Annotated in this window: 46 protein-coding genes and 1 pseudogene; 24 read left to right on the top strand and 23 right to left on the bottom strand. The window is 72.9% G+C overall.

Features of this window, described 5'->3' with window-relative positions; translation table 11 throughout:
* Window positions 1-420: phosphorylase family protein (locus tag ACZ6CL_RS38575; protein WP_468945149.1), on the bottom strand; the 420-nt coding region annotated here is incomplete at its 3' end.
* A 280-nt stretch (window positions 421-700) separates the two neighbouring features.
* Between ACZ6CL_RS38575 and ACZ6CL_RS38570 the strand changes: the two genes are divergently transcribed.
* Window positions 701-1,453 (top strand): hypothetical protein, encoded by a 753-nt coding sequence (locus ACZ6CL_RS38570; RefSeq protein ID WP_468945147.1) that lies wholly within the window; start codon window positions 701-703, stop codon window positions 1,451-1,453.
* A 7-nt stretch (window positions 1,454-1,460) separates the two neighbouring features.
* Here ACZ6CL_RS38570 and ACZ6CL_RS38565 read toward each other — a convergent pair whose 3' ends face one another.
* Window positions 1,461-3,257 (bottom strand): sigma-54-dependent Fis family transcriptional regulator, encoded by a 1,797-nt coding sequence (locus ACZ6CL_RS38565; protein WP_468945144.1) that lies wholly within the window; start codon window positions 3,255-3,257, stop codon window positions 1,461-1,463.
* 145 nt (window positions 3,258-3,402) lie between these two features.
* Here ACZ6CL_RS38565 and ACZ6CL_RS38560 point away from each other — a divergent pair, with 145 nt between their 5' ends.
* A complete protein-coding gene (locus ACZ6CL_RS38560; RefSeq protein ID WP_468945141.1) occupies window positions 3,403-5,175 on the top strand; it encodes an FAD-dependent oxidoreductase in 1,773 nt (590 codons plus the stop codon).
* A 285-nt stretch (window positions 5,176-5,460) separates the two neighbouring features.
* A complete protein-coding gene (locus ACZ6CL_RS38555; RefSeq protein WP_468945138.1) occupies window positions 5,461-6,384 on the top strand; it encodes a YceI family protein in 924 nt (307 codons plus the stop codon).
* 53 nt (window positions 6,385-6,437) lie between these two features.
* Here the strand turns inward: ACZ6CL_RS38555 and ACZ6CL_RS38550 are convergent, their stop codons facing one another.
* The gene (locus tag ACZ6CL_RS38550; RefSeq protein WP_468945135.1) at window positions 6,438-6,857 is read right to left on the bottom strand and encodes a DUF3761 domain-containing protein; all 420 of its coding nucleotides are present in this window, start codon (window positions 6,855-6,857) and stop codon (window positions 6,438-6,440) included.
* A gap of 278 nt (window positions 6,858-7,135) precedes the next feature.
* Between ACZ6CL_RS38550 and ACZ6CL_RS38545 the strand changes: the two genes are divergently transcribed.
* Window positions 7,136-7,624 carry a glutathione peroxidase gene (locus ACZ6CL_RS38545; protein WP_468945133.1) on the top strand — a complete coding sequence of 163 codons (489 nt, stop codon included), beginning with the start codon at window positions 7,136-7,138 and terminating at the stop codon, window positions 7,622-7,624.
* A 108-nt stretch (window positions 7,625-7,732) separates the two neighbouring features.
* Here ACZ6CL_RS38545 and ACZ6CL_RS38540 read toward each other — a convergent pair whose 3' ends face one another.
* Window positions 7,733-9,523 carry a glycoside hydrolase family 9 protein gene (locus ACZ6CL_RS38540; RefSeq protein WP_468945131.1) on the bottom strand — a complete coding sequence of 597 codons (1,791 nt, stop codon included), beginning with the start codon at window positions 9,521-9,523 and terminating at the stop codon, window positions 7,733-7,735.
* A gap of 36 nt (window positions 9,524-9,559) precedes the next feature.
* Window positions 9,560-10,618: a cellulase family glycosylhydrolase gene (locus ACZ6CL_RS38535; protein ID WP_468945129.1), complete on the bottom strand. Its 1,059-nt coding sequence runs from the start codon at window positions 10,616-10,618 to the stop codon at window positions 9,560-9,562.
* A 222-nt stretch (window positions 10,619-10,840) separates the two neighbouring features.
* On the opposite strand from ACZ6CL_RS38535, the gene sigJ reads away from it, so the two are divergent.
* Window positions 10,841-11,731: an RNA polymerase sigma factor SigJ gene (sigJ, locus tag ACZ6CL_RS38530; RefSeq protein ID WP_468945127.1), complete on the top strand. Its 891-nt coding sequence runs from the start codon at window positions 10,841-10,843 to the stop codon at window positions 11,729-11,731.
* Window positions 11,732-11,833: 102 nt separating this feature from the next.
* Here sigJ and ACZ6CL_RS38525 read toward each other — a convergent pair whose 3' ends face one another.
* The 4 genes from ACZ6CL_RS38525 to ACZ6CL_RS38510 form a co-directional block, all read right to left on the bottom strand.
* A complete protein-coding gene (locus ACZ6CL_RS38525; RefSeq protein ID WP_468945124.1) occupies window positions 11,834-12,829 on the bottom strand; it encodes an aldo/keto reductase in 996 nt (331 codons plus the stop codon).
* A 57-nt stretch (window positions 12,830-12,886) separates the two neighbouring features.
* Window positions 12,887-13,801 carry an HpcH/HpaI aldolase/citrate lyase family protein gene (locus ACZ6CL_RS38520; RefSeq protein ID WP_468945122.1) on the bottom strand — a complete coding sequence of 305 codons (915 nt, stop codon included), beginning with the start codon at window positions 13,799-13,801 and terminating at the stop codon, window positions 12,887-12,889.
* Window positions 13,791-15,002, bottom strand: a complete 1,212-nt coding sequence (locus tag ACZ6CL_RS38515) for a CaiB/BaiF CoA transferase family protein (RefSeq protein ID WP_468945120.1) — start codon at window positions 15,000-15,002, stop codon at window positions 13,791-13,793. Before ACZ6CL_RS38515 ends, ACZ6CL_RS38520 begins: the two co-directional genes overlap by 11 nt.
* An 89-nt stretch (window positions 15,003-15,091) precedes the next feature.
* A complete protein-coding gene (locus tag ACZ6CL_RS38510; protein WP_468945117.1) occupies window positions 15,092-16,036 on the bottom strand; it encodes a LysR family transcriptional regulator in 945 nt (314 codons plus the stop codon).
* A 145-nt stretch (window positions 16,037-16,181) separates the two neighbouring features.
* Here ACZ6CL_RS38510 and ACZ6CL_RS38505 point away from each other — a divergent pair, with 145 nt between their 5' ends.
* Together ACZ6CL_RS38505 and ACZ6CL_RS38500 are read left to right on the top strand one after the other, a co-directional pair.
* Window positions 16,182-17,498 carry a CitMHS family transporter gene (locus ACZ6CL_RS38505; RefSeq protein WP_468945114.1) on the top strand — a complete coding sequence of 439 codons (1,317 nt, stop codon included), beginning with the start codon at window positions 16,182-16,184 and terminating at the stop codon, window positions 17,496-17,498.
* 51 nt (window positions 17,499-17,549) lie between these two features.
* Window positions 17,550-19,670, top strand: coding sequence for a 3-hydroxybutyrate oligomer hydrolase family protein (locus ACZ6CL_RS38500; protein WP_468945112.1), 2,121 nt, complete (start codon window positions 17,550-17,552; stop codon window positions 19,668-19,670).
* A gap of 46 nt (window positions 19,671-19,716) precedes the next feature.
* Here ACZ6CL_RS38500 and ACZ6CL_RS38495 read toward each other — a convergent pair whose 3' ends face one another.
* On the bottom strand, window positions 19,717-20,013 hold the full coding sequence (locus ACZ6CL_RS38495) for an antibiotic biosynthesis monooxygenase family protein (RefSeq protein ID WP_468945109.1): 297 nt from the start codon (window positions 20,011-20,013) through the stop codon (window positions 19,717-19,719).
* 231 nt (window positions 20,014-20,244) lie between these two features.
* Here ACZ6CL_RS38495 and ACZ6CL_RS38490 point away from each other — a divergent pair.
* A pseudogene (locus tag ACZ6CL_RS38490) lies at window positions 20,245-20,406 on the top strand (DNA-binding response regulator); the annotation flags it as partial.
* A 99-nt stretch (window positions 20,407-20,505) separates the two neighbouring features.
* Here ACZ6CL_RS38490 and ACZ6CL_RS38485 read toward each other — a convergent pair.
* Window positions 20,506-20,925, bottom strand: a complete 420-nt coding sequence (locus ACZ6CL_RS38485; protein ID WP_468945106.1) for a MerR family transcriptional regulator — start codon at window positions 20,923-20,925, stop codon at window positions 20,506-20,508.
* 52 nt (window positions 20,926-20,977) lie between these two features.
* On the opposite strand from ACZ6CL_RS38485, the gene ACZ6CL_RS38480 reads away from it, so the two are divergent.
* The 3 genes from ACZ6CL_RS38480 to ACZ6CL_RS38470 all read left to right on the top strand — a co-directional run bounded on the left by ACZ6CL_RS38480 (window position 20,978) and on the right by ACZ6CL_RS38470 (window position 24,160).
* Window positions 20,978-21,928 (top strand): SDR family NAD(P)-dependent oxidoreductase, encoded by a 951-nt coding sequence (locus ACZ6CL_RS38480; protein ID WP_468945103.1) that lies wholly within the window; start codon window positions 20,978-20,980, stop codon window positions 21,926-21,928.
* A gap of 85 nt (window positions 21,929-22,013) precedes the next feature.
* Window positions 22,014-22,649, top strand: coding sequence for a TetR/AcrR family transcriptional regulator (locus ACZ6CL_RS38475; RefSeq protein WP_468945101.1), 636 nt, complete (start codon window positions 22,014-22,016; stop codon window positions 22,647-22,649).
* Window positions 22,646-24,160, top strand: a complete 1,515-nt coding sequence (locus ACZ6CL_RS38470; protein WP_468945098.1) for an MFS transporter — start codon at window positions 22,646-22,648, stop codon at window positions 24,158-24,160. Before ACZ6CL_RS38475 ends, ACZ6CL_RS38470 begins: the two co-directional genes overlap by 4 nt.
* Before the next feature lie 21 nt (window positions 24,161-24,181).
* Here the strand turns inward: ACZ6CL_RS38470 and ACZ6CL_RS38465 are convergent, their stop codons facing one another.
* The 6 genes from ACZ6CL_RS38465 to ACZ6CL_RS38440 form a co-directional block, all read right to left on the bottom strand.
* Window positions 24,182-25,246 carry a zinc-dependent alcohol dehydrogenase family protein gene (locus tag ACZ6CL_RS38465; RefSeq protein WP_468945095.1) on the bottom strand — a complete coding sequence of 355 codons (1,065 nt, stop codon included), beginning with the start codon at window positions 25,244-25,246 and terminating at the stop codon, window positions 24,182-24,184.
* Window positions 25,247-25,304: 58 nt separating this feature from the next.
* Window positions 25,305-26,102, bottom strand: coding sequence for an SDR family NAD(P)-dependent oxidoreductase (locus ACZ6CL_RS38460; RefSeq protein WP_468945093.1), 798 nt, complete (start codon window positions 26,100-26,102; stop codon window positions 25,305-25,307).
* A 102-nt stretch (window positions 26,103-26,204) separates the two neighbouring features.
* The gene (locus ACZ6CL_RS38455) at window positions 26,205-26,555 is read right to left on the bottom strand and encodes a hypothetical protein (protein ID WP_468945091.1); all 351 of its coding nucleotides are present in this window, start codon (window positions 26,553-26,555) and stop codon (window positions 26,205-26,207) included.
* A 62-nt stretch (window positions 26,556-26,617) separates the two neighbouring features.
* Window positions 26,618-27,787 (bottom strand): amidohydrolase family protein, encoded by a 1,170-nt coding sequence (locus tag ACZ6CL_RS38450; RefSeq protein WP_468945089.1) that lies wholly within the window; start codon window positions 27,785-27,787, stop codon window positions 26,618-26,620.
* Window positions 27,788-27,790: 3 nt separating this feature from the next.
* The gene (locus ACZ6CL_RS38445) at window positions 27,791-29,155 is read right to left on the bottom strand and encodes a type I glutamate--ammonia ligase (RefSeq protein ID WP_468945086.1); all 1,365 of its coding nucleotides are present in this window, start codon (window positions 29,153-29,155) and stop codon (window positions 27,791-27,793) included.
* A 142-nt stretch (window positions 29,156-29,297) separates the two neighbouring features.
* Window positions 29,298-30,281 carry an ABC transporter substrate-binding protein gene (locus ACZ6CL_RS38440; protein ID WP_468945083.1) on the bottom strand — a complete coding sequence of 328 codons (984 nt, stop codon included), beginning with the start codon at window positions 30,279-30,281 and terminating at the stop codon, window positions 29,298-29,300.
* Between the two features lie 115 nt (window positions 30,282-30,396).
* Here ACZ6CL_RS38440 and ACZ6CL_RS38435 point away from each other — a divergent pair, with 115 nt between their 5' ends.
* The 3 genes from ACZ6CL_RS38435 to ACZ6CL_RS38425 are packed head-to-tail and all read left to right on the top strand — an operon-like array spanning window position 30,397 to window position 32,644.
* A complete protein-coding gene (locus ACZ6CL_RS38435; RefSeq protein ID WP_468945080.1) occupies window positions 30,397-30,894 on the top strand; it encodes a hypothetical protein in 498 nt (165 codons plus the stop codon).
* Entirely contained in the window at window positions 30,891-31,451 is a 561-nt protein-coding gene (locus tag ACZ6CL_RS38430) for an NAD(P)/FAD-dependent oxidoreductase (RefSeq protein ID WP_468945077.1), read from the top strand. The genes ACZ6CL_RS38435 and ACZ6CL_RS38430 overlap by 4 nt, the downstream gene beginning before the upstream one ends.
* Window positions 31,452-31,498: 47 nt before the next feature.
* Window positions 31,499-32,644, top strand: a complete 1,146-nt coding sequence (locus ACZ6CL_RS38425; protein WP_468945074.1) for a glycoside hydrolase family 88/105 protein — start codon at window positions 31,499-31,501, stop codon at window positions 32,642-32,644.
* Between the two features lie 60 nt (window positions 32,645-32,704).
* Here ACZ6CL_RS38425 and ACZ6CL_RS38420 read toward each other — a convergent pair whose 3' ends face one another.
* Complete coding sequence (locus ACZ6CL_RS38420; protein WP_468945072.1) at window positions 32,705-33,787, bottom strand: PQQ-dependent sugar dehydrogenase; 1,083 nt, start codon at window positions 33,785-33,787, stop codon at window positions 32,705-32,707.
* Between the two features lie 11 nt (window positions 33,788-33,798).
* A complete protein-coding gene (locus tag ACZ6CL_RS38415) occupies window positions 33,799-34,608 on the bottom strand; it encodes a hypothetical protein (RefSeq protein WP_468945071.1) in 810 nt (269 codons plus the stop codon).
* 308 nt (window positions 34,609-34,916) lie between these two features.
* On the opposite strand from ACZ6CL_RS38415, the gene ACZ6CL_RS38410 reads away from it, so the two are divergent.
* From ACZ6CL_RS38410 to ACZ6CL_RS38385, 6 genes are all read left to right on the top strand, one after another.
* Window positions 34,917-36,422 (top strand): glycoside hydrolase family 28 protein, encoded by a 1,506-nt coding sequence (locus ACZ6CL_RS38410; protein ID WP_468945068.1) that lies wholly within the window; start codon window positions 34,917-34,919, stop codon window positions 36,420-36,422.
* 76 nt (window positions 36,423-36,498) lie between these two features.
* On the top strand, window positions 36,499-36,639 hold the full coding sequence (pqqA, locus tag ACZ6CL_RS38405; protein ID WP_450874836.1) for a pyrroloquinoline quinone precursor peptide PqqA: 141 nt from the start codon (window positions 36,499-36,501) through the stop codon (window positions 36,637-36,639).
* A 93-nt stretch (window positions 36,640-36,732) separates the two neighbouring features.
* Window positions 36,733-37,467, top strand: coding sequence for a pyrroloquinoline-quinone synthase PqqC (gene pqqC, locus ACZ6CL_RS38400; RefSeq protein WP_468945065.1), 735 nt, complete (start codon window positions 36,733-36,735; stop codon window positions 37,465-37,467).
* Window positions 37,464-37,730 (top strand): pyrroloquinoline quinone biosynthesis peptide chaperone PqqD, encoded by a 267-nt coding sequence (pqqD, locus tag ACZ6CL_RS38395; protein ID WP_468945062.1) that lies wholly within the window; start codon window positions 37,464-37,466, stop codon window positions 37,728-37,730. The genes pqqC and pqqD overlap by 4 nt, the downstream gene beginning before the upstream one ends.
* Entirely contained in the window at window positions 37,727-38,845 is a 1,119-nt protein-coding gene (gene pqqE / locus ACZ6CL_RS38390) for a pyrroloquinoline quinone biosynthesis protein PqqE (RefSeq protein WP_468945060.1), read from the top strand. The genes pqqD and pqqE overlap by 4 nt, the downstream gene beginning before the upstream one ends.
* Before the next feature lie 88 nt (window positions 38,846-38,933).
* Complete coding sequence (locus ACZ6CL_RS38385; protein ID WP_468945057.1) at window positions 38,934-40,457, top strand: SDR family NAD(P)-dependent oxidoreductase; 1,524 nt, start codon at window positions 38,934-38,936, stop codon at window positions 40,455-40,457.
* 12 nt (window positions 40,458-40,469) lie between these two features.
* Here the strand turns inward: ACZ6CL_RS38385 and ACZ6CL_RS38380 are convergent, their stop codons facing one another.
* Window positions 40,470-41,735 (bottom strand): glycosyltransferase family 4 protein, encoded by a 1,266-nt coding sequence (locus tag ACZ6CL_RS38380; protein WP_468945054.1) that lies wholly within the window; start codon window positions 41,733-41,735, stop codon window positions 40,470-40,472.
* Between the two features lie 171 nt (window positions 41,736-41,906).
* Here ACZ6CL_RS38380 and ACZ6CL_RS38375 point away from each other — a divergent pair, with 171 nt between their 5' ends.
* Together ACZ6CL_RS38375 and ACZ6CL_RS38370 are read left to right on the top strand one after the other, a co-directional pair.
* The gene (locus tag ACZ6CL_RS38375; protein ID WP_468945052.1) at window positions 41,907-42,611 is read left to right on the top strand and encodes a response regulator transcription factor; all 705 of its coding nucleotides are present in this window, start codon (window positions 41,907-41,909) and stop codon (window positions 42,609-42,611) included.
* A 3-nt stretch (window positions 42,612-42,614) separates the two neighbouring features.
* Entirely contained in the window at window positions 42,615-44,015 is a 1,401-nt protein-coding gene (locus ACZ6CL_RS38370) for a sensor histidine kinase (protein WP_468945049.1), read from the top strand.
* Window positions 44,016-44,051: 36 nt separating this feature from the next.
* Here ACZ6CL_RS38370 and ACZ6CL_RS38365 read toward each other — a convergent pair whose 3' ends face one another.
* The 3 genes from ACZ6CL_RS38365 to ACZ6CL_RS38355 are packed head-to-tail and all read right to left on the bottom strand — an operon-like array spanning window position 44,052 to window position 46,029.
* Window positions 44,052-44,873 carry an SAM-dependent methyltransferase gene (locus ACZ6CL_RS38365; RefSeq protein ID WP_468945046.1) on the bottom strand — a complete coding sequence of 274 codons (822 nt, stop codon included), beginning with the start codon at window positions 44,871-44,873 and terminating at the stop codon, window positions 44,052-44,054.
* Window positions 44,870-45,169: a DUF397 domain-containing protein gene (locus ACZ6CL_RS38360; protein ID WP_468945044.1), complete on the bottom strand. Its 300-nt coding sequence runs from the start codon at window positions 45,167-45,169 to the stop codon at window positions 44,870-44,872. Before ACZ6CL_RS38360 ends, ACZ6CL_RS38365 begins: the two co-directional genes overlap by 4 nt.
* Window positions 45,170-45,171: 2 nt before the next feature.
* Window positions 45,172-46,029: a helix-turn-helix domain-containing protein gene (locus ACZ6CL_RS38355; RefSeq protein ID WP_468945041.1), complete on the bottom strand. Its 858-nt coding sequence runs from the start codon at window positions 46,027-46,029 to the stop codon at window positions 45,172-45,174.
* Between the two features lie 267 nt (window positions 46,030-46,296).
* On the opposite strand from ACZ6CL_RS38355, the gene ACZ6CL_RS38350 reads away from it, so the two are divergent.
* Together ACZ6CL_RS38350 and ACZ6CL_RS38345 are read left to right on the top strand one after the other, a co-directional pair.
* Window positions 46,297-46,719 (top strand): ATP-binding protein, encoded by a 423-nt coding sequence (locus ACZ6CL_RS38350; protein WP_468945039.1) that lies wholly within the window; start codon window positions 46,297-46,299, stop codon window positions 46,717-46,719.
* Window positions 46,720-46,762: 43 nt separating this feature from the next.
* On the top strand, window positions 46,763-47,698 hold the full coding sequence (locus tag ACZ6CL_RS38345) for a TAXI family TRAP transporter solute-binding subunit (RefSeq protein WP_468945036.1): 936 nt from the start codon (window positions 46,763-46,765) through the stop codon (window positions 47,696-47,698).
* Window positions 47,699-48,097 lie beyond the last annotated feature (399 nt).

Genomic DNA, 48,097 nt, shown 5'->3' with positions numbered 1-48,097 from the left:
CTGCACCAGTCCGTAGGCGGGCTGATGGGTCTTCTGCCGGGGCACAAACCCCGACTCGGTGTCCTTGCCGGTCTCGTAGTCGTACACCGTGTCGGCGGCCACCACATCGCCCAGCGCGACATCCTTGACGCCGCCCGCCACCCCGACGAACAGCACGGCCCGCGGCGCGAAGAGCGCCGCCGCCCGCTCGACCAGGGCCGCCGCGCCGGGATTTCCCGGACCCGTCATGTGGATCGCCACCTGACGCCCGCCGGGCTCCGACCCGGAGCGGAAGACGCCCGTCTCGAACAGGGAGCCGCGCTCCGCCCGGACGGGGCGCGGATCGTCCAGATGCGCCCGTACGGCCCGGTACTCGATCTCCAGCGCGGTCAGCACGACGACATCCGCCCGCCCCGCTCCCCCGGTGCCGCCAGCCCCCATGGTCCCCCCCTTGAACGACGCGCGCAGGACAACCTCAGAGCCTACGTCGAACACAGGGCGGTCGTCGTGACTGTGCTGGGCCCCTCCACGCAGGCCCAGGCGACTGCGCCAGCGACGACAGCGGCCGCTTGGGCGGGAAGATCGACACGGTGGGCGACACCTGCTGATCGCCGACGACACCGTCGCGGCGCCCACACCACCGCCCGGCCCGGAATTCTTCACCGGCCTGCGCGGCCCGCTCCGCCGGGGACATCACCTGGACCGGCGAGATCCCGCCCCGGTGCGACACGGTGGTCGGCGTGTCCCAGTCCGGTGGCACCGCCGCGACCTGCTCGCGCTCCGGGCGGCCCGGGAGGCGGGCCGTCATACCGTCGCGCTCACCACCCACGGCACCTCACCCCTGGCGGAAGCGGCCCACCGGACCCTCACCGTGCCACTGCCACCGGTCCGGGAAACCATCCCGGCGGGCGGATACCTCACCCTCGCGGCCGGAGTGCTCGACCTGTGCGGCGCCCGCGATCCGGACGGGTTCGGCCACCACGTGGGCACCCTGCTGACGTCGTTCGCCCAGGTCTACGAGCGGGCGCCGCTGACATGGCCCGACGCGGCCCCGTCCGCCCTCTCGGTGCTGACCCTGCCGGACCTGCGCAGCGCCGGTGACTTCTGGATGCTCAAGCTCATCGACGCCACGGGCGTGGCCACCCGCGCGGTGGCCCTCGAAGAGAGCGGTCATGTGGACTACTTCGTCGGACCCCAGCCGCACGGCGTCCTCCACCTCACCAGCGGCACCGGACGGGAACGCCACGACCGGCTCGCGAGCGCCCTGCGCGACAACCGCCACCATGTCGTCATCCTCGACACCCGGGAGTTCTTCACCGGTACGGCCCCCGCGCACAGCGTCGACGTGGCGCTGGGCGCGGTGGGGGCGGCAGTCTCGTACGACGACGCGCGCCACTGGGGCCGTCTGCCCTTCCGGGGTGGCGAGGTCATCATGGACGCCCCGCACATCAAGGTCGGTGAGCCCGGGGCGTGAAGCGCCGTCAGGAGGGCTGGTCCGCGCCCAGGGCGCGCAGTTTGCGGTACAGGGTGGCCCGGCCGATGCCCAGCGACTCGGCCGCGCGGGCCTTGTTGCCGCCGTGGCGGCGCAGCGCCTCCAGGATCGCGGTGCGCTCGGCCCGTTCCATCCCGCTGAGCCGCCGCGCTGCGGGCGGCACCCGCAGACCCGGTGGCAGTTCCCCGCGCCGCACCGGGCCGGTGGCGCGGCGGTGCTCGGACACCTCCCGCACCACCTGGGACAGTTCGGCCACGTTGCCCGGCCAGCCGTGCTGTTCCAGGGCCCGCCGCGCGTCCAGGCTCCAGGACAGTGGCGGGTGGCCGGGGGAGGGGCGCCCGGCGAGGTCCGGCAGCAGTACGGGGATGTCCTCGACCCGCTCGCGCAGCGGCGGCAGGGTGACGGAACGGGCGCTCAGGAGGTCCAGCAGCCGCCGCAGACACGGGCCGACCCGGGTGCCCGGCGTGTGCGTCGCCGTCAGCGGCACCCCGGGCCGCCGGGCCAGCAGCGACAGCAGCGCGGCGACATCGGGCTGGTCCAGCCGCTCGGCGTGGAGCAGGAGCAGCGGGGGCGCGCCCACCCCCTCCGCCACGGCGTGACACCAGCGCGGTACGTCACCAGGCGCGCCCTCGGCGGCGTCCACCACCAGGGGCGCGGTGGCGCCGCGCCACGCGAACAGGGCGCGGGCCAGCGAGGACTTGCCGACGCCCGCCTCCCCGGTCAGCAGCAGCGGCTCCGCCGCCCGGGCCAGCCCGGTCGCCCGCGCGACGGCCACCCGCCACGGCCCCGACGTACCGGCCAGCCCCGGCAGCCGCTCCCGGCCACCGCCCCGCTCCTCCGTACGCGCCGTACGCGCCGGATCGGCCGCCGGGCCCGGGCGGGCCACCGCGACCGCGCCGATGACCTCGTCCTCGTGCACGACCGGGGTCATACGGACGACGAGCCCGGCACCGTCCGGCACCGGGAACTCCCGCGTCCGCCGCCCGTCCGCCGCCCCCGCGTCCCGCAGCAGCGCCGTGGCCCGGCGCTCCAGCCGGGTCAGCGTCTCGTCCGACAGCAGCCGCGCGGCCCCGGAGCTGACGATGCGGCTGCTGCCGTCGAGCGCCACCACCGCGCGCCCCTCCGGCGCCTCGCGCAGATACGCGTCCAGCAGCAGCCGCTCCGGGGGCCGGGCCCGGCCCAGCAGCTCCCTCTCGACCGCGAGCGCGGTGGCCTCGGCGAGCGCCGTGCCCGGGTGGGGCGCGCGGTCCTCGCGGACCCGGGCCAGCGCCGTGACGGTCCCGGCCGGGCGGCCCGCCCCCGGCTCGTACACCGGGACGCTGACCGCCGCCAGCTCCTGCCACAGGTCCAGGACGTGTTCCGGGCCGTGCGTCTCCGCCCGGCGGCCGAGGCGCAGCGCGAGCACCGCGCTGTGGTGTCCCACCGCCCGCTCGGACACGTCGTGGCCCGCCTCCGGCACCGGGCCGCTGTCCGATGGGCCGCCGCCCGACCACAGCACCCGGCAGCGGGCATCGGCGAGCACCAGCGCCGTGTCGCCGCCGTCCAGCGTGGGCAGGATGCGGTCGAGCACCGGGCGGGCGGCGGCCAGCAGCGGGGAGTGCGCGGGCACGGGGGCGTACGGCGGCGTCACCTCCCGCCGTACGCCGAGGAACCGGGCGCGCCGCCACGCCTCGGCGAGGTCGTCGGGGACGTCCTCGCCCGGCGGCCGCCCGCTCAGGAACCGCTCACGGGCCCGCCGCAGCGGGGCGAGAGCCGGGGCGGCCGGGGTGTCGTTGTCGCTCGTCACAGCGACCTCACCGTATACGGCGGAGGTGTCTCGTATTGAGACACCTCCGCCGCCCTCTCCTGGATCAAGATCATCAACGCTGGCCGGAGAGCGGCGAACCGCGCCCTCGTAACGTGTCCGGCCGCCAGGAGAGGAGCCCTACGCAGTGGACACCGTCGAGACCGACGTGCTGATCGTCGGCAGCGGCCCGGCCGGAGCCGCGACGGCGCTCGCTCTGAGCACCTACGGCGTGCCCAACATGGTGGTCACCCGGTACGGACGCCTCGCGGACACGCCCCGCGCGCACATCACCAACCAGCGCACCATGGAGGTGCTGCGCGACCTCGGTGTCGAGGAGCGGGTACGGGAGCGGGCCACCCCGCAGCACCTGATGGGGAACACCGTCTTCTGCACCAGCCTCGCGGGCGAGGAGCTGGGGCGGCTGCGTTCCTGGGGCAACGACCCGCGCGTGCAGGCCGAACACGAACTGGCCGGACCCAGCGCCATGTGCGACATGCCGCAGCACCTCATGGAACCGATCCTGGTGGACGCCGCCGTCGCCCGGGGCACGGCACTGCGCTTCGCCACCGAATACCTCGCGCACGAGCAGGACGCCGAGGGCGTCACCGTGACCGTACGGGACCGGTTGCGCGGAGACGACTACCGCATCCGGGCCCGCTACCTGGTCGGTGCGGACGGCGGTCGCAGCCGCGTCGCCGAGAACGCCGGGCTGCCCACCGTCGGGCGGATGGGCGTCGCGGGCAGCCTCAACATCGTCTTCGAGGCGGACCTGGCCGCCCTCACCGCCCACCGCCCCTCCACCCTCTACTGGGTGCTCGCCCCCGGCGCCACCGTCGGCGGCATCGGCGCCGGGCTCGTGCGCTGCGTACGCCCCTGGACCGAGTGGATGGTGGTGTGGGGGTACGACCTGGAGGCCGGTCCGCCGGACCTCACCGAGGAGTTCGCGCTGTCCGTGGTGCGGCAGTTGCTCGGCGACGACCGGATCCCGGTCCGTATCACCTCCACCTCGGCCTGGACCGTCAACCACCTGTACGCCGAGACCTACGCCGACCGGCGGGTGCTGTGCGCGGGCGACGCCGTCCACCGCCACCCGCCGTCCAACGGCCTCGGCTCCAACACCTCCATCCAGGACGCGTACAACCTCGCCTGGAAACTCCGCCACGTCCTCGACGGCACCGCCGCGCCCGCCCTCCTGGACAGCTACTCCGCCGAGCGGGCCCCGGTCGGGCGGCAGACCGTGGAGCGCGCCAACAAGAGCATCGGCGAGACCGCGCCCGTCTTCGAGGCGCTGAACGTGCTGTCCACCTCCGACCCCGACCAGATGTGGCGCAACGTCGCCGCCCGCAAGGACGCCACCGCCGAGGCCGAGAAGCAGCGGCAGCGGCTGCGGGAAGCCATCGCCGCCAAGGTGTACGAGTTCAACGCGCACGGCGTGGAGATGAACCAGCGGTACACCTCGGACGCCGTCGTCCCCGACGGCACCCCCGACCCCGGCTTCGCCCGCGACCCGGAGCTGTACCACCAGCCCTCCACCCGGCCCGGCGCCAAGCTGCCGCACGCCTGGGTCACCCGCGGCCCAGACCGCCTCTCGACCCTCGACCTCGGCGGCCAGGGCCGGTTCACCCTCTTCACCGGCATCGGCGGCGACTGCTGGCGGCAGGCGGCCGAGACCGCGCGCCGCGAGCTGGGCATCGAGGTCGCCACCGTCGTCATCGGGCCCGGCCAGGAGTACGAGGACCCCTACGGCGACTGGGCGAGCTTGCGCGAAACCGGCGACGGCGGCGCCCTGCTGGCCCGCCCCGACAACTACATCGGCTTCCGCCACGCCACGGCCACGCCGGACGCCACCGAGCTGCTGACCGGCGCGCTGAGGCAGATCCTCGGCCACGCGCGCCCGGCCCCCGAGGCGGCCGACTGACGGTACGGGTGCGGAGGGGAGCGACGGAGTCTGGTGCACGATCGGTGCACGACTGGTGAACGACGTCACCCTGACCGACGCTCCCGAGCCCGCCACCCGTTACGGTGTCAGCAACCCCTTCCATCTCGTTCCAGCACGCCGACTTCGACTTGGTGCTGTCACGCGCCGCCGTATGAGTGGTGGCGTGAACGAGGCTGTTGGCTGATACAACCACCCCTGATGGGTGACGTCCCCCAGCGCCCTCCATCATGGGGAGACCCCGTTACCGAGAGAAACCTTAGAGAGATGACTGCAACGCCCCTCGCACTGCTCCGGCGCATGCGCCCCAAGCGCCCGAACCGTGGACCGGGTCTCCGCCTCCCCATGCCCGTCGGCGCCGGTGCGTTCAGCTGCGAGGTCCTGGACCCCGTCGGCGAGCCGCTGGGCGGCGTCGAGGTCACCATCACCGCGACCCGCGGCGCGGGCAAGCAGGCGGTCAAGGCCACCACCGACCCCCACGGGCTCTTCGTCGCCACCCTGGAGCCGGGCGAGTACTCCGTACTGTTCACCGGCAGCGGCCTGACCCCCCATCGCCTCACCACCGAGGTCAGGCCGGGCGAATGCGGCGAACCCCACCGCATCCCGATGCAGCCCTCGCAGCAGCTCGAACTTCCCCCGCCCGGCACGTGGCTGTTCGACCCCCCGCACACCGCCATCCGCTTCATCGCCCGCCACGTCGGCATGGCCAATGTGCACGGCCGCTTCACCCGCTTCCGGGGCGGCATCCACGTCGCCGAGCGCATGGAGGACTCCCGCGTCGAGGTCCTCATCGACGCCTCCAGCATCTCCACCGGCAACGCCACCCGCGACAACCACCTGCGCTCGGCCGACTTCCTCGACGTCGAGAACTTCCCGGACATCCACTTCGCCAGCTCCCGCTTCACCTGGCGCAGCGGCGCGAAGTGGAGCCTCCAGGGCCCCCTGACGATGCACGGCGTCAGCCGCTCCGTCACCCTCGACACCACTTACCTCGGCGCGGTGAACGGCGGCTACGAACAGGAACTCCGCTGCGCCGCCCACGCCAGCGCCGAACTCCACCGCGAGGACTACACGCTGAACTGGCGAAACATGCTCGCCCGCGGCATCGCGGTCGTCGGCCCGACGGTCAAGCTGGAACTCGACATCCAGGCGATGTACCGCAACCACGACACCCCGACCCCGCCGGAGTAACCCCTCGCACCCCCCCCAGCGGGGCGCGCCCCACGGCGCGCCCCGCTGCCGTGTCACCGGTAGAAGACGGCAACCCCGCCGTGATGCGAGCAGGCGCCCTGATGATGCGCGGCGTACGAAAGCGTCCCGTCCTCACACAACGCCGTAGCGCCACTCCCCGCCCCGCCCGAACTTCCGGTGCCCCCGGAGGCCGAATCCCCGGCCCCCGAGCCGGATCCGGTGCCGGATCCGGTGCCGGACCCGGTGCCGGATCCGGATGACGACGCGTCGGCGGGCGCCTCGGCGCTCCTCGTCACCTTCGGCTTCCGCGTGGCCCTGGGCTTGGCCGTGACGGTCTTCGTGACCGTGACGGTGGGCCTCGGCTCGGCCTTGTGCTTGACCTGGGCGGGCTTCGCGGTGACGGTCACCGTCACCGTAGGCGCGGGTGTGGCCCGGCCTGCCGCCTTGGCGTCCTCACCGTCCGCCGCGCCCATGCCGATACCGACGAACAGCAGCGCGGCCGCGGCCGGTATGGCGACCCGCTTACGGGCCCACCTGGGGCGGTTGGGCGTTGTGCTTGGAGTCGGCGGCGTTGGGATGTTATTCCCGTACATAGTCCCCCCTTGAGTGAAACTCGAGGAGCTGACCATAACCACGGTAATTGAAGAGTGAAGAGTTTGTGTGTGATCCGTGGTCAAGTTGTGATCCGGGTCCGGGGCTCCGTGATCGCATAGATTGGGCGCATCGGCGAACGATGACGATGGGATCCGCTATGAGTCTGTACGACATTCCTCTGCGCACTCTGTCCGGCGAGCCGACCACGCTCGGTGTGCATCAGGGTGCCGCGGTACTGGTGGTCAACGTGGCGTCTAAGTGTGGGCTGACGCCGCAGTATGAGGGGCTGGAGCGGTTGCAGCAGCGGTATGCCGGTCGGGGGTTCACCGTGCTGGGGGTTCCGTGCAACCAGTTCGCGGGGCAGGAGCCGGGGACGGCGGAGGAGATCGGGACGTTCTGCTCGGCCACGTACGGGGTGTCCTTCCCGCTGCTGGAGAAGACCGATGTGAACGGTGAGCAGCGGCATCCGCTCTACGCCGAGCTGACCCGGACCGCGGACGCGGCGGGGGAGGCCGGGGACGTGCAGTGGAACTTCGAGAAGTTCCTGGTCTCGCCGCAGGGTGAGGTGGTCGGGCGCTTCCGGCCGCGGACCGAGCCGGAGGCCGCCGAGGTCGTCGGGGCGATCGAGGCCCAGCTGCCCAGCTGAGCCGCAGCTCGCGGGGGCCGCGGAAGTGGCGCACGCAGGTGGAGAGCGAGGGACCGCCCCCGGCCGGGCGGCCAGGGGCGAGGGGAATGTGCCCCTCGCCCGGCCGCCTCAGCGTTCGGCGGCGAATGCCACCAGCCATGCCAGCTGTGCGTTCCAGTTGATGGCCACCTCGTTGGTGGAGTACGAGCCGATGTCATCGATGTAGCACCTCGCGGGCGCGCACCCCGCCAGCTTCTCCTGCGCCACCGGGTCCTGCAGTGCCGCGTTCGGGCCGCCCGCGAAGGAGCCGGAGGGCGGGTTCGGGAGGGACGCGTCGTACTGGTGGGCCCAGAAGCGGTGGTGCTGGTTGAGCGCGGCGCGGTCGCCGTAGCCGGTGACGTAGGACTGGCCCAGGGCGTTGCGGCCGAGGAGGTAGTCCAGGGCTTCCAGGGCCCCGGTGCGGTAGCGGGGCTGCTTCGTGAGTTCGTGGGCGACGGCGATGACGCTCGCGTTGTTGGCCACCTGGCCGTTGGAGCCCCAGACGTAGCCGTCGGTGGGCAGCGGGACCGCGTAGCCCTGGCGGCCCATGGTGGCCAGGTAGCGGTCGGCGGCGGACACCACCGAGGCGCGGACCCGGGTGAGGTCGGTGGCGGGCAGGGCGTTCGGGACGGTGGCCAGGGTGATCCGGCCGAGGGCGGCGGTGTCGGGCCAGGCGAAACCGCCCGCCGTGAAGACATCGTCCGCGGTGTGGAAGGGCGAGGAGGTCACCGCGTCCCGGTAGCGGCTCTCCTTGGTGGTGGCGAACAGCTCGGTGGCCGCCCAGTAGAACTCGTCGCCGACCCGGGTGTCCCCGTACGCGCCGCCGCCCGTGCCGTCGGAGTCGGGGGCGAGCAGGGCGGGGTGGGCGGTGGCGGCGGCCCAGGCGCGGCGGGCGGAGGCCAGGCAGCGGGCGGCGAAGGCCGCGTCATAGGGGGCGTAGACCCGTGCGCACTGTGCCGCCGCGGCCGCCAGGTTGAGGGTGGCGGCGGTGGACGGCGGGTGGAGTTCGCGCGGCTGGGAGTCCTGTTCGGGACGGGTCGGCAGACCGGTCCAGGCCGCGTCATGAATCTTGTGGAAGGCCATGCCCGCGAGCGGTTTCCCGTCCGGGATCTGCATCCGCATCAGGAACTCCAGCTCCCAGCGCGCCTCGTCGAGGACGTCGGGCACCTTGTTGCCCCGTTCGGGCACACGCAGGGTGGAGTCGCCGAGCGCGGCGGCGTGGCCGGACCGCTTGGCGCGCTCGAAGGAGTTCACCAGCTGCCAGGTCGCGATGCCCCCGTTGACGACGTATTTCCCCTGGTCACCGGCGTCGTACCAGCCGCCGCGGACATCGCGCGCGTAGTCGCACACACCGGGCTGGCACGGCACGCTGGTGTCGCCGGTGTTGGGCGCGACACCGAGGTGTCCGGCCGGGCGCGCGTACGCCGCACCGGCGAGCCGCGCCTCGATGGGGGTGCCGCTGCGCTGCTGGTAGAAGAACGACATGGCGTCCGCGCGCAGCCCGTCGTACAGGCCCGCGCGGATGTCGAACGGATGGCTGGTCCGTCCGTCGACGGTGAGGGTGTAGCCGGTGCCCGTCCCCTGGTACGAGGAGAAGTCCGCCAGTTGGGTGGAGTCGCCGGAGGCGGCGTCGGTGCCGTGCGCGGTGGTGGTGCCGGAGGCGGCCGTTCTGCCGGAGGCGTCGCGCAGTTGCCAGGGCAGGGCGGTGGTGCTCGCGCTGACGACGGTGGCGCGCTTGGGGCCGTCCGGCAGATAGCCGAGCTGGTTGACGTGGACGGCCGAGGGGGCGGCCACCGCCGCTTGGGTGGTGGGCGCCGTGATGAGCAGCAGCGCTCCGGCCAGCAGGGCGGCGGCGGTGCGTGGAAGGGGGGACTTGGCCATGGTTGGTGGAGGCCCTTCTTGTCTGGGAGTTGTGGGCTAGGAGCGGTAGACCGTGGCTTCTCTGGACGTCTGACCGATGCCGTTCGCACCCTTGAAGATCCGCTGCCCCCAGCTGGTGAGCGCCGCGGCGTTGAATCCGGTGGCCATGTCGAGGTATTCGACTCCGCCGCTGTTGCCGCTCCAGGACCAGCCCAGATAGCCGACGCCGAGCGTCTGCGCGTTCGCCATGATGGCGTCCTCATCGGGGTTGCCGTCGGAGTGGTTGTGGCCGAACTCGCCTACGACGAGCGGGAGTTTAGCGTTGACGAAACGGGTGAGGTAGTCCTTGATCTCGGCCGCGGTGTCGAAGACTCCGTACATGTGGACGGAGAAGACGGTGTTGCGGTCCGGGTCGGCGGCCAGCACCGCGGCCGCGTTGTCGCGCATGGTGAAGCTCCAGTCCTGGCCCCAGTTGGGCGCGTCGGCCATCAGGGCGTGGTGGATTCCGGCGGTGCGGAGCTTCCGGATGGCGGCGGTGGTGTCGGCGGTCCACGCGGTGGCGTTGGTGTTGCCGTACGGCTCGTTGCCGAGGTTGACGACGACGTAGCTCTCCTGGCCCGTGAGGGCGGCGCGCACGCTGACCCAGTAGTCGGCTGCACGGGCGAGGGAGACGGCGCCGCCCTGCTCGCCGTAGCCGGTGGTGTCATGGGCTTCGAGCACGCAGATGAGGCGGTTGCGCTTGCACTGCGCGACGACGTTCGCCACGTCGGCGGTGTCGTTCTTGGCCCAGCGGTCCCCGGTGGCCAGCACCACCCGGACGGTGTTGGCGCCCAGCGCCTTGATGTCGGCGAGCGCCTGGGTGGTCCGGGTGGCGTACCAGGTGTGGGCGTGGTTCACGCCGCGCATCACGAAGGGGGTGCCGTTGCCCTCGACCAGTTTGCCGCCCGCCACGTGTAACCCGCCCGCCACGTGTAACCCGCCCGCGACGGGTAATCCCGCCGCCGCGGCGCGGGCGGGTGGCGTGAGGGCGGGCAGGGACGGCAGCAGGGCGGCGACGGCGGCGAACACGACGGCCACGAGGCGGCGGGGGGTTGCGGTGGGGGCGGTCGTACGCATGGGCGACTCCTGGTGGGGAGCGGTCGGCCCGGGTGGGGTTGCCCGGGTCATGACAACGATGTCTGGGGTGCGAACGGTTTGGGAGCGCTCCCAAGTTATGTAGTGAGGGGGCCGCGGCGCGTCAAGGGCTGCGGGGCTGAACGGCGTACCGGCCGGTCGTGTCACACCTCCCTCGGCCCGTACGTCAGTGTTCTGAGGACAGACGACGAGGAGAGAGGCCCGATGGGCGGAAACGCGTTCCTGGCGGAGAACTTCGAGGCACACCGCGGCCATCTGCGGGCGGTGGCCTACCGCATGCTCGGCTCGCTCAGCGAGGCCGACGACGCCGTGCAGGAGGCCTGGCTGCGGCTCAGCCGTTCCGACACCAGCGAGGTGACGAACCTGGGTGGATGGCTGACGACGGTCGTCGGCCGCGTATGCCTCGACATGCTGCGCTCGCGCACGGCGCGGCGGGAGGAACCCCTCGGCGCGCGGGTGCCGGACCCGGTCCTCAGCGGTACGGGCGGGGTCGACCCGGAGGACCAGGCGCTGCTCGCCGACTCGGTCGGCCTCGCCCTGCTGGTCGTCCTCGACGCGCTGGGCCCGGCCGAGCGGCTGGCGTTCGTCCTGCACGATCTGTTCGGCGTGCCGTTCGACGAGATCGCGCCCATCATCGACCGCACCCCGGCGGCGGCCCGTCAGCTCGCCAGCCGCGCCCGCCGCCGGGTCCGGGGCGCGGCGCCCCTCCCCGACCCGGACCTGGCCCGGCAGCGCGCGGTGGTCGACGCGTTCCTCGCCGCCGCGCGTGAGGGTGACTTCGACGGGCTCATCGCCCTCCTCGCCCCGGACGTCGTGTTGCGCACCGACCAGGGCGCCGCCACCCCGCTCGGGTACCGCGAGCTGCGCGGCGCGGAGAGCGTGGCGAACCAGGCGCTCACCTTCGCCCGCTCCGGCGGCGAGGACTCCGTCCCCCGGCCGGTCCTGGTCAACGGGGCCGTCGGCGTGGTCGGCACCCGGGCGGGCAGGCCCGCCTCGGTGCTGGGCTTCACGGTCACGGACGGAAAGATCGCCGCGATCGACATCCTCGCCGACCCGGACCGGGTGGCCCGTCTCGACCTGACGATGCTGGACTGAGGGCGCTGGGGTGCCCCCGCCCGACCGGCCGGGGGCACCGCGCCGCGGTAGCGGAGGTCTGGGGGCGCGAGTCGGGCCCGTCATGACACCGCCCCGGCGCCGCTACCGCCCCAGGATCCGGTCGACGTCGGCCATCTGCCCGGCGCTGAGCGGCCCCTTCGCGATCGCGCCCGCGTTCTCCTCGGCCTGGACGACCGTGCGGAAGCCGGGGATGGGGATCGTCCGCGGGGCGCGGGCCCACATCCAGGCGAGGGCGCCCTGCGCGAGGGTGCGGCCGTCGCTGGTGAGGATGTCCCGCAGGGCATCGACCCGCCGGAGCCAGTCCGGATCGGCCCCGGCGTTCGCGGTGAACCCCGGCAGCCAGGCGGGCGGCGCGTTGCGGATGTCGCCGCTCTCCAGGGTGCGCCCGGCGGTGTGCTTGCCGGTGAGCAGTCCCATGGCGAGCGGGCTGCGGTTGACGCTGGCGAGGTCCGACTCCGCGCAGAGGGCGAGGAGCTCGGGCGCGTCCTGGAGGATGTTCAGACGGTGCTGGACGGCCGTACAGTGCGGGCCCTCGGCGAAGACGGCGGCCCGGGCGGGATCGTCGGTGCTCCAGGCGTACGCGCGAATCAGCCCCTCGCGCACGAACTCCTCACAGGTCTCGCGGAGCCGGGCGGCGCGCTCCGGGGCGGCGTCGGAGATGTGGAGCTGGTACAGGTCGACATGGTCGGTGTCCAGGCGCCGCAGGGAGGCGGTCAGGGCTCGGCGTGCGTGCTCCGGGGAGTCGTCCTGCCCGTGGCGGGTCCGGGTCCCCTCGTCGAATACATTGCCCCACTTCGTGGCGACGACGACGTCGGCGCGGTGCCTGCCGAGGGCACGGCCGAGCAGGCGTTCGCTGTGGCCGGTGCCGTACACGTCGGCGGTGTCGAAGAAGGTGACGCCGAGGTCGAGTGCGCGCCGGATCGCGCGCACGGACTCGGCGTCGTCGACCGTGCCCCAGCCCAGCGGCTGCCCGTCGGCGGACTGCCACTCACCGCCGATGGCCCAGCAGCCGAAGCCGAGGGCGCTCACCTCGATGCCACTGCGGCCCAGGGTTCTGTTGTGCGCCATGGTTTCCATGACCGGGGACATTAGGAGTTGGAGCGCACGCCAAGGCAAGCCCCCGGGGCACGAGAATCAGCCGCCGTGCAGGGCGAGTGTGTGGCGGGCCGTGGCCGCCATCGCCTCGTCCACCATCCGCCCCTCGAACCGCACCGCCCCGGCTCCCCGCGCCTGGGCCTCCTCCACCGCCGCGATCAGCCGCGCGCACCGGGCCAGCTCGTCGGGGCCGGGGGAGAACACCTCGTTGACGACCGGCACATGGGAGGGGTGGATCACCGCCATCCCCTCGTAGCCCAGCGCGCGGTTCTGTTCGGCGAAGTGGCGCAGTCCGTCGAGGTCCGCGATGTCGGTCCACAGCCCGGCCACCGGGTGGGGGCGGTCCGCGGCGCGGGCGTCGAGCAGGACCCGGGCGCGCAGGTCGCGGGTCTCCTCGCCGCCCGCGCTCCAGCGGTAGCCCACCGCGCGTTCCACGTCCCCGCCGGGGCCGGTGAGGGCGCCCAGGTGGGCGACGCGGTCGGCGGCGCGGCCGATGGCGTACGCCTCGCGCAGTCCGCGAGCTGTCTCCAGCAGGGGTACGAGCGCGAAGTGGCCCTCGGGCAGTCCGTGGTGGCGCTCGCACCACGCCATCATCCGGTCGGCGGCGCGTACGTCGTCGGCGTGGGCGACCTTGGGCAGAACGACCCCGTACAGGCCCGGACGGGCCACGGCGCGCAGTTCGTCGGCGGCCTGCCAGCCCGCCGCGCGGTCGAGCGAGTTGATACGGACGAACAGCCGCATGCGCGAGGTTGCCCGGTCGATGGCATCGGTCACGGCGTCGAGCGCCGCCGCCTTGCCGTCGTCGGGGACCGCGTCCTCCAGGTCGAGGATCGCGGCGTCGGCGCCCGCCGCCTCGGCCTTGGGCAGCCAGTCGGTTCTGCCGCCCGGGACGAAGAGCAGGGAGCGCAGGGGGATCCGGACCGGTGCGGATCGTGGAGAAGACTCAGATGACACCGTCGTCCTCCAGGTTCGCCAGCCGCTTGTCGTCGATGCCGAGCCACTCGCCGTAGACGACGGAGTTGTCCTCGCCGAGCGCCGGGCCGGTGCGCCACACCGCGCCGGGGGCCTGGCGGAAGTGCGGGATGACGGCCTGCATCCGGACCGGGCCGAGGTCCGGATCGTCGACGGTGATGATGTCCTCGCGCTCCGCGTAGACGGGGTCGGCCGCGATGTCGGCGGCGGTGAAGACGCGGGAGGCCACCACCTCGGCGCGTTCGAACTCCGCCAGGCACTCGGCCGAGGGGCGCCCGGCGACCCACTCGCGCAGCGCCGTATCCAGCCGGTCGCGGCCCGCGTGCTGCTGCTCGACGGTGGCGAATTCGGCGTCGGGCAGCCCGAGCAGCCGGACCACGTTGCGCACCGAGCGGGTGGTGGCGGAGGTGACGGTGAGCCAGTCGTCGTCGGCGCTGCGGTAGGTGTTGATGACGGCGGCGGGCGCCACCGCGAGCTGGTTGCCCGCCCGCTCGGGGGCCGTGCCGAGCTGGTCGTACGCGATGATCTGCCACTCCACCAGGCGGTAGAGGGGCTCGAAGAGGGCCAGGTCGATCCACTCGCCGTCGAAGTCCGGGTCGGTGTTACGGCGGTGCAGCGCGGCGAGCACCGCGAACGCGCCCATCAGCCCGGTGACGGCGTCGCCGTGCGAGAAGCCGGTGTGCACGGGCGGGCCGTCGGGGAAGCCGGTGAGGTGGACGACTCCGCTGCGGGCCTCGCCCATCTTGCCGAAACCGGGGGCGTCCGCGCGGGAGGAGGTGGCGCCGAAGCCGGAGATCTGGAGCAGGATGGCCCGGGGGTTGAGCGCGTGGACGGCCTCCCAGTCCAGCCCCCAGGCGCGCAGCCGCCCGGCGCGCAGCGTCACGATCACCACGTCGGCCCAGGCGACCAGTTCCCGGGCGACTTCCCGGCCCGTCTCATGGTGCAGATCGAGCGTCACGGAGCGCTTGTTGCGGCCCGCGACCTTGAACCAGAGCGGGACGCCGTCCCGGCGGGGCCCCATGGCCCGGGCGGCGTCCCCGTCGCCCGGCGGCTCGACGTGGACGACGTCGGCGCCCTGGTCGGCGAGCATGCCCCCGGCCAGCGGGCCCGCCACGACGTGGGCGAACTCCACCACCTTGAGCCCCGCGAGCTGTCCCTGCCGTGTGCTGCTGTGGTCGTCCATGCGGTTCAGGCTGCGGGGTGGGGGATATGCGGGTCCAGCATTGAACGAGCATCAATTCATGCGGATACCGCAAGAGAGTCCGCCGGGCGTCAGCCCGCGGCCGCCTCCTCCCACACCACGCCCTCCGGGAGCTGGTGGCCCGCCGTCCGGAACGCCTCCAGTTCCTCCAGGAAGCGCCCCGCGCCCGGCGGCAGCGCCCGGTGCGCCGGGAGGACCACGTACAGACGGCGCTCCAGCACCGGGGCGACCAGCGGGCGGCGGACCAGCGGGCCGGGCGGGATCAGGGGGTGGACCAGGGCGGGGAGGGCGGAGACGCCGAGGCCCGCCGCCACCAGGCCACCCACCGTGGCCACGCTCGACGCCTCGGCCGCCGGGGCGGTGTCCCGGCCCGCCTGGGCGAACGCGGCGTCCGTCATGCGGCGGACGCTGGAGTCCGTACCGACCGCGAGGAACGGCTCCCGGCCGAGCTGCTCCCAGGTGACCTCGTCCCCCTCGGCGAGCGGATGGTGTTCGGGGAGCACCGCGTGGAAGCGGTCGCGCACCAGGGGCCGCAGCCGTATGCCGCCGTTCGCCTGGTGGCGGGGGACCGTGCTCACGGCGAAGTCGGCGTCGCCGTCCACGACCCGCTGGAGCACCGAGCGCTCCAGACCGTCCAGGAGCCGCACGGTCATCTCGGGGCGCCGGGCACGGAAGGCGGAGATGACCGGGGGCAGGAGGACGGCCGCCACCGAGGGCAGGGTGGCCAGCGACACGGCGCCGCGCTCGCCCGCCACGTAGCGGCCCAGCTGGGCGAGGCCCGCCCGGTGTGCGGAGAGGATCTGGTCGGCGATCCGCAGCGCCTCCGCCCCGGCCGGGGTGAGTTCGACGTTGCGCGTGTCGCGTTCCAGCAGCCGCATGCCGAGCGTGCGTTCCAGGTCGGCGACCGCACGGCTCAAGGAGGACTGGGAAACGTGCAGTTCGGCGGCGGCCGCGGTGAAGCTGACCGCGCGGGCGACCGCGGAGTACGCCGTGAGCTGGCGCAGGGTGACGTCCATGGTCGGCGAGCGTATGCGGGAGCGCCGCCCGGGGGAACTGTTGCGCAGAACGCATGGATAGATCTGTGTTCGATGCTGGACGCGGATCTTTCGCCGCTCCGACACTCATCGGCAACACCTGACCGGACGAGGAAGCGAGCGGCCCATGCTGGCAGCCCTGGGATTCTGCACGATCGGCGGCTTCCTGCTGCTCACCATGTTCAAACGGGTCTCGGTGCTGGTCGCCCTCGTGCTGACGCCGGTGGTCACCGCGGTCATCGGCGGCTACGGGGACGACCTCGGCCCGATGGCGCTCGACGGGCTGTCCCAGGTCGCCCCCACCGGCATCATGATCGCCTTCGCGGTGCTCTACTTCAGCCTGATGATCGACGCGGGGCTCTTCGAGCCGCTGATCCGCGCCATCCTGCGCGTCGCGAAGAACGACCCGCTCCGCGTCACGGTCGGCACCGCGGTCCTCACCATGTGCGTCGGGCTCGACGGTGACGGCGCCTCGACCTTTCTCATCTCCATCTCCGCCCTGCTGCCGGTCTACCGGCGGCTCGGCATGAGCCGCCTGGTGCTGGCCGGGGTCGTCGCCCTCGGCGCGGGCGTCATGAACCTCATCCCGTGGGGCGGTCCGACCGCGCGGGCCGCCGCCGCCCTCAAGCTGGAAACCTCCGACATCATCACGCCGCTGCTGCCCGCGTTCGCCGCGGGCATCGCCTGGGTGCTGTTCGCCTCGTACGCCATCGGGCGCCGGGAGCGCACCCGCCTCGGTGGCCTTGCCACGCCCGAGCCGGAGGCGGCCCCGGCGGCGGCCGTCGGCGACGGTCCCGGTACGCCCCGGGTGGCCCGGCGCGCGGGCACCGCGCTCACCGTCTTCAACCTGCTGCTCACCGTGGCCCTGCTGATCGCACTGGTGCTGGAGGTCATGCCGCTGCCGGTGCTGTTCGTGCTCGCCTTCGCCGTCGCGCTGCTGGTCAATTACCCGCGCTGGGACGACCAGCAGGCCCTGCTGGAGAAGCACGGCAACAGCGTCGTCCTCGTCACCACCATGATCTTCGCCGCCGGTGTGTTCACCGGCATCCTCACCGGAACCGGCATGATCGGGAAGATGGCCCAAGCGATCGTCGAGGTCATCCCCGACAGTCTCGGCGGGCATCTGCCCGCGCTGGTCGCCATCACCAGCATGCCGCTCAGCCTCGTCTTCACCCCCGACGCCTACTACTTCGGCATTCTGCCCGTTCTCGCCGGAACCGCCGACTCCTTCGGCACCGACCCCGCCGAGGTCGCCCGCGCCGCCGTCCTCGGCCAGATGACCACCGGATTCCCGCTCTCCCCGCTCACCGCCGCGACGTTCATCCTGCTCGGTATGAGCGGGGTGCAGCTCGGCGAGCACCAGCGGTTCATCTTCCGCTGGGCGTTCGGCACGACGCTGGTGATGACCGCGGTCGCCATGGCGACGGGCGCGGTGCCGCTGTGACCCGCGCGCCCCGTCCGTGCCGCCACCACGCCCCGAGGAGGAGTCCCCGCGATGCCATCCGTACGCCACGGCCACAGCGACAGCCAGCGCCAGCGCCACTGCCGGCGCCGTACGTCCGTGAGCCTGCTGGCCGTCGCCCTGACCGCGGCGTCCCTCACCCCCGCCGCCTCCGCCGAGAGGGCCCTGCCGCCGCCCGGGTTCCACCACCTCACCTCCGTCCGCTACGACGGCTCGGGCGACGATCTGCTCACCGCCGGGCTCGGCTTCGAGGGCTTGCGCGGCCCGCGGCCCGCCCCCGCCGACCCAGACCGGCCCACCGCCGCCGAACTGCGCCGCCAGGCGATCTGGGCGTCCGCCGGGATGGCGGCCGGATCCGGCGGCGGGCTCGGGCGGCTGTACGGGGCGAACGTCGACCGGGGCCGCCCGCTGCCCGGCGACGGCCGGATCGCGGGCACCGAGTACCGGGCGGTGGCGGGGCGCGGCGCGGCCAGTGTGAGCTTCGTCGTCCAGGTGCCGGACACCTTCGACCGCGCCCGGCCCTGCGTGGTGGCCGCGCCCGCGACCGGACTCGGCGGCGTCTACAGCATGGTCGGCACGGCCGGGGCGTGGGGACTGCACCGCCGGTGCGCCGTCGCCTACACCGACAAGGGCATGGGCCCGGCCTTCGACGATCTGCACTCCGGCACGGTCATGGGGTACGACGGAACCACCGGCCCGCGCACGGCGGTTGGCGGCCGCAGCGCCTTCGACCCCGGGCTCACCGACGCCGAGCGGGCCCGCTTCGACGCCGAGCGTCCGTATCGCGTGGCGTACAAGATGGCGCACTCCCGGACCGATCCGCAGGCCACCTGGGGGCGCGACGTACTGCGCTCGGTGCGGCTCGCCCTCGCCCTCCTGAACCGCGACCGGCGAAGTGGCGCGCCCCACGGCGGTTACACCGCCGCCACCACCACGGTCCTGGCCACCGGCGTCTCCAACGGTGGCGGCGCGGCCGTCGCCGCGGGCGAGGACGACCGTACGGGGCTCATCGACGCCGTCGTCGCCTCCGAACCGCAGATGAACCTCGCTCCGCTGAACGGCATCCGGGTCCGGCAGGGCGGGCGCGCCGTCCCCGCCGCGGGGCTGCCGCTGATCCGGTACAACTCCCTGGCCTCGCTGCTCCAGCCGTGCGCCGCGCTCACCGAACCCACCGCGCCGGGTTACGCCACCCTGGACGTCCCCGCCGCGCGCCGCCGGTGCGCGGCGCTGGTCGGCGACGACCCCCGGCTCATCACGCGCCGCGACGCGGAGCGCGCGGGGGAGGGCGGACTGCCGCGGCTCGCCGCGCGGGCCCTCGTACGCGCCGGATTCCAGCCGCAGTCCGGGTACCTGCAGCTCTCGCACTACGATCCGCAGACCCCGGCCTCGTACGCCATGAGCTACGCGCGGGCCTCCGTGGACGACGCGCTGTGCGGATACGGGTGGGCGCGGACCGACGACTCCGGCACCCCGGTGCCCTACCGCCGCTCCGAGCTGGCCGCCGCCTTCGGCACCAGCCCCGGACGGGCGCCCGCCCCCGGGGTGCTGATCGACGAGAACGCGCCCGGCGGGCCCGTCGCGGACAGCGCGTCCCCTGGGGCGGACGGCCGCCACGACTACAACCTGCGTGGCGAGCGCTGTGTGTACCGGCTCGCCTTCCCGCGCGCGGGCGCGGAGCGCGCCGAGCGGACGTGGGCGGCGCGGCTGGCCTCCGGGCTCGACGCCACGCGCCGCAGCGGCGATCTGCACGGCAAACCGGCGCTCGTCGTGCATGGCCGGGACGACACGCGGGTCCCCGTGAACCACAGCTCGCGGCCGTACCTGGGACTCAACGCGCGTGCTCAGCACGGGAATTCGACGGTCAGTTACGTCGAGGTCGCCCACGCCCACCACAGCGACGCGCAGACACCGGGGCTGGACAACCGGTACGTCCCACTGGGGTACTACTACCAGCAGGCCCTCGACGTGATGTGGCAGCGGCTGCGGGACCGGGGCGGGGAGCTGCCGCCCAGCCAGGTGGTGCGGACGGTGCCACGCGGCGGCGAGCCGGGTCACGCCCCCGAGCTGACGCCCGCCAACGTCCCGCCGATCGCGGCCCATCCGGCGGCGGGGGACCGGGTGAGGGTGGCGCGGGACACCGTAAGCGTGCCGTAGGGCCCGGTGCGATCCATCCCGGCACGGGCCCGGCCGCTCGTCGGCGTTACGGGGCGAGCACGGAGTACACGTGCTCGACCTGCGGCGGAGCGGCGAAGTGGGGCCCGGCGAGGGCCCGCCACCGGGTGAAGTCCTCGGAGCCGCGGAAGGTGACGGTGTGGTGCTCCAGCGTTTCCCACTGGACGATGAGCCGGTAGCGCGTGGGGTGTTCGACACTGCGGTGCAGGTCGATGCCGTGGCAGCCGTCGGCCGCGAGGAAGAGGGGCCGTGCCTCGGCCACGGCCTGCTCGAACTCCTCCTCCTGGCCGGGGAGGATCTCGATCTGGGCGATCTCGGTGATCACGGTGGTGACTCCTGCCGTTCGACGAGGGTGCGGGGGCGCCCATGAAGCGTAGATCGTTCGCCCTCCCCGCCGGGCAACCTCCCCCGTAATCTGACGCGTCGGCGCCGCTCGCCGCCGAAACCGCGAAAGGGCCTGGCGACCAGCGCGCTGTACCGGGTGGCGCCGGAGGAGCCCGGCAGCGGGCCAGCCGGGTCGAGGCCGTACGGCGGCACACGCCCGAGGTGGCGCTGCTTGGCCCGGCGCCTGGTGGAGCAGTACACCCGCCCGGCCGCCCGGTCACGGCGGCCCGATCCTCGCCTGAACGCGTTGACCGGGCGGGAGCGGGAGACGCTGCTGCTGCTCGCGCGGGGCCTGTCGAACGCCGAGATGGCGGCGGAGCTGGTCGTCGGCGACCGCTGGACGACGGCACGACCGGCCTGGGCGACGTTTCGGTGTGTGTGGGAGACCGGCGGCCGCTGGGGCTACGACACGGCCGCCTTCGGCACGCCCTAGTCACGTGTCCGACGGCGTCGGGGACCACACTCCGGCGGCCGTTCCGTCGCGGACGTGCCGCTCGTAGACGGTCACCTTGGTGTGGATGACCTCCAGGCAGGCACCGAGTTCGTCGATCTTGGTCCGCACGTTCTCCTCGTGCTCACGGAGCAGTTCGAGCCGGTCGGGCTCGTTGCCCGGACCGTGGCGGACCAGCTCGGCGAACTTCCGGATCGTCGCGATCGGCATACCGGAAGCGCGGAGCCGTTCGCACAGCGCGAGCCAGTCCACGTCCGCCTGTTCGTAGATCCGCTGGTTGCCGCCGGAACGGGGGATCTCCCGCAGGAACAGCCCCTCACGCTCGAAGAACCGCAGCGCGTGCACGCTCATCCCGGTCGCCTCGGAGACCTTGCCGATGCTCAGGCCATGCTCGTCGCCCATCGGGGAACCGTACCTTGACCTAGCGCGCACTCCAGGTTTTAGCGTCCTCCGCATGATCACGAAACAGCGGAGGCTCCCTTCCGGATTCGGCGCGCACAGCACCGCCGACGACGTTCTCGCCGGGGTCGACCTCACCGGCGCCACGGCCCTGGTCACCGGCGGATACTCCGGGCTCGGCCTGGAGACCACCCGCGCCCTGGCCCGCGCCGGGGCGCGCGTCGTCGTCCCGGCCCGGCGGCCCGACGCCGCCGGGGAAGCCCTGCGGGGCACATCGGGGACGGAGGTCGCCGCGCTCGACCTGGGCGACCTGGAGAGCGTGCGCGCCTTCTCCGACCGCTTCCTGGCCACCGGCCGCATGCTTGACATCGTCATCAACGGGGCCGGTGTGATGGCGTGTCCGGAGACCCGCGTCGGCCCCGGCTGGGAAGCCCACTTCGCCATCAACCACCTCGGACACTTCGCGCTCCTGGGCCGCCTCCGCCCCGCCCTCGCCCCCGGCGCCCGCGTGGTGTCCGTGGCGTCGTCCGGCCACTTCCTGAGCGATATCCGCTGGGAGGACCCGCACTTCCGCACCGGCTACGACCGCTGGCTCGCCTACGCCCAGTCCAAGACCGCCAACGCCCTCTTCGCCCTGCACCTCGACCGCCTCGGCGCCGAGAGCGGCCTGCGCGCCTACGCCGCGCACCCCGGCAGCATCCTCACTCCGCTGCAGCGCCACATTCCGCGCGAGGAGTGGCGCGGGCTGGGCTGGCTGACGCCGGACGGCGGGCCCGCCGACGGCTTCAAGACGCCGCGGCAAGGTGCGGCGACAGCCGTCTGGGCCGCGACCTCCCCGCTGCTCGACGCCCACGGCGGTGCGTATTGCCAGGACTGCGACATCGCCGAACCGGCCACCACCGACGACATGCTCATCGGCGGGGTGAAGCCCTGGGCCACCGACCCCCGCGCCGCCTCGCGCCTGTGGGACCTGTCCAGCGAACTCACCGGCGTGGACGCGTTCTGAGCCCACACGGCAGACATGGATGAAAGAGCAGAGTGAGTGCTCACTCATTGACGGAGTGAGCACTCACTCCGTACTCTTCGGAGGTATGACAGAGACTTCTCCTACGCCGCCCCGGCGTCGCGCGCCCGCCATGGACCCCGATCAGCGCCGCAAGATGATCGTCGCTGCGGCGCTTCCCCTGGTCGTCGAATACGGCGCCTCCGTGACCACCGCGAAAATCGCCCGGGCCGCGGGCATCGGTGAGGGCACGATCTTCCGCGTCTTCCCCGACAAGGACGCCCTGCTCGCCGCCTGCGTGGCCGAGGCCACGCGCCCGGACGACGCCGTCGCCCACCTGGAGGCGATCGCGCTGGACCAGCCGCTCACGGCCCGGCTCACCGAGGCGGCCGAGGTGATGCGCGGGCACATGACCCGTATCGGCGCCGTCGTCGGGGCCCTGGCCGCGACCGGCCGGATGGAGCGCAGGGCGCCCGGCCAGTCGGCCGAGGGCGGCGGGCTGCCGGACCGTGAGGCGGGGCTCGCCGCACCGCGTGCGGCGCTGGCCGCCCTGTTCGAGCCGGACCAGGAGACCCTGCGGCTCGCCCCCGAACGGCTCGCGGAAGCCTTCCAGTTGCTGCTCATGTTCGCGGGGCGGCAGGGCGCGAACGACCCGCTGACCACGGACGAAATGGTGGACCTCTTCCTGCACGGCGCGCTCACCGGGCCGGGGGAGGACGGGTGACCGCATCCGACGCGTACGCGCAGCTCACGTCCCGCCGCCGGACCCTGATCACCCTGGCCCTGCTGGCGTGTGCGTTCCTGGCCATGCTCGACGGCACCGTGGTCGGCACCGCCCTGCCCCGCATCGTCGAGCAGATCGGCGGCAGTGGCAGCGGCAGCTGGTACGTCTGGCTCGTCACCGCCTACCTGCTGACCTCCTCGATCAGCGTGCCGGTCTACGGCCGCTTCTCCGACCTGTACGGCCGCCGCAGGCTGCTGCTGAGCGGGCTGGCTCTGTTCCTGGCGGGCTCGCTCGCGTGCAGCCTGGCCGGTTCGATGGAGGTGCTGATCGTCTGCCGCGCCGGGCAGGGGCTGGGTGCCGGAGCCCTGCTCACCCTCGGCATGGCCCTGATCCGTGACCTCAACCCGCCCTCCCGTACGGCGGGGTTGATCCGCATGCAGACGGCGATGGGCACGATGCTGCTGCTCGGCCTGGTCGGCGGTCCGATCGTCGGCGGTCTGCTGGCCGACCACGTCGGCTGGCGCTGGGCGTTCTGGCTCAACCTCCCCATCGGCCTCGCCGCCGCGACCGTTCTCATCCTGGTCCTGCCGGACCGCCGCCCCGCCGTGGCGCCGTCCGGACGGCTCGACATCGCGGGGGTCCTCCTCCTCACGGCCGGTCTCTCACTGGCCCTGACCGGTCTGAGTCTGAAGGGCACCCCGGCGGAGGGCGGGGGCACCCCGCCCTGGACGGACCCCACCGTCGCGGGGTGCCTGCTCGGCGGTCTGGCCCTGCTCGCCCTGCTCGTTCCCGTCGAGCGCCGCGCGTCCGTCCCCGTGCTGCCGCTCCGTCTCTTCCGGAACCGCACCTACAGCGCGCTGCTGACCGGTGGGTTCTTCTTCCAGGCCGCCGCCATGCCGGCCGGCATCCTGCTGCCGCTCTACTTCCAGCACGTACGGGGCCACTCCGCGACCACCTCCGGTCTGCTGCTCCTTCCCCTGATGGCCGGCATGGCGCTGAGCAACCGGCTCACCGCCGCCGCCATTTTGCGCAGCGGCCGCGCCAAACCGGCGCTCCTGACCGGCGCCGGGCTGCTCACCGCCGGGACCGCGGCGTTCTTCGCCCTGGACGCGACGACACCGACCGCGCTGATCTGCGGATGGCTGCTGATCGCCGGACTCGGTACGGGGCCCGCGATGGGCGGCATCACCATCGCGACCCAGAACGCCGTACCCGCCGCCGACATGGGCACCGCCACGGCGGGCTCGGCCCTCGCCAAGCAGATCGGCAGCACCTTCGGGCTGGCCTGCGCACAGACCCTGATGGGCCGTCACGGCATGGCCGCGGCGGGCGCCTCGGCGATCGGCTCCACGGTCGCCTGGGGAGGGGCCGCCGCGGGGGCTCTCGCTCTCGCGGCGGTCGTCGCGATGCGGGACATCACCCTCCCGCGGGGCCGCGGCCCCGCGCCCGCCCCGCGAGCCGGTGCCCGGGCGACGCCCGGCGAACCCGCCGCAGGTCCAACGGGCCGGTGAATCGCCGGAGTTCGGCGCCCGTCAGCGGTCGGACGACGGGCCGCGGTGGGGCTCTATCACCGTCACCCCGCCCTTGGCCGCCGACGGCAGCGCGGTCAGGGCCTCGGGTACGGCGTCCAGGCCTATGACGTCGGTGACCAGCAGATCCGGGCGCAGCGTTCCGGCGTCGACCATCTCCATCATCGGCCCGTACGCGTGGGCGGCCATGCCGTGGCTGCCCAGCAGCTGGAGTTCGAGGGCGATGACCCGGTCCATCGGGAGCATCGGGTTTCCGGCGGCGGGTGGCAGCAGGCCGATCTGGACGTGGCGGCCGTGGCGGCGGAGGCTGCTCACGGAGGCCGCGCAGGTGCGGGGCGAGCCCAGCGCGTCCACCGAGACATGGGCGCCGCCGCCCGTCGCGTCCGCGACGGCCTCGGCTACCGAGCCCAGGGTCGAGGACGCGTCCACGCAGACCGCCGCGCCGAAGCGGGACGCCAGGGCGAGCGCCCGGGCCGAGATGTCGACCGCGACGACCCGCGCCCCGCAGGCCGCCGCGATCATGATGGCGGACAGTCCGACCCCGCCACATCCGTGCACCGCGACCCATTCGCCCGGGGTGACCCGGCCCTGGGTCACCACCGCGCGGAAGGCGGTCGCGAAACGGCAGCCGAGCGAGGCGGCGGTGGTGAACGGCAGCTCGTTGCGGATGCCGACGAGGTTGACGTCGGCGTTCTCGACCGCGACGTACTCGGCGAACGAGCCCCAGTGGGTGAAGCCCGGCTGCGTCTGCCGCTCGCACACCTGCTGGGCGCCGTCCGCGCACGCGGCGCAGCGTCCGCAGGCGCAGACGAAGGGCACGGTGACCCGCCGCCCGGGGCGCCAGTTCGCGACGTCGGGGCCGATCTCCTCGATCGTGCCCGCGAGTTCATGGCCGGGTACGTGCGGCAGCCGGATGTCCGGTTCGTGGCCCATCCAGCCGTGCCAGTCGCTGCGGCACAGCCCGGTGGCCTCGACGCGGATCACCGCGCCGCGCCGGGACGGGGTGGGATCGTCGACGGTCCGTACCTCTGGCCTGCGTCCGAAGTCGTCGAACACCACAGCACGCATGAACCCGCTCCCTCGCTCGCCCACCGGTCGGGTCGACCGAACCTACACCACGGTGTGCTCAGCGCTTGTCGCGCTGTCCGTCGGCGAGTTGCCGGGAGGTGGTCCCGGCACCGGCCTGGCGCTGGGCGCGCTCGGCGAGGGTGGGGAAGAGACCGCCGAGCGCGCTTCCGAAGCGCAGCTCCAGCGGGGCCACGTTCACCTCGCCCCGGTTCCGTTCGATCGCGCGGACGGTGGCGGCCGCGACCCGGCGGGTGGTGATCGTCCGTACTCCGGGCGGGGTGCTGGCGCCGGAGTCGGCGAACATCCCGGCGTCGCCGACGAACCCCGGCTGCACCAGCGTGACCCCGACGCCCGTGCCGTGCAGGTCCTGCCGCAGCCCGAGCGCGAACCCGCGCAGCCCGAACTTGGCCGCGTTGTAGAGCGCGGCGCCGGGGGAGGCGGTACGGCCCGACAGCGAGCCGATCATCACCAGCTGCCCGGACCCGGCGGCCACCATCCGCGGTGCCATCAGCCGGGACAGCAGCAGCGGGGCGCGGAGGTTGACGTCGAGGGCTCGGTCGAGGTGCTCGGTGTCGTAGCCGAGGACCTCACCGCTGGAGGGCAGCGCGGCGTTGGCTATGAGGATGCGGGCGTCCGCCGCCTCCGCTTCCTCGACGAGCCGCTCCAGATCGGACCGGTCGGCCAGGTCGGCCACGAGCGGACGGGCGCCGAGCCGCTCGGCCAGCGGCCGCAGCACCTCCTCGCGGCGTCCGGTGAGCAGCAGCTTGGCGCCCTTGGCGGCGAGGGCCCGGGCGAGGGTCTGCCCGATGCCCCCGGTCGCTCCGGTGAGCAGGACGGTGGTGCCGCTGATCCGCATGCGTTCTCCTCCGGGGACGGTGGTGTGAGGGGCGGACGGTGATACGCGCGATCCTCGGCACGCCCCGTCGCCCCAGCCCGAACCGTACCCGCCGGTACACCATCACGCGCCCCCGGGATCCATGCCGCTGGCTCGGGCTATCGCCTCGACCTCGCGCCGGTCGCGCTCCTGCTGGTTGCCCAGCTCGACGACCAACTGCAGCCCGTGCGGCCCCAGCAGACTGGTCAGCTTCGCCAGCTCCCGCCCGAGCGCGGGAGTGAACAGGTCCCGGTCGAGCGCGGTGAACGGTACGTCGATACCGGTGGCGCCCGAGGACCGCCCCACGATGGCGTCGTTGATGCCGTGCAGGATGCGCAGCAACAGATCGTACGAGGCGGGGTCGAGGCGCGACTGAAGCTCGGCCAGGTGGAGCGCGAAGTCCTTCGCGCGCTCCAGGAAGTGCTCTTCGTCCATCCCACCATCGTGGCGAAAACCGTGGCCCGGCGCCCCGGGAACCGTGGATTCTGCGGCCAAGGCTAATGATCACGGGTGATCGTACTGCCGAGCCCGTACACTCGGCGCGCGTTGTCCGCGCCGAGGAGCGCCGCCACGCGCCCCGCGTCGCCGCCCGACCACGCGCCCTCGCGCACCCACTGGTCCAGCAGCCCGGCCAGCGCCTCCCGGAACAGCCGCGCGCCCACCACGTACAGCTCGGGCAGCCCGTAGGCGTCGGTGGAGAAGAGCACCTTGCCGAACGGGGCCAGCTCCAGCATCTCGGCGAGCACCGCCCCGGCCCGCGCCCCGGTGTGGGTCAGGGACAGGCCGACGTCGGCGTAGACATGCGGGAAGACGGCGGCGAGATAGGCCGCGCCGCGGTGGTACGGATAGCCGTGCAGCAGGATCAGCGAGCAGCCGGTGGGGCGTACCGCGCGGATGAAGTCGGTGAGCGCGAGCGGATCGCAGCGGTCCAGCCGCAGGTCCGGATCGCCGAAGCCGGTGTGCAACTGGAGCGGCAGCCCGGTGCGGGCCGCGGACCACAGCAGATGGCGCAGCAGCACCGGGTCGGTCACCCGGGCGGCGGGCGCGCCGCCCTCGGCGCGGTGGGCGAGCCAGCGCTCGGTCGCGGTGTGCACGGCGGCGGGGGCCGGGGGGTCGGGATCGAAGTGGAGGCCGTAGCGGTAGGCGGCCACCGACTTGAAGCCCGCGGCGGTACGGGCGGCCTCCCGGATCCCGTCGGCCAGCCCGGCCAGGAAGTCGTCGGCGCTGCGCGAGGTGTCGGCGGTGCGCTCCGCGAGGTGTTCCAGCCGGACGATCTCGTGCGCGGTGCCCCCGGCCGCCGCGGCCAGCTCGTCCGGGGTGGTGAGGTCGCCGGGGAGGCCGGTGTCGACGAGGAATTCGGTGATCCCGGCGGCGGTCAGCAGCCGCCGGTTGACCTCGCGGGCCCCCAGCTCCCGCCGCCGGGCGAGATAGCGGGCGGGCGGGCAGTGCGGTTCCAGACCGAGCAGCGGCGGGCACCAGCGGCGCAGCGCGAAACCCAGCTGGCTGTCGAAGAAGGTGGTGCCGAGCGCGGCGGGCGCGTCGGACTCGGTCAGGAACGCCTCGAACGCGGCGGGGTCCAGTTCGCGGCGGGCCACCCCATGACAGTGGTGGTCCACCAGCGGCGGCAGAGACGGTCCGGTCGGTGCCGTCCCCTCGGCGGAGCGCATCGTTCAGTACCGTCCCCGGGTCGCGGCCGCGATGTCCTGCGGAGTGGCCTTCTCGAACAGCGCCGCCTCGGCGCGGCGTACGGCGGCGATGGACTCGAAGAGCGGATCGCCCAGCGCCTCGCGCAGTACGCCTGATGCCTCGAAGTGTTCCAGCGAGCCGAGCAGCGAGGTGGGCAGCCGCCGCTCCCGGCCCGTGTGCGCCGGGTCGCCGGAGACCGGCGGCGGCAGGGTGAGCCCGGCGTCGAGCCCGGCGAGTCCGGCGGCGATGACCGCGCCCGTCGCCAGATAGGGGTTGGCGGCCGAATCGAAGCACTTGACCTCGGCGTTGGCCGCGCCCGGGTCGTCCGGGGCACCGGTGATGAAGCGCAGCGCGGCCTCGCGGTTCTCCAGCCCCCAGCACTGGTACGCCCCGGCCCAGCGGGAGGGTTCGAGCCGCAGGTAGCTCGCGGGGGAGGGGGCGCCGATGGCGAGCAGGGCGGGCAGGGCGCGCAGCACTCCGGCGAGGAACGCCTCACTCGTCGCGGTCATGCCGTGCGGTCCGTCCCCGTCCCGGCACAGATTGCGGTGGCCCTGCCACAGACTCAGGTGCAGATGGCCGCCGTTGCCGACCGTTCCCGCCTCGGCCACCGGCCCGAACAGCGGGGTCAGCCCGTGCCGCGCCGACACACCGCGGACCGTCTCGCGGACGAGGACGGCGAGATCGGCGGCGCCCACCGGGTCCGCGGGCGCCACGGACACCTCGAACTGCCCGGCCGCGTACTCCGGGTGCAGCTGCAGCACCTCCACGCCCTGGGCGTGCAGCGTGTCGAGCAGGTCGGCGAGGTAGCCGGAGAGATCGACCAGACGCGCCATGCCGTAGGCCGGGCCCGCTCCGGCGTAGGCCGCCGCGCCGTCCGGTCCGGGCGTGTCGCCCGTGGTGACGACCCACTCCGTCTCGAACCCCATGCGCACCGCGATCCCGCGCCCGTGCGCCCGCTCGGTCATCCGGCGGGCGAACAGCCGCTGGCAGGCGGGGTGTTCCAGGCCGGACTGGGCGTAACGGTCGGCCGGGGCCCACGCCCAGCCGGGCTGGGCGGCCAGCGGGGTGAGCCGCCCCAGATCGGGGAAGAGCCGCAGATCGCCGTCGGGCCCGCCGATATGAGGGCTCGTCGTCATGGAGTCGTCCACGAGGTACACGTCGAAGACCGGGGACATGCCGACGCCACGCCGGGCGCTCTGGGCGAGCCGCCCGGTGGGCACGGACTTGACCCGGGTGATTCCCGCGTTGTCCACCCAGGTCAGCGCGATGCCATGGATGCCCTGCGCGGTGAGCCGGTCGGCTTCCTGCCGCGCCTGTGCCTGTGCCTGTTCGCGATCGCCCGTCCCCATGGGCTACCTCCTCCGCCGCGGCCTGTACGCCGAGACTATTGCCTGCGGAGGGCATTATGGTGACGGATTGTCCCGAACGCATACGGGGCGTGACGGTGGGATATGCCTTCCCCATAACCGTCGCGAATGTCCCATGGCCGTCTCAGCGCCCCAGGTGCCCGGTGATGTCGCGCAGGACGACACGCGCGGCGGTCGGCCCGGCGTTGAGGTACCAAGGGTCGTCGTCCACGGTGACGGTGTGTCCGGCGCGCACGGCGCCGAGCTTCTTCCACAGCGGATTGGAGAGATAGGCGCCCGCGTCCGTCCTTCCGGGACGGCCCTGGACGGAGTAGAAGATCCAGTCGCCGTCCATCTCGGGGATCCGCTCACCGCTCAGATCCTGGGAGATGTCGTCGAAGCGCTGCGACGCGGGGCGGCCGAGCCCCATGTCGCCGGCGATGGTGCCGGTGAAGGACTTCGCGCCGAACATCCGGACCCGGTCCGGGTTGAACCGCACCATGGACAGCTCCGTGTCCTCACCCCCCAGTTTCCCGCCCTGCCGCGCGGCGTCCTTCTCGAAGCGGCTGACGATCGTACGCGCCCGGTCGCGCCGGCCGACCGCGTCCGCGACGGTCAGCAGGTCCTTCTTCCAGTTGACCCCGCGGCCCTTGGTGACGACGGTCGGGGCGATGGCCGACAGGGTCGGGTAGAGGTCGCCCTGGGTGCTGTTGACCAGGATCAGATCGGGCTTGGCCGCAGCGAGCTTCTCTATGGCGGGGGAGGAGCGGGTGCCGATGTCCGTCATCGCCGCGAGCGCCTTCGCCTTGCCGGGGAAGGCGTCGCGCAGATAGTCCGGGACCAGACCGGCGTTGTCTGCGCGGGTGGTGGCGGCGGGCACGAGGCCGAGGGTGAGCAGATCGTCGAGCTGTCCGGTGCTGATGACCGCGACGCGCCGCGGCTTCGCCTTGACCGGTGTGCTGCCGCGTTCATGGACGACGGTACGGGGGAAGGCGCCGTCCGCCTGCCGGGCGCCCGGCTGCCGCGTGGACGCCGACGACGAGTCCGCGGACTCCGCGGGGCCGCAGCCGGTGAGGACGGTCGCGGCCAGGGCGGCGGCGAGCAGGGGAAACAGGCGGTGGGTGCGCACGAACGACTCCAAAGACTTAGGTATGCCTTACCTTATCTTGGTCGTGCGGTCAGGTTCCCTCGCGGGTCGAGTGTTCTCCTGGAGGACGTCGGTCAGGGAGGCGAGATGCATCTCGATGAGCGCCGCCGGGCTGCGGGTCACCGTCCTGGAACGCGACCGGCTGGGCAGCGGTGCCTCCCGCGGCAACGCCGGTGAGGTCTGCCCCGACCTGGTGGAACCGCTCGCCGCCCCCGGGGTCATCGGCGCCGCGCTGCGCGGACTGCACCGCCCGGACAGCGCCCTGGCGGTCCATTCGTCGACCAGCGCCGCGCTGCTGCGCTTCCTGGTCCGGTTCGGGCTGCGGGCCACCGCACGCCACTACGGCCGCGGGGCGAGCGCGCTCGGCGCCCTCGCCGAGGGCACCTTCGGGCTCTTCGAGGATCGCCACCGGCGGGCTGCTCACGGGGACCGCCCTCGCGGACACCGAGCCCGCGCTCACCGAGGGGGCCCGGGCGGGGTTCGTGGTGGACGACCAGTGGTCGCTGGACCCCGGGCTCTTCGTGGACCGGCTCGCCGAGCGGCTGCGCCGCCAGGGCGTCGAACTGGTCGAGGGCGCCCGGGTGTCGGCCCGTGACGGACCGGGCCGGGCGCGCCGAGGTGCGGACCTCGGCGGGGACGTACCGGAGCGACGCGGTGGTCGTCGCCGCGGGCATCTGGTCCCGCGAACTGGTCCGGGGGCTCGGCGTGGATGTCGACCTGGTGGCGGGCGAGGGCTACCGCTTCTCGGTGGCGGCCGAGCCACCTCCCTCCCGGCTGGTCCACCTCGGCGTGGCCAAGGTGGTGCTCACGCCTCTGGGCAAGCGGGTCCGGGTCGCCGGGACGAGGGAGTTCGAGCGCGCCCCCGACCGGTTCCGGCGGCGGCGTATCGAGGCCATCGTGGCGGTCGCGCGCCCGTATCCGCGCCACGCCGACTGGGACGACCTCCAGGAGGAGTGGGTGGGCCCGCGCCCGATGGCCCCCGACGGGCTGCCGCTGATCGGCCGGGTGCCCGGCCACTCCCGGGTGCTTCTGGCGACCGGCCACAACATGCTCGCCCCCGCCACCGGACGGCTGGTGGCCGGACTGCTGACGGGGGATGCGGATCCGGCCCTTTCCTCCGCGTTTGCCCCGGTACGGTGCGCTCGGCGGTAACCTTGGCGTGTGCATGGCAATTTGCCTGTCAAGAGGAGAGTCCAGTGATGAGACGCAGGACCGTACTCGCGAGCGCGTTAGGCATCGGCGGCGGCCTTCTGCTGCCGGGAACCGGGATGGCCCACGCGGCCCGGGCGGACTGGTCGCGGGCGGTGGTGGAGTCCACCATCGCCCGCTACCCCGACCCGGCCTCGCTCGGCGGCTGGGGCTACACCCGGGGGCTGTTCCTGCTGGGCGCGTACCGCGTCTACCAGCGGGTGGGCGAGCCCTCGTACCTGGCGTACATCAAGCGCTGGGTGGACAACCACGTGGGCGCCGACGGCCATATGAGCCGCACCTTCGACAACCTCGACGCCATGCAGTCCGGGAACCTGCTGCTGGTCCTCCACAAGGAGACCGGCGACGCGCGCTACCGGACCGCCGCCGACCAGATCCGCGACCGCTTCGCCAGCTATCCGCGCACCGCGGACGGCGGCATGTGGCACGCCACCGGCAAGACCAACGAACTGTGGGCCGACGGTGTCTTCATGGCCCAGCCGTTCCTGCTGCGGTACGGCATCGCGTACGGGGACAAGGCGTTCGCGTACGACGAGGTCACCCGGAACCTCTCGGTGTACTTCCGCCACCTCAAGGCGTCGAACGGGCTGCTCTACCACGCCTATGACGCGGACGGCGACGCCCCCTGGAACCCGGACGACACCACCGGCACCTCCGCCCACTTCTGGGCCCGCGCCATCGGCTGGACCGCGATGACGCACATCGAGGTGCTGGAGATGCTGCCCGCCCGCCATCCGCGCCGCGCCGAACTCATCGGCAACGTACGGCACTTGGCCAAGGGGTTCCTGCGCTACCAGGACCGGGCGACCGGCCGCTGGTTCCAGGTCGTCGACCGGGCGGACGAGCCGGGCAACTGGCTGGAGACCTCGGCCTCCAGCATGTACACCCTGATGCTGCACGCCGCCCTGGACCACGGCTGGATACACGGGGGCGGCTACGCGGCGGCGGCGCGCCGGGGCTACCGGGGCGTCCTGGACAAGGTGACGGTCGACCCGGACGGGCTGACCAGCATCGCCGACATCAGCGAGGGCACCAACGTCGGTGACCTGGCGTACTACTTCGGGCGCAAGCGCAACACGAACGACCTGCACGGGCTGGGCGCCTTCCTGCTGATGAACGAGCGGCTCGCGCGCTGACGCGCGCATGCGGCCGCGCTCGGCGGAGCGCGGCCGCACCCACACCTGGCTCGGAGCGGGCTACTTCAGCTCGACCTGGAACACCTTGTCCGCACCGGCCGCCTCGCCGCCGTTGTTGTCGGCGTTCGTCGTGGACAGCCACAGCGTGTTCTTGCCGGGCACCGTCTCAACGGTGCGCAGCCGCCCGTACGAGCTGGTGTAGTACGCCTTCGGGGTGCCCGCGCTCGTCCCGTCGACCGGGATTCGCCACAGCCGCTCGCCCCGGAGCGCCGCCATGTAGAGCGCGCCGTCGGCGTAGGTGACCCCGCTGGGCGAGGCCTCGCCGACCGACCACTGGCGCTTGGGACTGGTCATCCCGGAGGTGGAGCAACTGCCCTCACAGGTGGGCCAGCCGTAGTTCTTGCCCGCTTCGATGAGGTTGAGTTCGTCGTACGTGCTGTTGCCCAGCTCCGCTTCCCACAACCGGCCCTGCGCGTCCCAGGTAAGGCCCTGCGGGTTGCGGTGGCCGAGGGAGTAGACGAGGGTGCCGAACGGGTTGCCGGGGGCGGCCTTGCCGTCGGTGGTCATCCGCAGGATCTTGCCGTTGAGCGAGTTCTTGTCCTGCGCGTTGCCGGAGGTCTGCGCGTCCCCGGTGGTGGCGTACAGATAGCCGTCCGGGCCGAACTTGAGGCGCCCGCCGTTGTGGTACTTGTTCTTCTGGATGCCGGTGACGATCGCCTTGTAGCCGCTCAATCCGGAACCGTCGTAGGTCATGCGGGCGATCCGGTTGCCGTCCGACGCCGTGTGCATGATGTAGACGTAGTGATCGGTGTTCCAGTTCGGCGAGACCGCGAGGCCCATCAGCCCGCCCTCGCCACTGGTGCTCACCACGTTGGGCACCGTGCCCACCGACGTTTTGGTGCCCGACTGGGTGAGCTTGAAGAGTTTGAACGAGTCCCGCTCGCTGATCAGCGCCGAGCCGTCCGGCAGCCAGCTCAGCCCCCAGGGGATCGACCAGCCGGACGAGACGGTCTTGATGGCCGAGGGAGCGGAATCGGCCCCGGCCGGTGCGGCGTTGCCCGCACCCGCCTGGGCGAGCAGCAGCCCGGCGGTGAGCGCGGTGGTGGCGGCCGCGGCCGCCAGGGTGTTCCGAGGGCTCTTCATCGCGTCTCCTCCTACTGGAGCTTGTACGCCTTGAAGTTGCGGGTGAGCAGGTATGTGGTCTGCAGGCCGCCGCTGTTCAGGCTCCGGTAGATGCCCCACTTGGGCCGCAGATAGTTCTTGCCACGCCACAGGTCCAGGCCGGTGCGCTTGTGTGCGGCGACCTTCTTGCCGTCGGTGGTGGTCACCGACCAGTCGGCGTACGCGCCCGAGTCGGCCGCCTTGACCTCGACCGACACATCGCTCCAGGCGCCCTGGAGCGGCGACATGTTCGCGGCCCCGGCCTCGGTCAGGTTCTCCTCGTCGTCCGAGGTCCGGATCTCGACCTTCGGGCCGTCGCCGTGCTGGTGCAGCGACATGGTGAACAGCGGGGCGGCCACGTCCCCGACCTTGATCTGCATGATGTGGGTGAAGCTTGTCGTCGCGTCCAGCGTGTCCGGTACGTACATCTGGTACTGGATGCGCCAGGTCTCGTTCTTGAGGATCTTGACGGCGGAGCCGTCCTGCTTCATGCCCCGGACCTCGTTGCGCTGGCGGTCGGTGCTGGTGTCGACGTCCTTGGGGTAGTGCATGTCCGTCCGGAAACCGCCCTGGGAGGGGTAGATATGGGTGGTCCCGGGGTGGGAGTCGGCGCGGTCGTCCTCGGCGCCTTCGAAGGCGCTCGCGACGCTGGCTCCGGCCGCCGGGTTCCACTTCAGGCTCCAGGACGCGGCCGGTGCCTGCGGGGAGCGCTCGGTGCCGTAGGCGACCGCGGCCGGAGCGATGAGCGCGGCGGTGGCCGCGAGGGTGAGGGCGGTGCGCGGTAAGAGCGGTGGGCGCTCCATCAAGGATTCTCCTGTCTGATCCTTGTTCACATCGGGGGACTGTGAAGGTAGGAGGTGTGCCCTCATGAGTCAAGGAATGGTGTGGACCAAGAAGGTGGTCACCTCGGGTTCCCGCTGCCTGAACCCCGCAACTACCTGCACATTCCGCTTGTTTAGCTGATTCGTGCACCGCATGTACCTCCCAAGAGATCGGAGGATTTTGACTGCACGCTTATTGACCGGACACCGACAGACCGTGACGCTGCATCAGGAACACCACCCCGCGCCGTACCCCGCCGTACCCCGCCGCACCCGAGAAGGAGACGCCCATGACCCGCCGACCGCGTCGGCGATGGACGCGCCTGCGCCTCGCCGCCACCACCGCGGCCGGGGCGTGTGCGCTCGCCACGCTTCCCTCCGTGGCCACCGCGGCCCCCCGGACGTACGACGTGCGCGACTACGGGGCCACCGGCGACGGCACGACCCTGGACGACGACGCCATCGACCGGGCCATCGACGCGGCCGCCGCCGGGCCCGGCCGTGGCACCGTGCTGTTCCCGGCGGGCACCTACAAGTCCCGCACCCTCCACCTCAAGAGCGACATCACCCTGCACCTGGCCAAGGGCGCGACGCTGCTCGCCGCCCCCGGCGGCATGGACGAGGCCGAGCCCAACCCCTGGGACGCGTACCAGGACTTCGGCCACAGCCACTTCCGCAACGCGCTGCTGACGGGCGAGAACATCCACCACCTCGCCATCACCGGAACCGGCACCCTCGACGGGGAGGGACTGGGCACCAGCAACACCCTGGAGCCCGGCGTCGGCGACAAGATCCTCTCCCTCAAGCGCTGCTCCGACCTGGACATCAAGGACGTCACCTTCACCCGGGGCGGCCACTTCGCGCTGCTGCTCAACGGCTGCGACGGGGTACGGATGACCCGTACCAAGGTGCTCACCAGCACCGACCGGGACGCCGTCAACCTCATCAACAGCCGCCATGTCGACATCGGCCACTCCCGCATCGAGGGCCGGGACGACGGTGTCGTCCTCAAGAGCGACTACGCGCTGGGCCGGACGTACACCAGCCATGACATCCGGGTCCATGACTCCGATGTGCTCTCCACCGAGAACAACGCCCTCCAGTTCGGCTCGGAGACCTGCGGCGACTTCCGCGACATCCGCTTCGACCGGCTCCGGATCGGTGGCGGGGGCAAGGCCGCCATCGGCATCGTCTCCATGGACGGCGCCGACATCAGCGACGTCCGCTACGCGGACATCACCATGACCAAGGGCGCCACCCCCGTCTTCATCAAGATCGGCGATCGTAAGCGCTGCCCCGGCGCCCCGCCCGCCGGGCGCATCCGCGACATCGCCTTCACCAACGTCACCGGCACCGCACTGACCCACCCGGTGACCGGCGTCGACTACACCAGCACCATCACCGGAGCGCCCGGCGCGGACGTCGAGGACATCACCTTCAACCGGGTGCGGCTGACCGTGCCCGGCGGCCACCCCGCCTCCGACGCGGAGCTGGTCCCCGGCGAATACCTCACCGACTACGTCCCCAAGACCTATGGAGTGCGCCCCTCCTACGGCTGGTGGATCCGGCACGCCAAGGACATCACCTTCACCGACAGCGCCGTCCGGACCGACACGGGCGACGACCGGCCCGCGTTCATCGCGGACGACGGGGCGAGGGTCACCCTGGACCGGGTCACCGCCCAGCGCGGCACCGCCAGCCCGTACGACGTGGGCTTCAGCGCGGTCACCGGCCCCGTGGTCCGGAACAGCGCCACCACCGACGGCGAGGCGCTGCGGATCAGAACCACCCCCTGACCGCGCCCGTCCCTTTACGGCGCCTCCTCGCGACCGACCGACCCACCCATCGGAAACCGGAAGGCAGGTCACCACCATGAACGAGACCGTGCGGCAGACCCCCACCACGGCGGACCGGACCCCGCCCGCACCGGAAGCGACCGCCTGGCAGACCCCCGACTACGTGGTCGTCGAGACCGCGCTGGAGGTCACCGCCTACTCACTGAACGCCCGCTGACGCGAAGCGCGACGGCGTACCCCAGTGGAACCGCGTGCCCCGGACGCTCCGGGGCACGCGCCCACCCGGAGCCGACGGGATGGTGATCGAGTGATGACCCCAAGCCTCGAAGAGCGGCTGCGCGCCGTCGCCCAGGAGCGCTACCACGACCGGCACCCCTTCAACCTCCGTATGCACGCGGGCGACCTCACCCCCGCCGAACTGCGCCGCTGGATCCTCAACCGTTTCCACTACCAGCGCCACATCCCCGTCAAGGACGCGCTCATCACCGCCAAGCTGGACACCCCGCGGCTGCGCCGGATGTGGCTGCGCCGCATCCAGGACCACGACGGCGCGGCCGACGGCGAGGGCGGCATCGAGCGGTGGCTACGGCTCGGCGAGGCCGCGGGCATCGGCCGGGAACGGCTGCTGACCGGCGCCGACGTGCTGCCCGGCGTACGGCTCGCGGTCGACGGCTACGTCAACTTCTGCCGCCTGGGCAGCCCGCTGGAGGCCGTCGCCGCCTCGCTGACCGAACTGTCCGCGCCCGGCATCATGCGCACCCGCATCGAGGCGTTCGAACGCCACTACCCGTGGATCGAGCGCGACGGCCTCCGCTACTTCCGGGACCGGGTGAGCCAGGGCAGCCGGGACAGCGCCGAAGCCCTCGATCTCGTACTGACCTGGGCCCACACCCCCGAGGACGAGGAACGGGCGGTCGCGGCGCTGACCTTCAAATGCGATGTGCTGTGGTCCCTGCTGGACGCGGTGGATCACGCCGACACCAAAGACACCAAAGACACCAAGGACACCACGGGAGACACCGGGGGCCCGGGGGAGCGGACATGAGCGCCCCGGCCGTCTGGCGGCCCGCCCTGGCCCGCGCGGTGCGGCTGCGCCACGACCGGGTGCGGGACGTGGACCTGCTGGTGCTGCCCGAGCGCGTCGTCGTCCTGCGCGGCACCGCCGGAACCGTACTGCGGCTGTGCGACGGCGCCCGCGACCTCGACGCCATCGTGGCCGAACTCGCCGAGCGCTTCCCCGGCGCCCCCGTGGACACCGAAGTCCCCGCGTTCCTGGACCGGATGCACGAGGAGGGCTGGCTACGGTGACCACCCCGCCGCCGGACACGGCGACCGCCCGCCCCCGCCCCTGGGCGCTGCTCGCCGAGCTGACCCACGGCTGCCCGCTGCACTGCCCCTACTGCTCCAACCCGCTCCAACTGGTGCGCCGCTCCCGCGAACTGAGCTGCGAGGAGTGGGGCCGGGTGCTGCGCCAAGCGGCGGATCTCGGCGTCGTTCACACCCATCTGTCCGGCGGCGAACCGCTGCTGCGCCGGGACCTGGAGGTGATCGTCGCCGCCGCCGTGTCCGCCGGGCTCTACACCCAGGTCGTCACCAGCGGCGTCGGGCTGGACGAGGCCCGGCTGACGACGCTGACCGGGGCCGGGCTGCACAGCGTCCAGCTCTCGGTCCAGCACGCCGACCCCGAGGCGTCGGACCGGATCGCCGGATACCGCTCGTTCGCCGCCAAGGAGCGGGCCGCCGCCCTGGTACGGGAGGCGGGGCTGCCGCTGGGCGTCAACGTCGTCCTGCACCGCGACAACCTCGACGCGCTCGACGCCCTCATCGAACTGGCGGTGTCCTGGGGCGCCGACCGTGTCGAACTCGCCAACACCCAGTTCTACGGCTGGGCCCTGCTCAACCGCGCCGCCCTGCTACCCACCCGCGACCAGCTCGCCCGGGCCCGGGAGAGCGTCGCGCGCTGGCGCGAGAGGCTCGGACGCCGCACCGAGCTGGTGTGGGTCCTCCCGGACTACTTCGAGGGCGTCGCCAAGCCCTGCATGGGCGGCTGGGGCGCGGTCTCGCTCACCGTCGCGCCCGACGGCACCGTCCTGCCCTGTCCCGCCGCGGCCGCCCTCCCCGGTCTCGACCCGCCGAACGTCCGCGACCACGCGCTGGAGTGGATCTGGGACCACTCCGCCGCCTTCAACCGCTACCGCGGCGAGGAGTGGATGGCCGAACCCTGTCGTAGCTGCTCCCACCGCGCCGAGGACTTCGGTGGCTGCCGCTGCCAGGCGTACGCGCTCACCGGGGACGCCGCCCGCACCGACCCGGCCTGCGCCCTCTCACCCGATCATGGCCTGATCCGTACGCTCACCGGCCCCGCCGCGGCCGCGGAACCCCCGCCCGCGGGCTATACGTACCGCGGGTACGGGAGGGGGTGAGACCGCCCGGGTTTGGCGCAACCGTCCCCGCTTCCGTACAGTTCGGCCGTTAACCAGGGAAAACAGAACCAGAAAGCGGCAGCGGCGAATGACGGTGACTGACGACGGCCGGGTCCAGCAGACGGAGGCCGGGCAGCCGGGGGCCGACGAGCCCGGTATGGATGAGCCCGGCACCGACGAGCCCGGTATCGACCCCGAGCGCCTGGCGACCTGCCTGAGCGTCCTGGAGGAGCTGGACCGGCTGCCGGTCGACCACCCCGACGCCATCACGGTGCGCCGGGCCACCGCCGGTATCTACCGCACCGTGAAGCAGCGCAGGCGCTCGGAGCGGCGGGCCGCCAAGACCGCCAACGACAAGGCGGTGACCGAGGCCACCGCCACCGGCGCCGCCGACCGCATCGACGACGAGACGCTGGGCCGTGCCCTCTCCAGCTCGGTCACCACCGAGATCGCGGGCATCCTGGACCGCCCCCGCTCCTGCTACGTCTGCAAGACCCGGTACGTCGAGGTCGACGCGTTCTACCACCAGCTCTGCCGCGGCTGCGCCGCCGAGAACCGGGCCCGCCGCGACGCCCGCGCCGACCTCACCGGACGCCGGGCGCTGCTCACCGGCGGCCGCGCCAAGATCGGCATGTACATCGCGCTGCGGCTGCTGCGCGACGGCGCCCACACCACCGTCACCACCCGCTTCCCGAACGACGCCATCCGCCGCTTCACGGCCATGCCGGACAGCGCCGAGTGGCTGCACCGGCTGAAGATCGTCGGCATTGATCTGCGCGACCCCGCCCAGGTCATCGCGCTGACCGACGAGGTGAGCGCCGCGGGGCCGCTGGACATCCTGATCAACAACGCCGCGCAGACCGTGCGCCGCACCCCGCAGGCCTACGCGGAGCTGATAGCGGGCGAGTCGGCGCCGCTGCCCGCCGGGGAGCTGCCCGAGGCCGTCGTCCTCGGCGCCTTCGGCAGCGGCTCCCAGACCGCCCTGCCCGGACCGCGCGCGGAGCGGGACGGCGCGCTGACCGCCCAGGACCTCACCGCCCTCGCCCTCACCAGCGGCTCCGCCTCGCCCGCCCGGATCGAGGCGGGCACCGCGATCGACGCGGGCGGGCTCGTCCCGGACCTGGACCCCACCAACACCTGGATCCAGCGGGTCCACGAGGTGGACCCGGTCGAGATGCTGGAGGTGCAGCTGTGCAACGAGACGGCGCCCTTCATCCTGGTCAGCAGGCTGCGCCCGGCGATGGCCGCCGCGCCCGCCCGGCGGAAGTACGTGGTCAACGTGTCCGCGATGGAGGGCAAGTTCGGCCGCGGCTACAAGGGCGCGGGCCATCCGCACACCAACATGGCCAAGGCCTCGCTCAACATGCTCACCCGCACCAGCGCCCGTGAGATGTTCGAGTCCGACGCCATCCTCATGACCAGCGTCGACACCGGCTGGATCACCGACGAGCGCCCGCACCCGGACAAGATGCGGCTCGCGGCCGACGGTTTCCACGCCCCGCTCGACCTGGTCGACGGCGCGGCCCGGGTCTACGACCCGATCGTCCGCGGTGAGCAGGGCGAGGACCTGTTCGGCTGCTTCCTCAAGGACTACGCGCCGACCACCTGGTAGGCGCGGCGGTCCTCAGGCGTTCGCGCTCGTCCCGCCCGCCGCCGGGAGGCGGCGGCGGACGGCGCGCTTCCAGCGGCGGACCGTACGGCGGTAGCGGGCCCGCAGCCGGACCCGGGTGCGCTCCCAGGAGCGCGCGAACCGGCTCGACGCCAGCTCCTCGAAGAGCCGCTCGTAGCGCTCGGCGATCGGCTCCGGGTCGTACATCCGCGCGCTCTCCAGCGCCGCCGCCGCCATCGCGCGGCGGCCCGGCGCGTCGTCGATCAGATCCAGCAGCGCCTGCGCCATCGCCTGCTTGTCGCCCACGGGCACGAGCCGGCCGGTGACCCCGTCCTCGATGATCTCGGCGGGGCCGAGCGGGCAGTCCGTGCTCACCACCGGCACCCCGCAGCGCATCGCCTCCACGATCGTCATCCCGAACGACTCGGCGTCCGAGGCGACCGCGACGATCGACGCCTTCGCGAACTCCTCCTCGATCGGCGAGTACGGCCCCATCAGCTCGGCGCTCCCGGTCAGCCCCAGCTCCTCGATGCGCTGCTGCAGCCCGTCCTTCCGGGCGCCGCCGCCGTAGATCCGCAGCCGCCAGTCCGGATGCTTCGGCGCGACCTCCGCGAAGGCGTCGATCAGCAGGTCGAAGCGCTTGCCGCGGACCAGCCGCCCGGCCGCCGCGATCACCGGCGCGGTGCCCTGGGAAGGCTCGGCCGCCGGTTCGGGGACGCTGTTGGGTATCGCGAGCGTCCGCGCCCCCGGCAGCGGCATCTTCTTCCGGTACACCGCCGCGTCCGCCTCCGTCGTGGTGACGACGGCGTCCAGCGTGCGGTAGTACGGCGTCAGCTCGGTCCGCAGCTGCTTGCTGTGCGCCTCGTACCGCAGATGCTCCTGCGCGATGCGCAGCGCCTTTCGCGGGCCGAAGCGGGCGAGGTAGACATTGATGCCCGGCCGGGTGCCGACGATCACATCGGCGTCGCAGCCCTCCAGATACCGGGCGATCCGCACATCCATCAGCCGGTTGTACTGGTGGTTCCGCTTCTCGTGGACGGGAAAGTCCCGGGTCGGCTCGGCGAACAGCGGATCCCGCGCGTCGAGGCCGCCCGGGCGGGTGTCGACCAGCGGCACCAGCTTCACCCGCGGGTCGAGGGCGAAGCGCGCCTTCCCGCGGTGGCGCATCATCGACACGATCTCCACCTCGTGGCGCTCCGCGAGCGCCGCGGCGAGGTTCAGCGTGGTGCGTATCGTTCCGCCGATCCCATAGGCGTTGTGCAGCAGGAATACGATCTTCATGCGGTGTCTCTCCGGCCGGTGGCAACACCGGGGCGCGATCCCCCCGGAACGTACTGGGTACCCTGTCCCGGCTCGGTAAGCCCGTCGCGTGGATAAGGTGAGAACCGGGTAAGAACCGCAGCTCCGGGGGGACGCAGGTGATCGCTCCCGGGGCCTTGGCAGACTCGTCGTGTGACCAACACCGTGCTGCTCGCCGAGGACGACCGTGCCATCCGCCACGCGCTGGAGCGTGCCCTGACGCTGGAGGGCTACCGGGTGACCGCGGTGTCCGACGGCGTCGAGGCCTTGGCGGCCATCCACCGTGAGCATCCGGAGGTGATCGTGCTCGATGTGATGATGCCGGGCGTGGACGGCATCCAGGTGTGCCGGGTGCTGCGCGCCGAGGGCGACCGCACCCCGATCCTCATGCTCACCGCGCGAGTGGAGACCGCCGACCGGATCGAGGGACTGGACGCGGGCGCCGACGACTACGTGGCCAAGCCGTTCGAGGTCGAGGAGGTCTTCGCCCGGCTGCGCGCCCTGCTGCGCCGCGCCGCGCCCATACCGGAGCCCGCGGCGGAGGGCGCCGCCTTCGACGCCGCCCTGGCGGTCGCCGACCTGCGGCTCGACCCCTCGGCGCGCCGGGTGTGGCGGGGTACGGCGGAGCTGGAGCTGACCCGCACCGAATTCGACCTGCTGGAGCTGCTGGCCCGCAACGCGGGCATCGTCCTCGACCATGCCACGATCTACTCTCGCATCTGGGGCTACGACTTCGGCCCCGGATCGAAGAACCTGGCCGTCTACATCGGCTACCTGCGCCGCAAGGTCGACCAGGAGGGGCGCACCCCGCTCATCCACACGGTGCGCGGCGTCGGCTACACCCTGCGGGAGGAGTGAACGGTGCGCCTCGGCCTCCGCCGTAACCCACGGCCCAGCCTCCACACCACCTTCGCGCTCTCCTTCGCGGCGCTGGCGTCCGTGGTGACGCTCCTGGTGGGCTTCCTCAGCTACGACGCCGCGGCCGGGCTGGTGCGGGTCGACCAGAAGTCCGCGTTCACCGACGTCATCCGCGATCTGCGCACCCAGGTCCAGGGCCAGAAGGTGATCCTGCGGCAGTACCCCTCCGAGGTCCCGGTGCCCTACGGGCTGCGCGACGACCTGCGCCGGATCAGCCGCATGGACGTCCAGGTGCTGGGCGGCCGGGGCGCCGTCTACGACGAGGGCAAGCCCGCGCTGCCGGTCGGCGAGGAGGACAAGGAGATGGCCGCGGCCACCACCGCGGGCATCCTGCGGCAGCGCAACATCGCCATCGGCGAGGACGAGTACCGGATGGCCACCGTCGCGCTCGGCGACCACCGGGGCGCCGTGCAGGTGGCCCAGCAGATCAGCGACACCGAGGATCTGCTGCGCGAACTCCAGAAGCGCACCGCGCTGTTCGTCGTCGCGATCATCGGGGCCGCCGGGGTGGCGGGGTGGTGGCTCGCCGGACGCATCACCCGGCGGCTGGTACGGCTCACCCGGGTCGCCGAAAGCGTGGCGGCCACCGGCCGGATGGAGGTGGCGGTCCCGGTCACCGGAGACGACGAGGTGGGGCGGCTGGGCCGGGCGTTCGACGGCATGCTCGGGCGGCTCGCCCGCTCCAAGGACGACCAGCGGCGACTCGTCCAGGACGCCGGACACGAACTGCGCACCCCGCTCACCTCGTTGCGCACCAACATCTCGCTGCTGAGCCACTTCGAGAAGCTGCCGCCCGCCGCGCGCGACGAACTGCTCGCCGATCTGGCGGGGGAGACCCGGGAGCTGACCGACCTCGTCAACGAACTGGTGGACCTGGCGGCCGGTCAGCGGGACGACGAACCGCGCACGGAGGTGTCCCTGGACGAGGTCGCCGCCAAGGCCGCCTCCCTCGCCCGCCGCCGCACCGGCCGGGAGATCACCGTACGGGTCAAGGGCGACACCCTCGTCGAGGGGCACCCGGCCGCCCTGCTGCGCGCGGTCTCCAACCTGGTGGAGAACGCCGCCAAGTTCGACCAGGACGGCACCGGGCCCGTCGAGGTCGTGGTGAGCGGGCACCGCGTCGAAGTACGCGACCGGGGGCCCGGCATCGCGGAGGAGGACCGGATGCGGCTCTTCGACCGCTTCTACCGCGCCCCCGGCGCGCGCAGCCTGCCCGGCTCCGGACTGGGGCTGGCCATCGTGCACGAGGTCGCCCTCGCGCACGGCGGCACGGTCTTCGCCCGCCCGCGCCCCGGCGGCGGCGCGGTGCTGGGCTTCACGGTGGACGGCCCCGAGGAGCCGTAATTATCTGGGGATCGAAGGCGCTGAGGCTCGGAGGCGCTACGGCTTGCGGGCCACCCCGGCCCACATGTTGATGTCCGCGCTGCGGATCTCGTCCGGCCGGTCGCCGGGGTCCGGCTTCCAGGCGTGCGGCTCCGAGACGCCCGGCTCGACCAGCTCCAGTCCGTCGAAGAACGCCGCCACCTCGCTCTGGCCGCGGGTGGTGAAGGATATGCCGCTCTCCTTGTACACGGCGATCACCTTCTGCCACGTCTCCGCGTGGAAGTCGGCCGTGGAGTGCGTCAGCATCAGATAGCTGCCCGGGGCGAGGGCGCTCATCAGCTCACCGACGATCTCGTACGGCTTCTCCTCCTCCGGAATGAAGTGGAAGAGCGCGTTCACCGACAGCGCGACCGGCTTGCTCAGGTCGAGCGTCTCGTGCAGCTCGGTCGCCGTCATGATCCGCCGCGGTTCGCGCACATCGGCCTGGACGTACGCGGTGCGCCCCTCGGGGGTGCCGCGCAGCAGGGCCTGGGCGTAGGCGAGCACGATGGGGTCGTAGTCGGTGTAGACGACCCGGGCCTCCGGGGCCACGCTCTGGGCGACCTGGTGCAGGTTCGGTTCGGTGGGGATGCCGGTCCCGATGTCCAGGAACTGCCGGATGCCCGCCTCGGCGGCCAGCCAGCGCGTCGCCCGGTGGATGAAGCCGCGGTTGACGGTGGCGTTGAGCCGGACGGTCGGGTAGACCGACAGGACCTTTCCGGCGGCTTCCGCGTCGACCTCGTAGTGGTCCTTGCCGTTGAGATAGAAGTCGTACATCCGAGCCGGGTGCGGCTTGGTGGTGTCGATCTGCTGGTCCGGGGCGAGTCCGTAGTCGGTCACGCCGCCCTCCGTTCCGGTGCGGTACCCGCCGAGGTGGTCAGGTTGGGGTCGGGTCGGGTGAGAAGGAAGTCCGCGGCACCGGCCTTGGCGCCCTGGATGAACTTCTCCATTTCGTGGTGCGTGTAGATCAGGGCGGGGCCGTCGGGGTCCGTCGACTGACGCAGGGCGATCCGCCCGTCGTGCAGCCGCAGGGCCTCCACGCACGCACCGCCGTTGGGTCCGCTCCAGGGCTTGCGCCAGCCTTCCGTCGCCAGACGGGTGGCGGGTATGCCGTTGTAAACGTGTTCCTGATCCACAGTCACAGCTCCTTGCGAATCTCACGGAGAAAGTTCTCCGTGCGCCGCGCCGGTGTGGCCTGGGTGCCCATCCGGTCCAGTGCCTCCAGATAGGCGGCCACGTCGGTGCGCTGGTCGAGATAGCCGGCGCCGGTCAGGCCCTCGGCGTAGACGATGTCCGGCAGTTCCGGGATCTGGAACCGGAACAGCTGGAAGGGACCGCCCATGCCCGGATGCGGCCCGGAGGCGAACGGCACGACCTGCAGGGTCACGTTGGGCATGTGGGTGGCCTCGATGAGGTGGTCGATCTGGGCGCGCATGATCTGCGGTCCGCCGATGTGCAGACGGAGCACCGTCTCGTCCATGACGGCCCACAGATGCGGCCCGCCGGGTCTGGAGAGCAGGTCCTGACGCTCCATCCGCAGGGCGACCCGGCGGTCGATCTCCTGCTCGGTGCCCTGGGGGAAGCCGATGCGCAGCAGCGCGCGGGCGTAGTCCTCCGTCTGCAGCAGGCCGGGGATGAAGTGCGGTTCGTACGCGCGGATCCGGCTGGCGGCGCCCTCCAGGCTCACGTACAGGCTGAACCAGTCCGGCAGCACATCGCGGAACCGGTGCCACCAGCCGGGCCGGTTGGCCTCCTCGACGAGTCCGAGGAAGGACTCCACCTCGTCCTGGCCGACGCCGTAGGTCCGCAGGAGCTTCTCCACATACGGGAGCTTCAGGCCGACCTCGGCCTTCTCCATCCGGCGCACCGTGGTCTGGTTGACGTGCAGCGCCTTGGCGGCCGCGTCATAGCTGACCCCGGCCTGCTCACGGAGGTGCCGCAGCCGCATGCCGAGGACCATCTGCCCGACGGTCGGGGCAGACCGCGCTTCACCCACGTCGTCACCTCCTCCGACGGTGTTGTGCGTCTCAGTGTGCCATGCTCGATATGGGGGAGACAGAGTGCGTTGGCCATTCTGCATTTTGCAGAACGCGTCTTGCCAACTGATGCTCGCAGGAACGATAGTGGCCTCGTGACCGGTCCCAACGTGGCTGCCCTGTCGCGCACTTGCGGCATTCACGTACGGCATTCACGCCCCCACAGGTAGACGGACGGAAGGCACATGGCCGTGGCATTGCGTCAGCGCTCGACGATGGTTCCTCACATGACCTCCGCTGGCGTTGACACGGCCCTCCGCCAGGAGAGTTTGCAGCTGCCCGCCCGGGGCGCCTCGGTCGCCGCCGCGCGACGGCTCGTCCGGAGCCTGGTGCCCTGCTGGGGCTTCGACGAGGACGTGTGCGGCGCGGCGGAGCTGGTGATGTCCGAGCTGTTCACCAACGCCCTCGTGCACACCGGGAGCGAGCAGATCCTCTGTGTGCTGCGCGCCCAGGAGCGTCGCTCGCTCTACGTCGAGGTCGCCGACCAGGGCGGTGGCCCGCTCGGGCCCATGCCCCGGGAGGCGGGCGTGGAGGACGAGAGCGGCCGGGGCCTGGCCCTCGTCCGCGCCCTGACCGAGGCCTGGGGCGACCGCCCGGGTGCGGCGGGCGGCCGCGTGGTCTGGGCCCAGCTCAGCGCGACGGCCCGCTGACCACTACGTCCCCGTCTCGCATCGAGGCGGTTAGCATCGCCGGGTGCACACCGTCCCACGCCGCCTGCTGCTGGCGTTCGCCGCGGGCGGGCTCGCCGGGTGTTCGGACCCCGGGCCCTCCGCCCGGGTGCGGCTGGCCACCGGCCCCCGGGGCGGGCCCTACGCCACCTTCGGCAGCAGGCTGGCCACCGAGGCGCACCGGGCACACCACGGGCTCACCGTGCGGGTGCTCACCACGGCGGCGAGCGTGGAGAACCTGCGCATGCTCGGCGACGGCCGGGCCGACACCGCCCTCACCCTCGCCGACAGCGCCGCGGACGCCGCAGCGGGGCGCGGCACCTTCCCCCGCCGCATACCGGTCACCGCCCTGGCCCGGCTGTACCTCAACTACCTCCACCTGGTCGTCCCCGCCGACTCCCCGCTCGAGCACCCCGCCCAGCTGGCCGGGCGCACGGTCTCCCTCGGCGCCGCCGCGTCCGGTACCTCCACGACCGCCGGACGAGTGCTCGACGCCGCCGGAGTGCGCGACGTCCGTGCCGTACGCCTCGGGCTCGGCGCCTCCGCCGACGCACTCACCCGGGGCGACGTGGACGCCTTCTTCTGGTCCGGCGGCGCCCCCACCTGGGCCATCACCCAACTCGCCCACCGCCGCCCGCTGCGCCTGATCCCCCTCGGCGGGCTCGCCCGCGCGCTGCGCCGGGAGCACGGCCCGGTCTACGAGGAGGCCTCCATCCCGGCCGGGGTGTACGGGCTGCGCGGGCCGACCCCCACCGTGGGCACGCCCAGCTATCTGGTCTGCCGCTCCGGGCTCGCGGACGGCACGGCCCGCGCGCTCACCGCCGTGCTGTTCGAACGCCGCGACCGGCTGGCGGTGCCGGACGCGCCGGGCAGCCGCCTGGACGAGCGCTACGCCATAGCCACCGGCACGGTCCCCCTCCACCCAGGCGCGGCCGCCTACTACCGCGCCGCCTACGGCTGACCCCCAGCCCGCCGCCGATGGTGGGCTCCGGCGTGCGCGAGGGGCGGGGAGGCAGCGGCGCGCCCCTCCGGCGAGCCCGCGCCCCGCCGCGCCACCCGCGCCGCCGGGGTCGGAGCGGCCGGGGGCGCTCGACGTCTCTCCTGCCGGTGCCGGTGCCGCTGCCCCTGCCGCTGCCGGTGCCGAGGCGTGGTGGGCTCCGGCGTGTGCGAGGAGCGGTGAGCCAGCGGCTCGCGCCCCCGGCGGACACGCGCCCCCGCCGCCCCGCGCCGCCGATTCGCCTCGCTCCGACCCGCGCCGCCCCGACCCGCCGCCGACCCGCGCCGCCCCGACCCGCCGCCCCGCGCCGCCGCGCCGCCGGGGCCGGGGGTGTCCCCCGTTTCGGGGAGGGGCGGGGTGGGG

It is taken from the genome of Streptomyces sp. NPDC041200 (assembly GCF_055591805.1).
The sequence above is the reverse complement of the archived record's forward strand: the minus strand, read 5'-3'. Positions and strand labels throughout refer to the sequence as shown.

Excerpts from the sequence above, each read along its gene's own strand:
- ACZ6CL_RS38415 (WP_468945071.1), bottom strand. The coding sequence starts at position 34,608 with ATGGAGCGCCCACCGCTCTTACCGCGCACCGCCCTCACCCTCGCGGCC.
- ACZ6CL_RS38550 (WP_468945135.1), bottom strand. The coding sequence starts at position 6,857 with ATGGGCGCGGCGGACGGTGAGGACGCCAAGGCGGCAGGCCGGGCCACA.
- ACZ6CL_RS38420 (WP_468945072.1), bottom strand. The coding sequence starts at position 33,787 with ATGAAGAGCCCTCGGAACACCCTGGCGGCCGCGGCCGCCACCACCGCG.
- ACZ6CL_RS38445 (WP_468945086.1), bottom strand. The coding sequence starts at position 29,155 with ATGGGGACGGGCGATCGCGAACAGGCACAGGCACAGGCGCGGCAGGAA.
- ACZ6CL_RS38505 (WP_468945114.1), top strand. The coding sequence starts at position 16,182 with ATGCTGGCAGCCCTGGGATTCTGCACGATCGGCGGCTTCCTGCTGCTC.
- ACZ6CL_RS38425 (WP_468945074.1), top strand. The coding sequence starts at position 31,499 with ATGAGACGCAGGACCGTACTCGCGAGCGCGTTAGGCATCGGCGGCGGC.
- ACZ6CL_RS38465 (WP_468945095.1), bottom strand. The coding sequence starts at position 25,246 with ATGCGTGCTGTGGTGTTCGACGACTTCGGACGCAGGCCAGAGGTACGG.
- ACZ6CL_RS38545 (WP_468945133.1), top strand. The coding sequence starts at position 7,136 with ATGAGTCTGTACGACATTCCTCTGCGCACTCTGTCCGGCGAGCCGACC.
- ACZ6CL_RS38435 (WP_468945080.1), top strand. The coding sequence starts at position 30,397 with ATGAGCGCCGCCGGGCTGCGGGTCACCGTCCTGGAACGCGACCGGCTG.
- ACZ6CL_RS38350 (WP_468945039.1), top strand. The coding sequence starts at position 46,297 with ATGACCTCCGCTGGCGTTGACACGGCCCTCCGCCAGGAGAGTTTGCAG.
- ACZ6CL_RS38555 (WP_468945138.1), top strand. The coding sequence starts at position 5,461 with ATGACTGCAACGCCCCTCGCACTGCTCCGGCGCATGCGCCCCAAGCGC.
- pqqD (WP_468945062.1), top strand. The coding sequence starts at position 37,464 with ATGAGCGCCCCGGCCGTCTGGCGGCCCGCCCTGGCCCGCGCGGTGCGG.
- ACZ6CL_RS38455 (WP_468945091.1), bottom strand. The coding sequence starts at position 26,555 with ATGGACGAAGAGCACTTCCTGGAGCGCGCGAAGGACTTCGCGCTCCAC.
- ACZ6CL_RS38485 (WP_468945106.1), bottom strand. The coding sequence starts at position 20,925 with ATGGGCGACGAGCATGGCCTGAGCATCGGCAAGGTCTCCGAGGCGACC.
- ACZ6CL_RS38515 (WP_468945120.1), bottom strand. The coding sequence starts at position 15,002 with ATGGACGACCACAGCAGCACACGGCAGGGACAGCTCGCGGGGCTCAAG.
- ACZ6CL_RS38525 (WP_468945124.1), bottom strand. The coding sequence starts at position 12,829 with ATGGAAACCATGGCGCACAACAGAACCCTGGGCCGCAGTGGCATCGAG.
- ACZ6CL_RS38510 (WP_468945117.1), bottom strand. The coding sequence starts at position 16,036 with ATGGACGTCACCCTGCGCCAGCTCACGGCGTACTCCGCGGTCGCCCGC.
- ACZ6CL_RS38475 (WP_468945101.1), top strand. The coding sequence starts at position 22,014 with ATGACAGAGACTTCTCCTACGCCGCCCCGGCGTCGCGCGCCCGCCATG.
- pqqA (WP_450874836.1), top strand. The coding sequence starts at position 36,499 with ATGAACGAGACCGTGCGGCAGACCCCCACCACGGCGGACCGGACCCCG.
- ACZ6CL_RS38385 (WP_468945057.1), top strand. The coding sequence starts at position 38,934 with ATGACGGTGACTGACGACGGCCGGGTCCAGCAGACGGAGGCCGGGCAG.
- ACZ6CL_RS38500 (WP_468945112.1), top strand. The coding sequence starts at position 17,550 with ATGCCATCCGTACGCCACGGCCACAGCGACAGCCAGCGCCAGCGCCAC.
- ACZ6CL_RS38450 (WP_468945089.1), bottom strand. The coding sequence starts at position 27,787 with ATGCGCTCCGCCGAGGGGACGGCACCGACCGGACCGTCTCTGCCGCCG.
- ACZ6CL_RS38460 (WP_468945093.1), bottom strand. The coding sequence starts at position 26,102 with ATGCGGATCAGCGGCACCACCGTCCTGCTCACCGGAGCGACCGGGGGC.
- ACZ6CL_RS38380 (WP_468945054.1), bottom strand. The coding sequence starts at position 41,735 with ATGAAGATCGTATTCCTGCTGCACAACGCCTATGGGATCGGCGGAACG.
- pqqC (WP_468945065.1), top strand. The coding sequence starts at position 36,733 with ATGACCCCAAGCCTCGAAGAGCGGCTGCGCGCCGTCGCCCAGGAGCGC.
- ACZ6CL_RS38535 (WP_468945129.1), bottom strand. The coding sequence starts at position 10,618 with ATGCGTACGACCGCCCCCACCGCAACCCCCCGCCGCCTCGTGGCCGTC.
- ACZ6CL_RS38540 (WP_468945131.1), bottom strand. The coding sequence starts at position 9,523 with ATGGCCAAGTCCCCCCTTCCACGCACCGCCGCCGCCCTGCTGGCCGGA.
- ACZ6CL_RS38410 (WP_468945068.1), top strand. The coding sequence starts at position 34,917 with ATGACCCGCCGACCGCGTCGGCGATGGACGCGCCTGCGCCTCGCCGCC.
- sigJ (WP_468945127.1), top strand. The coding sequence starts at position 10,841 with ATGGGCGGAAACGCGTTCCTGGCGGAGAACTTCGAGGCACACCGCGGC.
- ACZ6CL_RS38480 (WP_468945103.1), top strand. The coding sequence starts at position 20,978 with ATGATCACGAAACAGCGGAGGCTCCCTTCCGGATTCGGCGCGCACAGC.